We start from the raw sequence: 57671 nt of genomic DNA on the forward strand, positions 1-57671 counted from the left end.
GTCGAGGTCCCGGTAGGTCACCGACTGCGAACCGAAGACCAGCGCTACCTCGTCCGGGGTGCGCGCGGCCGCCTCCGCGAACAGGTCCGCGATGGTGGACTCGGGCAGCCCCCGCTCGGCCCTGCGGGCCGCCAGCGCCGCGCGCTCGCCGGGCAGCGACAGGTCCAACGACCCGACCGGCGCGGACACGTCGTCGGCGAACAGTTCGAGCAGCCCGACGAACCGGGCCAGCATCGACTCGACGGTCGCCTCGGCCACCGCCTCGGGGCGGAACTCGAACTTGATCTTCACCCGGTTGCCGGGTGTCACCACCACGGTCAGCGGGTAGTGGGTGTGGTCGACGCTGTCGCCGCCACTGATGTCGTGCGCGCTGTTGAGCGCGGACACCTGGTTCTCGTCGACGAAGTTCTGCAGCACGTAGAGCACGTCGAAGAGCTGGCGGTGATCGGACTCGCGTCCGATGGTGGCCAGTCCGAGGTAGTCGTGCGGCATCAGGCCGAGGCGCTCGGACTGGCTGCGCCGCAACAGGTCCTCCACCCGCTCCGCCGGGCGCAGCGTGGTGCGGACCGGGACCGTGTTGAGGAACAGGCCGGCCACCGTGTCGAGGCCCTCGACCTCCGGGGGCCGGCCGGCGACGGTGATGCCGAACACCACGTCGTCGCGCCCGGTCTCCGCGCCGAGCACCAGCGCCAGCGCGCCGCTGAGGACGGCGTTGAAGGTGACCCCGCTCGCCGACGCCCTGGCCCGCAGGCGCTCGCTGAGGTCCGCCGTGAGCACGGTGTCGCGACGGCCGGGCAACGCGGGCGCCCCGGCCACGGTCGACCCGAGCAGCGTCGGCTCCTCGAGACCGGCCAGCGCGCGCCGCCACTCCGCCTTCCCTGTCTCGCTGTCGCGGTCGCGCAGCCAGCCCAGGTAGTCGTCGAAACCGCCCGTCGCGGTGGGGAACCCGCTGTCGTCACCCGCGGACTCGTAGAGCGCCAGCAGCTGGCTGACGACGATGCCGTTCGACCAGCCGTCCCAGAGCAGGAACTGTCGGTTGACCACCAGGCGGTCGCGGTCGTCGTCGAGGCGGATCACCATCGCCCGCCACAACGGCGGCGTCGTCAGGTCGAAGGGGGTGATCCGGTCGGTGGCCGTCAGCTCGGCGGCGTGCGCCTCCCGCTCGGCCGGCAACAGCTCACGCAGGTCGTACTCGACGATCGGGACGTCGAGGTCGGCGGTGACGAACTGCACCGGCGCGGTGAGGCCGTCGCTGAGGAATCCGGCACGCAGCGTCGGGTTCCGGCGCTGCAGGGTGCGCAGCGCCGCGGCGAGCCGCTCGATGTCGAGGCGGTGCTCGAAGTCCAGCGAGAACTGCGCGGTGTAGATGTCGGCGCCCTCGTCGAAGGTCGCCTGGAAGTACAGGCCCTCCTGCAGCGGGGACAGCGGCCACACCGCGTCGACCCCGGCGGGGCTGCGCTCGGCGATCAGATCCAGCTCGTCCTGGGTCAGCGTCACCAGCGTCACGTCGGACGGTGTCAGGACGCCGGGTCCGTCGTGGCGCGCAGCGGTCTCGACGAGCTCGCGCAGCGCCTGCGCCCAGCCCTGGCTCAGCGCCTCACCGTCGGCCTCGGTCAACCCCAGTTCGGAGCGGCCGAAACTCGCGTGGAGCACCGGGCCGTCGGCCGTGTCCTCGCAGATCGCGTTGACGATCAGCAGGTAGGGACCGCCCATGTCGGCATCGGGATCCGTTGACAGCGCATCGGTCTCGGGTGCGGGTGCCCACGGGACCTCGATGCCCAGATCGGCGGACGGCATCCTGCCGAGGTAGTTGAACAGGACCTGCGACTCCGCGCGGGCGGCGAGCAGGCCCGCGGTGCGGGCGTTCGCGTACCGCAGCATGCCAAAGCCGATGCCGCCGTCGGGCGCGTCCCGCAGCCGCTCCTTCACGTCCTTGAGCACGTCCAGCGGTCGGTCGCCCGCCCGCAGCCGGACCGGGCTGATGCTGGTGAACCAGCCGACGGTGCGGGAGAGGTCCACGCCCGGCGCCAGCTCCTCGCGGCCGTGCCGCTCCAGGTCGACCAGGAGGTCCGACGCGGCGCGGCCGGTGTCGCGGTGCCAGCGGCTGACGGCGATCCGCAGCGCGGTGAGCAGCACGTCGGTCGTGTCGGCGTGCGCCATCGCGGGCACGGTCGTCAATGCGGCGGCGGTGTCGTCCACGGACAGCGAAACCCGGTGCTGCGAGCCGGTTCCGATGGTCGCGTGCCCGCTGACCTCCGGCACCAGCGCCGCTCCGGGCGCCGTCACGGCGGTCCAGTGCGCCAGTTCGGCGAGGCGCTCGGCGCCCTGGGCCTGCTCGGCGACGATCCGGCCGAACCCGCGCAGGGAGGTGCCGACGGGATCGAGCGCCGCATCCTGACCGGACGCCGACGCCACGTTCGCCATCGCGAGGTCCTCGAGCAGGATCCGCCAGGACACCCCGTCCACCACGAGGTGGTGCGCGACGATCAGCAGGCGGCCGGTGACCTCCGGTCCGGCGTCGAACCACACCGCCTGCAGCATCACACCGGACTCGGGGTCGAGGCGGTCGGTCGCCGCCTCGGAGTGCGCAGTGACGATGCCGCGCAACGACTCCGGGTCCCGGGCGTCGACGGCGGTGAAGATCGAGGCAGCGCTCACCGAACCGGGTTCGGTGGTCACCGTCGACCACACGCCGCGTGCGTGCCGGGTCAGTCTGACGCGCAGGCCGTCGTGGTGGTCGAGCAGGGCCTGCAGCGCGTCGCGGAGCACGCGCTCGTCGGCGCCGGCCGGGGTGTGCAGCAACACGGCCTGGTTGAAGCGGTCGGTGCCGCCGGACCATTCGGAGAGCCGGTGCACCACCGGCAGCGGGATGACCTCGCCGATGCCGTCCGCCACGGCCGCGTCGGGCGCGGCCGCGTCGGCGACCGGAGCCGCCTCGCCGACCAACCGCGCGATCGCGGCCGGGGTGCGCTGCTCGAAGATCTGGCGGGGGGTGAGCGTGACGCCGTCTCGGCGGGCCAGGTTCACCAGCCGGATCGCCAGGATGCTGTCGCCACCGAGGGTGAAGAAGTCGTCGCCCGTGCCCACCCGGTCCAGGCCTAGCACCTCGGCGAACTGGGCGGCGATGCGTCCCTCCGTCCCCGTGCCGGGGGCGGACTCCGACACCTCGACCGAGAAGTCCGGCGCGGGCAGGGCCTTGCGGTCCAGCTTGCCGCTCGGGCTCAGCGGCAACGAGTCGAGCTCCACGAAGGCACTGGGCACCATGTACTCCGGCAGCGAGGCGGCCAGCGCCTGTGCGTACTTCCGGTCGCCCCGGGCACCGGAAGTGCTCACGGGCCCGGCGGGCACCACGTAGGCGACCAGCCGCTGCTGGCCGGGGCGGTCCTCGCGCACCAGGACGGCGGCGTGGGCCACCGACGGATCGGCCAGCAGCGCGGCCTCGATCTCGCCGAGCTCGATCCGGAACCCGCGCAGCTTCACCTGGTCGTCGGCGCGACCGACGTACTCCAGTTCCGCAGTCACATCCCCCGTCGCTTCGCTCGCCCAGCTGACCGACCGCACCAGGTCGCCGGTCCGGTACATCCGGGCCCCGGCCACGAACGGGTCGGCGACGAACCGGTCCGCGGTCAACGCGGCGCGGCCCAGGTAGCCGCGGGCCAGCTGCGGCCCGGACAGGTACAGCTCCCCCTCGGCTCCCGGCGGCACCAGGTTCAGGTACTGGTCGAGCACGTACAGCCGGGTGTTCGCGACCGGCGCGCCGATCGGCACGCTGTGCGCCGTCGACGAGACCGCCTGCGCCCCGAAGAAGTAGCTCACCTCGACCGCGGCCTCGGTGGGCCCGTAGAGGTTGTCCAGCCGCACCCCGGGCAGCACCTCGGCGAAGCGCCGGGCCGCCGCGGCGGACAGCGCCTCGCCCGAGCAGGCGACGACCCGAAGCGCGGTGCAGGCCGCGGCGCCAGGCTCCGCCAGGAAGAGGTCCAGCATGGACGGAACGAAATGCGCACGGCTGATGCCCCGTTCGGCGATCAGCTCCGCGAGGTAGCCGGGTTCCTTGTGTCCACCAGGACGGGCCAGCACGACGGTGGCGCCGGCGATCAACGGCCCGAAGAACTCCGGCACCGACACGTCGAAGCTCGACGGCGTCTTCTGCAGCACCCGGTCCCCCACCGTCAGCGGGTTCTCGTTCTGCATCCAGAGCAGCCGGTTGACGATGGCCTCGTGCGCCACCAGCACACCCTTCGGCCTGCCGGTCGAGCCCGAGGTGTAGATGACGTAGGCGGGGTGACCGGCCACGGCGGGGGCGCCGGACGGCGACGCGTCCGAATCCCCCAGGGAATCGGCCAGATCCACCGTCAGCACCGGCAGTCCGGTGTCGAAGGGATCGCCGTCGGTGAGCACACACACCGGCGCGGCGTCGGCCAGCATGTACGACAACCGTTCCGCCGGGTAGTCGAGGTCGAGCGGAAGGTACGCCCCGCCCGCCTTGCCGACCGCCAGCAGCGCGACCATCAACTCGAGCGAACGCCCGATCGCGACGGCGACGAGCGACTCCGGTCCCACCCCGCGGTCGACGAGCTCGTGCGCCAGGCGGTTCGCCCGTGTGTGCAGCTCGGCATAGGTGAGCGCGTCGCCCTCGAACTCGACGGCAATCGCGTCCGGGGTGCGTGCGGCCTGCTCGTCGAGCAGGTCGGTGAGGGTGCGGGCCTCGGCGGTGGCGTCGGATGCGACCCAGCTCGCCTCCAGCTCGTTCCGCTCGGCCTCGGTCACCAGCGCGAGCGCGGAGACCGGCTGGTCGCCGTCGCGGACCAACTCGCTCAGGAACGACACCATGCCGTCGGCCAACCGGCCGGCGGTGGCCGAGTCCACCACCGCGGCCTGGTACTTGACCTCCAGCCGCAGCTCGTCACCCGGCGCGACGATCAGCGTCACCGGGTACGGCGGGTTCTCCTCGAAGGTGATACCGGTGATCTCGAGACTGCCGGTGGCGTCGGCGACGGCGCCCTCGCCGATCGGGTAGTTCTCGAACACGACCAGGGTGTCGAAGAGCTCCTGCAGTCCCGTGAGCCGGCGCAGCTCGCTCAGGCCGATGTACTGGTGCTCGAGCAGCACCGACTGCTCGTCCTGCCAACGGGCCAGCGCCGCGGCGGCGGATTCCTCGGCGCGGTAGCGCAATCGGGCCGGCACGGTGTTGATGAACAGCCCGACCATGGTCTCGATGCCGCGCAGGTCTCCGCCGCGGCCGGACACCGTCGAGCCGAACAGCACGTCGCGGCGCTGGGTGAGCCGGCCCAGCAGCAGACCCCAGGCGCCGTGCACGAGGGTGCTCAGCGTCAGCCCACGAGCGCGGCCGAACGCGATGAGGTCGGCGGTCTGCGCCGCGGACAGGTTGACCTTGACCTCGCGAACACCGAACTCGGTGCCGCGCTCGGCCCTGCCGAGCGCGGTCGGCTCGTCGACCCCGTCGAGCGCGGCGCGCCACACCTCGATCGACGCATCCCGGTCACGGGATCCCAACCAGCCCAGGTAGTTCCGGTACGGCTCCGGCGCGGGCAGTGCCGCCAGAGCGGAGCCCGCGGGGGTGTACAGCGCCATCAGCTCGCGCAGCATCACCGGCACCGACCAGCCGTCGGCGACGATGTGGTGGATCGACTGCAGCAGCAGGTGCTCGTCCGGCCCTGCCTGCACCAGCACGTACCGCAGCAGCGGCGCCTGCTCGAGGTCGAACCCGCGCACCCGTTCGTCGGCGAGGATCTGCCGGACCCGTGACGCGACCTCGTCGGCGCCCAGTCCACGCAGGTCCACCGCATCCATCGGAACCCGGGCCCCGCCGGAGACCACCTGCACCACCCGACCGTCGGACACCGCGTGCAGGCCGGTGCGCAGGGCCGCGTGCCGGTCCACGACCGTCTGCAGCGCGGCGTGCAGCGCCTGCGGGTCCACCGGTCCGGTCAGCTCGATGACCTGTTGCACCACATAGGGATCGGAGTGCTCGGTCTCGAACGCGCTGTGAAAGTAGATGCCCTCCTGCAGCGGGGTCATCGGCAGCACGTCCACCAGGTCGGTGACCGTGTCCTCGAGCTGGTCGACGTCGGCCTGGCGCAGCCGCGCGTGCGGGAAGTCCGCGGGGGTGTGGCCGCCGAACGGGGCACTCGCCGCGAGCGTGCCCAGCACCGCGGTCCAGGCCTCGGACAGGGCGGCGATCCGCGACGCGGGGAACAACCCCGGTGCCCAGGTGATGGTGGTGCGCAGGGTCGGCCCGTCGGGTCCGTCCTCCGCGATCGCGTTGAACTCGATGGCATGGCCCATCGGCGCGTCGGGGTCGTTGGCGCCGTCCATCGCGACCGGCAGCCAGTCGGCGTCCGCACCGGCGGCGACCCGACCGAGGTAGTTGAACAGCACCTGCGGCTCGGCGCCGGCGGCCAGCTCGGCGCCGGCGGCCAGCTCGGCGCCGGCGGCGCTGAGGTATCGCAGTGCCCCGTAGCCGATCCCGTTGCCGGGCACCGCCCGCAGCTGCTCCTTGACGGCCTTGAGAGCCCCGGCCAGCGCGGCCGGGTCGCTCAGGTCCGCGAGCGGTCCCGCGTCCAGTCGCACCGGGAACAGGGTGGTGAACCAGCCGACGGTCCGCCCGAGGTCCACCCGTCGCCCGGCGGCGTCCTCCTCGCGGCCGTGGCCCTCGAGGTCGACCAGCACCTCGCGCGCCGAATCCGCCTGCGCGCCGGACGAATCACCGGCACGCCAGGATGCGAGCGCGGCCGCCAGCGCGGTCAGCAGCACGTCGTTGACCTGGCCGCCGAACGCCGCGGGCACGGCTCCGAGCAGCGGCGCGGTCAGTTCCGGCCTCAGCTCGACGGTCAGCGACTCGGCCGCGCCGCAGGTGTCGAGTGCCGGGTCGCGGTGCCGGGCCCCCAGCATCGGGTCCGCGGTCGCAGTGACCGTCCGCCAGAAGTCGAGTTCGTCGTCGAAGGCTCCGCCACGGGCCTGCTCCTCGAGCAGTTGCGCCCAGCGCCGCAGCGAGGTTCCGGACACCGGGTCCAGGGGCGCGCCGAGCGCGGCGCGGGCCAGGTCCTCGAGCAGGATCCGCCACGAGACACCGTCGACCACAAGGTGATTGACCACCAGCAGCAGCCGGCCCGGCCGGTCGCCGCCGTCGAACCAGACCGCCTGCAGCATCACGCCCGCGTCCGGGTCCAGCTTCCCGAGCGCCGCGGCCGCCTCCTGCTCGACGGCGTCGCCGAGTGCGGCGTCGCCGAGCGCGGCGGCGGGGACCGTCCGCACCAGCTCCGCGGCATCGGGCACTCCCGGTTCGGGCACCGCCAGCACCCAGCTCTCGCCGCGGTCCAGGCGTGCCCGCAGCGCGGGATGCCGGTCCAGGACGGCCTGCAACGCGGCGCGCACCGTGTCCTCGGTGAGCCCGGCCGGGGTGCGCACCTGTACCGCCTGGTGGAAGCGTGCGACGGCCTCGCCCTGCTCCTGGGTGCGGGCGACGATCGGGGTCGCGGGGACCTCGCCCGTCGGCACGTCCAGGACGTCCACCTCGGCCGCGGCCCGGCCCTCGACCTCGCGGGCCAGCGCCTCCACCGTCCGCAGCGCGAACACCTCACGGGCGCTGAAGTGCAGCCCGGCGGCCCGGGCCTGGTTGACCAGCTGGATCGCGACGATGCTGTCGCCGCCGAGCGCGAAGAAGTCGTCGGTGACGCCCACCGTCTCCTGCCCGAGGACGCCCGCGACCACGGTGGCCAGCTGCCGCTCGAGCTCGGTGCGCGGCGCGAGACCCGAAAGGCCCGCGCGCAGATCGGGTTCCGGCAGCGCTCGCCGGTCCAGCTTGCCGTTGGCGGTGAGCGGGAACCTGTCCATCACGACCACCGCGGTCGGCACCATGTACTCGGGCAGCTTGGCCGCGGCCCAGGCGCGCAGCGCGTCCGGTTCGACGACGCCGTCCGCCACCACGTAGCCGGCGAGGTACTTGGCGCCGGCCTGTTCGCGCACCAGCACCGCGCACTGCCGGACCGCGGGATGCGTGGCCAGCGCGGCCTCGACGTCCTCGAGTTCGAGGCGCATGCCGCGAATCTTGACCTGGTTGTCGGCGCGGCCGATGAAGTCGAGGGTGCCGTCCTCCGCCCAGCGGGCGAGGTCGCCGGTGCGATAGAGGCGGGTCCCGTTGTCGGAGAACGGGTTGGCGACGAATCGGGAGGAGGTGAGCGCGGGGGACCCGACGTATCCGCGGCCGAGCAGGTACCCGGCCGCGTACAGCTCGCCGCCGATGCCGGGCGGCACGGGCCGCAGCCGGGCGTCGAGCACGTACAGCTCGGTGTTGGGGTTGGGCCGGCCGATCGACGACGCGATCCGTTCGGCACTGTCCCGATAGATCACATGGGAGACACCGATGGTCGCCTCGGCGGGCCCGTACCCGTGGTAGAGCGTGGTGGTGAGCTGCCGGCGGAACCGGTCGAACAGTTCCGGGGTGAGCACCTCGCCGCCGCACCAGACGTGCCGCAGCCCGTCCAGTGCGGGCGTGCCCTCGGCCAGGTCCAGCAGCACGCTGAGCATCGAGGAAACCAGGTACACGAAGGTGACGCGCTCGCGTTCGATCAGGTCCAGCAGGTACTGGGCGTCGCGTTCGCCGCCCGACTCGGCGACCACCAGCCGGCCCCCGGAGACCAGCGGCAGGAGCACCTCGTTGACCGAGATGTCGAAGGACAGAGGCGCTTTGAACAGGGAGGCGTCGTCGGCGCCGAAGCCGAGCACGTCCGTCACCTGCCAGCCCAGCCGCGCGCAGATCGCCTCGTGCCGGATCATCGCCCCCTTGGGACGCCCGGTGGATCCGGAGGTGAAGATGACGTAGGCGAGGGACCGCCCGTCGATCGCGACGTCCAGCGGCCCGGACGCGAGGCCCTCGTGGGCCCAGTCGGTCAGGTCCACCGGCACACCCGCGTCCGCCGACGCGTCCACCCCGCCCGGACCGGTGAGCACCAGCCGCGCATCGGCGTCGGCCAGCACCTGGGTCCGACGGTCCAGCGGCCAGGCCGGATCCAGCGGGACGAAGGCGCCGCCGGCGGTCATGACCGCCAGCAGCCCCACGACCATCTCGGCCGAGCGCGGAACGCCGACCGCGACAACCTCTTCCGGGCGCAGGCCGCGCTCCAGGAGGTGCCGTGCCAGCTGGTTGACTCGGGCACCGAGCTGCCGGTACGTCAGCCGGGTCTCCCCCGCGACCAGCGCCTCCGCGTCGGGCGTCGCGGCCACCTGCGCGGCGAAGAGTTCGGGGACGGTGTGCGAGTCCTGCGGCTGGGCAGTGTCGTTGAAGTCGACGAGCACCCGGCGCCGCTGCTCGTCCGACATCACGTCGAACCGAGAGAAGGGCGCCTGCGGCTCGGCGACGAGCTGGCCCAGGAACTCGGCGAGCTGTGCGCGGTGCCGCTCGAGGTCCTCCTCGAGGCCCGCACCCACCCGCAGGTCGATCCGGATCGACTCGCCCCCCTGACCGCGCTGGACGGTGAAGTCGAGCTCACCGATGGCGCCGGTGACCATGTTCTGCGGGAACGCGGGGCTGCCGCCGAAGGTCATCGAGTGCTCGAACAACACGATGTTGATGCCGGGACCGAACAGTCGCCTGGACGGATCCAGCGCGCGCATCTCCCTGGCGAGGTCCTCGCCCCGGTACCGACCGTGCCGGAGCAGGCCGATCAGCGCCTGGTCGAGGTGGGCCGTCAACGCGGCCAGCGTGCTGTCCCCGTCGACCTGCAGCCGCATCGGCAGGATGGTCGAGGCCATCGACGGCAGGTTCCGCAACGCCCGCCCGGTGCGACCGGTCAGCGGCACCGACAGCATCAGGTCGGACTGGCCGCTGACCCGGTGCAGGTAGGCGGCGATCATCGCGAACGGGACCCGGGTGCGCCGGATGCCCTGGGCGTCGGCGAACCGGTACAGGCCCGCCACGGTCTCGGCGTCGAGTTCGACGCTGGCCTTGATCGGCGGCGCGGCGGGGTCCGGGGCGGGCGGCAGCAACACCGGGGGCTCGGGGGCGTCCGCCAGCCACTGCAGCCAGTGCTCGCGATCCGCCTGGAACCGGCCGGACGCGCGGTACTCGACGTCCGCGTCGATCGCCGTCTGCAGGGACCAGTCCCGCTCGTCGAACAGCAGGTCCGGGTGCTCCTGCCTGCCGACGACCTCGTCGACCAGCAGCACGATGCCGTAGCCGTCGACGATGCTGTGGTGGTACCGCTGGTACCACCACGTCACCTCGTCGTCGATCCGCAGGATCGCCTGGGTGAACAGCGCCTCGTCGCTCTCCAGCTCCGCGACGGTCTGCATGTCGCGTTCGACCCAGTCGCGGGCCGCGGCCGCCGCGTCCGGCAGCGCCCGCAGGTCGACGACCTTCAGCGTCCAGGCCTCCGGGTCGAGGCGCTGCTGCCGGAGCACGTCGTCCGGCCCGACCGCGAAGCGCACGTGCAGCGCCTCGGCGCGGCGGATGGTCAGGTACAGGGACTCGACCGCGCGGGCGATGTCGAGCGGACCGTTCACCTCGACGGTGAGCGCGATGTTGTAGGCAGCGCTCTGGGGCGCCAACTGCTGCGCGACCCACACCTCCGACTGGGCGGCCGTGACCGGCAGCCAACTGCCGGTCGCCTGTGCGGGTGCCGTCGAGCCGTGGAGGGATGCCATGGATGTCCGATCATCGTCGCGCGACGCCCTGAAGCTGCGTCAGATATCGGAGATTAGGATAGGCTATCCCCCCTAGGTGCAGGCGACCTACCTCTTCAGGAAGTCCAGAATCGCCGCGTTGACCGCCTCCGGCCGTTCGAGGTAGCCGTAGTGACCGCAGTCCGGCAGCTCCAGGTACTCGGCGCCGGGAATCGCCTTGCCCACCTCCGCGGCCAGGTTCGCCGGCACCAGACGGTCGTCCGCGAACCCGACCGACAGGCACGGGACGGTGATCCGGCCGTACGCCGCGAGCCGGTCCCCGAAGTCGTCGAGGTTGCGCTGCGCCCGCACGCCCGGCGTGGTGTCCGCCTTGGAGAACGCGAAGATGTCCAGCCAGTCCTGCGCCGCCATCGGGTCGACCATCGACGCCGGGGACAGGTTCAGCACCGCGGTGATCGCGGCCCGGTACTCGGTGGGCAGCGTGATGCCCTTGCGGTCCAGCTCCCGCTCACCCTCCGACAGCGTCTTCTGCAGCGTGTCGCGGCGACCGTGGGCGGCCAGGAACACGGCCTTGCGAACCAGGTCGGGGCGGGCCAGCGCGAGCTCCTGCGCCACCCGGGCGCCCAGCGAGGTGCCGACCACGTGAGCGGGTCCGCCGAGGTGGGCGATCAGGGCTGCGGTGTCCGCGACCAGGTCCTCGATCGTGATGCCGTCCGCACACTCGTCCGTCGGCGCGATGCCGCGGTTGTCGAAGGTGCAGACGCGGTAGCCGGCCGCGACGAGCGCGGGGACCTGGTGCAGGTCCCAGACCCGGCCCGGGCTGCCCGTGCCCATGATCAGGACGACGAGATCGCCTGAGCCTTTGACCTGGTAATTCAGCTGAATCCCATTGATCGTGGCGAGCGGCATGAACGAGCCTTTCTAGCAGGGAACGAGGGATCGGCCCGTCACCGACGCATATGGTTAGCCTAAGCTGGCCCTGCGTCGATCCGCATCGGCGGCAAGCACTCGCGCTCGTCCAGGAGGAACCCGTTGAGAGTCGCCACGCTCGGATACCAGACCTGGGGTCACCGTACCCTGCAGGCTCTGCTCGCTTCCAGACACGAGGTCGTCCTCGCGGTCACACACCCCAAGAGTGAGCACGCGTACGAACGGATGTGGGCCGATTCCGTCGCGGACCTGGCAGCCGAGCACCAGGTGCCTGTGCACATCGCGAACAAGCCCGACGCGGAGTTCAAGGCGGCGCTGGCGGACGCGGACCCGGACATCATCGTCGCGAACAACTGGCGCACCTGGCTGCCGAAGGACGTCTTCGACCGGCCCCGGTACGGCACCCTCAACATCCACGACTCGCTGCTGCCGAAGTACACCGGCTTCTCGCCGCTGATCTGGGCGCTCATCAACGGCGAGTCCGAGGTCGGGCTGACCGCGCACCTGATGGACGAGGAGCTCGACGCCGGCGCCATCGTGCTGCAGCGCGCGACCGCCGTCGGCCCCAAGGACACCGTCACCGACCTGTTCCACCGCACGGTCGACATGATCGGCCCGATCACCGTCGACGCCCTCGACCTGATCGAGTCCGGCCGTGCCGAGTTGACCCCGCAGGACCGGTCCCAGGCCACCTTCTTCCACAAGCGGGCCGCCGAGGACAGCCGGATCGACTGGACCTGGCCGGCCGAGGTGCTCGAGCGCCTGGTGCGCGCGCAGTCCGACCCGTACCCCAACGCCTTCACCACCTTCAAGGGCCAGCGCGTGCGCGTGCTGGAGTCCTCGGTGTCCAAGGGCTGCTACGGCGGCACCCCCGGCCGGGTGTTCATTCACGAGGGCGACGGCATGGTGATCGTCGCCGGGCCGGACGCCTGGAGCGGCCGCAACCACGGGCTGTCCATCGAGCGGGTACGCCTCGACGACGGCACCGAGATGACGGGCAAGGAGTTCTTCCCACACGGCGGYGGGTACCTGGGCGTCTAGGTGTTCGGGTGGTGTGCGGGTTCGACCCCGCACACCACCGGAGCGGTCCTGACCGAAACGACCCCGACATATCGGGCTGCACTGTAGCTTCGGGCGGACATCCCACCGCCGAGCCCGGAAGTAGCCGCCCACCATGGATTCCGCACTCACCTCGGTCGCACTGCCAGCCGCGCTGGCGATCATCATGTTCGGCCTGGGCCTGTCCCTGACCGTCGACGACTTCGCCCGGGTGGCACGGCATCCCAAGGCGGTGGCGATCGCCCTCGTCTGCCAGCTCGTGCTGCTGCCCGCGATCGCATTCGGCCTGGTGACGGCGTTCGACCTCGATCCCCTACTGGCCGTGGGCATGATGCTGCTGGCGGCCTCTCCCGGAGGCACCACCGCCAACCTGTTCAGCCACCTCTTCCGCGGCGACGTCGCGCTCAATGTCACTCTGACGGCGGTCAATTCGGTGATCGCGGTGGTGACACTGCCGCTCATCACCAACTTTGCGCTCGTCTACTTCGACCCTACGGACGGCGGCGGCGACACCCTCGGCCTGCAGTTCACCAAGGTGCTGCAGGTCTTCGCGGTGGTACTGGTGCCGGTGGCACTGGGCATCCTGGTCCGACGCCGGTCGCCGGCCTTCGCCGACCGGGCGGACCGCCCCGTGCGGATCGGGTCTGCGGTGGTGCTGGCCCTCGTCATCGTCGGCACCGTGGTCTCCGAGCGGGAGAACATCGCGGACTACGCCGCGGAGGTCGGCCTGATCGCCGTCGCGTTCTGCGTCCTGAGCCTCACCGTCGGTTACCTGGTGCCGCGCCGACTGGGCATCACCGACCGCCAGTCCGTCGCCTGCTCGATGGAGATCGGAATCCACAACAGCACCCTCGCCATCACCATCGCGATCAGCCTGCTGGACAGCGTGCGACTGGCGGTGCCGGCCGCGGTGTACGGCGTGGTGATGTTCCCGGTGGCCGCCGCCTTCGGCTGGCTGATCACCCGAACCACCAAGTCCGACGACCCCGCGGTCGCACGCGTGTGACCCGGTCGCCCGAAAGCCGCCCTGGCTCGGCCGCGGGCTTGTAACCTCGCACGGGTTTGCGGGGGGCTGATCTCCCGACCGGACGTTCAAGGGAGTTCGACGATGACAGCACGCCGATCGGCGCGGCCACTGGGTCTCGCGTTCGCGACCCTTCTCGCGCTGACACCCGCCCTCGCCGGGCCCGCGACTGCCGCCGCGCAGTCGTCCGACATCTCGACCGGGTCACTGATGTCCGGGTCGTCGCACTTCGGCTCGAACGGACCGGCGGCGCCGCTGCCCGAGCTGCCGACGCCGTCCCCGACGGCCGTCCGACTCGACGAGGCGAGAAACTTCCGCGACGTGGGCGGCTACGCCACCACCGACGGGCGGAAGGTACGCGAGGGACTCGTCTACCGCTCGAACAAGCTGAGCTCGCTCAGCGACGCCGACCAGGCCAAGCTGACCGCCGCGAACGTCACCCTCGACGTGGACCTGCGCAACGCGTCCGAGCGCGCGGAGGCGCCGGACCGGATTCCGCCCGGAGTGCGGTACCAGGTAGCCGATGTCGTCGGCATCGACAGCGGGTTCTGGTTCCACGAGTTCGTGCCGCTGACCCTGGGCCGGGCGATGATCGACGCCGCGGTCAACGGGTCCTCGAACATCGGGCAGTCCATCGGATACCCGTTCATGGTCAGCTACCACGGCTCGGACGTGGCCTTCGCCGACCTGCTGAAGGCCATCGCGCAGAACGGCACCGGCGCCACCGTCTACCACTGCAGCGCGGGCAAGGACCGAACCGGCTGGAGCACCGCGGCGCTGCTGACCCTGCTCGGCGTTCCCCGCGAGATGGTCAACGCGGACTTCATGGCGTCGAACACCTACCTCGGCCGCGACGACGCGGTCGACTTGTCCTGGCTCAACGCCGCTTTCGACCAGATGAACAGGATCTACGGCAGCTTCGACAGGTACGTGCGGGACGGTCTCGGGCTGGACCAGGCGACGATCGACGCGCTGCGCGCCAAGCTGCTGGTCTGACGGAACAGGTCTCCCCCTACCGCCTGAAACGGCGCAGACCGGTTGTGGCCGAGTGTGCCTCGGCCGCAACCGGTCCGGTTGTGGGTGAGCGTTCAGGCCTTTGCCTGGTCAGACTCCGTGGAGCGCGCGCCGGTTGTGAGCCGGCCGCGGTCTTCGCAACGGGTCCACCCAGGCGGGTGGGATGAACCTGGGGGTCCCCCCTGCACGAAGTGCAGCACCTCGGCCACCCGCGTGTGCAGGGGGAGTTCTCGGGCGAGGCGGACGATCTGGGCGGCGTGGGCACGGTGCATCCGGGTGGCGCCGGCGAGCCAGGCGGTGGTGTCAGCGGCGCCGACGTGCTCGGGCAGGCATCCTTTGATCCGCCTCGTGCACGAGGCGGACGAGAAGAGCGTCGCATCTGCGCATGTCCTGAACCAGCTCGGGTACCGCGGCGAGGATCTCGGTTTCGTCGAGTCGCCATGCCTCGGCCCCGGCGGGGTCGGTGAGTATGGCGTCGAATTTCATACACCAATTCTACTCGCACGCACATTCGATCACAATGATGTTTCGCCTGGTGAACGGCCTGTGGCCCGTGCTTGTTCTTGGTAGCTCTGGCKACCAAAAGTACTCATTGGTGTCGCGTGGGCGTGTGTCCCAGAACCATCTCTACATCTCCCCGCAGCGCAGACACGAGACGAGCGGGTTCGTCGACGTACACGCTGATGCGGTCCACGAGTTCGACTTTGCGCCTACTCGGCAGCAGCGCCGGCAGATTCGCGCGCACGGGACGGCCGAGTTCGATGTCAGTGGTCGTCCCGTCCGCAGTGGGCAGATACAGTCTGCCGTCGACCACGGTCGGTGCCGTCTCCGAGAACCGCAGGCGCCGGACGGCCGACATCACGTCCGCACGATCGACGGCTGCGATCACCGCGCCCGACCGCCTGAGCACCAGGTGGGTATCCGTCAGGTAATGCGGGTGCACACGCTGAGCTGCAAGGAAACCCAGCAACGCCAGCAGGGACCAGATCGAGAGCACTGCGACGGCGACCCGAAGCCAGGCCCAGGGCAGCAAGAGGTGCAGCACTCCCACCTCGACGAAGGTGGCGGCCGCGAATGCGACTGGTACCACCGCTGATCCGCGGCTCGCGCCAAACGCAACAGCCCCGCCGTCCACACCCGCGGTACGGCCGCGCATCCACAGCCACAACGAGCGGTACCCGAGGATCTCCGCGCGGACGAGCGGCCAGAATGGCGAATCACCCAGCACTGCCGTGATCGAGTCCCGTGCACCGGCGCCACCGCGTCGTCGCGCCGCGATTCCTGCCAGCACGCCGATGACCACGACGCCCACGAGCGGAAGCTCCACCACCACGACGAGCAGCACCGAGGTACGCGGCGAAATCGCCGCCGTCGCAAGCAACAAGCCGTTGACCGTGAGCGCGACGAGAGCCACCAACTGTGCCGTCCAATGGAAGCGCCTGCTGCACAGGACCTTCATCGCACCTGACCATCCTCAGGCATGCATCCGGCGAGAGCTCGCTGTGCCCGGAGAACGACCTCACGCTGGGACGGGTCGGGGATGACCTCCGCGAGGCCCACCGTCATCTCCCCTGCAGCACGAGCGTCGACGACCCCGGACTGAGGCGTTGCCGCCACGGTCTCGTCCTCGAACCAGTCGACCAGTCGCCTGGCGAGCGCGTCGATCTCCGCTTCCGCCGAATCTGGCTCCCGCCCTTCGAGATCAGACCAGTCCGCGAGGAGCGCGAGATATCGGGTACGCCGCTCGTCATCGGCCACCGTCGCCGCATACGAGAACAGATAGCTCTCTGGGACGCTTCCGGAGAGCGCGAGCATCTCGAGCAGGTCCCGCTCGCGGCGAAGGGCCGCGACTACGGCGGGCGACTCGGCGCCCTCCACCGCCGCCGCGAGGGCGTCCACAACCTCGGCGGGGAGTGCCGAAAGCGGACGACCCGACTCGACATCGGCAAGCATCGCAGCAAGGCGAGTCTGCCGACGAGCCAGGCGTTCCCGCTCTCCGTTCAGGGCGCCGATCAAGGCCCGCAGGTCGGCCGCCGGGTCGCTGCTGCCCTCGCCGGCGGCATCGTCGGACAGGATGCTCGCGACCGCGGCCAGCGGAACCCCGCTGTCTGCGAGCCACCTGACCCTCATCAGCCGGAGGACATCGCCGACGTCGTACTCGCGGTACCCGTTGGAGCGACGCCGCGGCTCCTCGAGCAGGCCGAGCCGATGGTAGTGCCGCACCGTTCTCGTGGTGGTCCCCGCCGCATTCGCCAGCTGGCCGATTCTCATGGGCCCAGTGTCAACCATGACCCAACGTCAAGGTCAACCGCCGAACCGACGTGAGTCGTCCCCTACCGACCCTCCCAGGCCGCCCACAACTGCGCGTACCGCCCACCGGCCGCGACCAACTCGGCGTGCGGACCGTCCTCGACCACCGCCCCCTGCTCGAGCACCAGCACCCGGTCCGCGGTGACCGCCTGCGTGAGCCGATGGGCCACCACCAGCGTCGTGCGTCCCCGGGTGGCGGCCGCCGCGGCCTCCTCCAGGTCCCGGGCCCCGGCGCTGCCCGCCTCCGCGGTCGCCTCGTCCAGGATCGCGACCGCAGGGTCCGCCAGCACCAGGCGGGCCAGCGCCAACTGCTGCGCCTGCGCCGCCGTCACCAGGTGCCCGCCCTCGCCGACCACCGTGTCCAGCCCGTCGTCCAGGGCGCGCACCCAGTCCAGCGCGCCGACCGTCGCCAGCGCCGCCTCCGCCTCCACGGGGGTGGCCTCCGGCCGGGCCAGCCGCAGGTCCTCGATGAGCGGGCCGGAGAACACGTGCACCTCCTGGCTGACGATCACGACCTGCCGCCGCAGGTCGTCACCCAGGTCCCGCAACGGAACCCCGCCGATCGAGACCACCCCGCCGGTCGGCTCGATCGAGCCGGCGGCGATCGCGGCCACCGTCGTCTTGCCCGCGCCGGTGGACCCCACCAGCGCGACCCGGCGTCCGGGTTCGAGGTGGAGGTCGATGCCGCGCAACACCTCCCGGCCCTCGTCGTAGCTGTGGCGCACGCCGGTCAGCCGCAGCTCCGCCGACGACGGCGTCTCGCCCGCACCGAGCCGCTCCTCCGGAATGTTCACCACGCCGACCAGTCGCGCCAGGCTCGCCCCGGCGGACTGGATCTCCCCGAAGGTGAACATCAGCATGCCGATCGGGTTGAACAACCGGTGAAAGAGCAGCGCCGCGGCGGTGGTCTCGCCGACGGTCACCAGATCGCCCTTCACCAGCACGAACCCGACCACCAGGATCGCCGACAGGCCGACGAACTCGGCCCTGTTGCCCCGCCCGGCAAACCGGGTGAACAGGGTGAACACCCCGGTTGCCAGGTCGCGGGCCCGCCCCGACGCCCGGTCGATCTCCGCGAGGTGCACGTCCTCGAGCCCGTAGGCCCGCACCGTGCGCGCCCCCGTCATGCTGCTCACCAACGCCTGCGACCGGTCGCCCATCGCCACCCGTTCGGCCGCGAACATCGGCCCCGACCGCGGCAGGTACCAGTGCAGCCCGAGCGCGTACATCGGCAGTGCCACCGCGCCCGCCAGTCCGAGCCGCCAGTCGATGCCGAGCATCGTGCCCAGGCTCAGCCCGACCAGCAGCAGGGCGGCGACCAGTCCGGGCACCACGTCCGCCACCGCCTTGCCGATCACCGAGACGTCGTCGCCGACGCGGGAGAGCAGGTCGCCCTTGCCCACCCGCTCCACGGTCGACAGCGGCAGGGTGAGCGCGCGGCCGACCGTCCGCTCCCGCAGCCGCGCCAGCATGGTCTCGCCGAGCCGGCTGATCAGTACCGAGGCCCACCCGGCGAACACACCGCCGACGATCGCGGCGACGGTGATCACCGCGACCACCCCGACGATTATCTCGGTCGGCGCCTGCTCGCGCACCCGGTCGACCAGGACGCCGAAGACGTAGATCGGCACGAGCGAGACCGCCGAGCCGACGAGCGCGACGCCCAGCGCCAGCGCGGTCAGCCCCCGGTGCCGGCCGAACTCCGCGCGCAGCCATGCCCAGCTCTGTGCGGCCGTGGCAATCGGGAGCAACTCCCGGTGCGACTCACTCACCGCAGGACCGCCTTCCGGTAGTCGGCATCGGACTCGACGAGCCCGGTGTGGGTGCCCTCGGCGACCACATGGCCGTCGCCCAGCACCAGCACCCGGTCCGCGGCGGCCAACAACGCCGGGCTGCTGGTGATCAGCACGGTCGTGTGCAGCAACGGATCGGCCTCCCCGTGTCGCAGCCGGGAGATCCCCTCGGCGATGGCCTGCTCGGTCATCGCGTCGACCGCGGTGGTCGGGTCGTGCAACACCAGGACCGGGGTCCGGGCGACCAGGGCACGCGCCAGCGCGACCCGCTGCCGTTGACCGCCGGACAGGCTGGCGCCGCGATCCGTGACGGCCAGGTCGAGTCCCTGCGGATGTGCGTCCACGACGTCGGTGGACGCCGAGGCCGTCAGCGCAAGGTGCACCTCGTCGGCCTCCGCGTCGGGACGGCCCGCGACCACGTTGGACCGCAGGGTGCCCGCGAACAGGTCGGTGTGGTGCGGCTCCACCAGCAGCGCCCGGCGGGCGTGCGCGAGATCCATCTCCGCCAGTTCTGCGCCGCCGACGGAGAGGGTCCCGGCGTAGTCCTCCGGCGGCACGTGCCCGGACAGCAGCTGCGCCAGCGCCTCACCGTCCTGTGGCCGGTGTGCGAGCACCGCGAGCAGCTCCCCCGGTCGCGCGTGCAGCGTCAGCCCGCTCAGCGACCGGTAGCGAATGTCCTCGAGGGCGACGCCCGCGGCCTGCGGCGCCGGGCCGGAGCCGGCGGGAACCAGCTCGTCGGCGTCGAGTACCAGCGCCAGGCGGTCCGCCGACGCCCGCGCGGTCGCCAGCGCGCCAGGCACCCGGGAAAGGCTGCCCAGCGGTTCGATGACGAACTGGGACAGCCCGACGACGGTGATCAGTTCGCCGACGCCGATCCGGCCCTGCAGCGCGAACAGGCCCGCGAAACCCGCCACGGCGACGGCGAGCAGTGCGCTGACCGTCACCGACGTCCCGATGTACACGCCCGTGGTGCGGGCGGCCCGCAGCGTCGCGCCGAGCGCCTCCTGGCTGGCCGCGCGGTAGCGCTGCGCCGCGACCGTCTCCGCGCCCAGCCCACGCAGCGGCCGCAGCCCGCTCACCAGGTCGGTCGCCATCCCCGACACCCGCGCGGTGGCCGCCTGCTGGTCCGTCGCCCGGCGGGTGATCAGCGGCGCCGCCAGTTGCAGCAGCCCGAGGATCACCGGGGTGCCGATCAGGACCGCCAGCCCCAGCGTCACGTCGATCACCAGCAGTGCGACGGCCGCGACCACGGCGGCAGCCACCGCGCTGACGGCCCGCGGGACGGCGTCGAGAATCCACGCCTCACGCTCGGCGTCAGAGGTGGCGACCGTGAGCAGTTCGCCGGAGCGCAGGTCGATCCGCACTCCCTGCGGATGCAGGATCCGGCCGGCCACCTCGACCCGCAACCGGTGCGCCTCGCGCTCCATGGCGAAGACGATCAGCCGGGCACCGACTCGCCACGCGGCCGTGAGCAGCAGGAACAGTGCACCAAGGCCGGCGACGGACCAGATCATGGCCGCGGTGTCGCCGGTGGAGATCGCCCGCCCCACGATCACACCGATCGCGATCGGCACCATCGTCTCGGCGACCTGGTGCACCACCAGCAGCGCGGTGCCGACCGTGAGCCGGCCGCGGTTACGAGCCAGAGTCCGACGTAGGACCGCCGCGCCACCGGCGCGGTCGGGAATGCGCCCCATCGGGCCTCCATCCATGGTTGATGTTAGTGAACCCTAAACGACCCGGAAGTAGCGCCGGACAGCACCGTTCTCATAGAGTCGCTCAGCAAGAACGACCCGCTGCGCAGCCCGCAGCTCGCCCGGGAGGAACAAAGCGCATGTCCACCAAGCCGACCACCGAGAACGACATCGCGGACGAGGAGCTCGAGCCTGTAGCCGACGAGACCGCGCGGCAGGCTCAGCGCGTCGTCGCCGCATATGCGACCGATGCCGACGAATGCCGGATGCTGCTGTCTATGCTCGGGATCGGCCCTTCGGCCAAGAACGACTAGATCGCCGGCGCTGACCTGCACGCGGTTCCGGCTCTCGAACGAAGGAAGACTGTGGGCGCTGGAGCCTCGGAGTTTGTCGTTGTCGCGAATCGCCTGCCCGTCGACCTGGAGACTCTGCCCGACGGCAGCACACGTTGGAAACGGAGTCCAGGCGGCCTGGTGACCGCGCTCGAGCCGATCCTGCGCGGCAAGAGCGGCGCCTGGGTCGGCTGGCCCGGCGTGCCGGACACCGATCTCGGGCCGATCGTCGAGGACGGCATCGAGCTGCACCCGGTGCGGCTGAGCTCCCAGGAAGTCGCGGACTACTACGAGGGCTTCTCCAACGCCACCCTCTGGCCGCTCTACCACGACGTGATCGTCAAGCCCGTCTACGACCGGTCCTGGTGGAACGCGTACGTGGAGGTCAACCGCAGGTTCGCCGAGGCCGCCTCGGAGGCCGCGGCCGAGGGCGCCACGGTCTGGATCCAGGACTACCAGCTGCAGCTGGTGCCGAAGATGCTGCGCATGCTGCGGCCGGACCTGACCATCGGGTTCTTCCTGCACATCCCGTTCCCGCCGGTCGAGCTGTTCATGCAGATGCCCTGGCGGACCGAGATCGTCGAGGGCCTGCTGGGCGCGGACCTGATCGGGTTCCACCTGCCCGGTGGCGCCCAGAACTTCCTGTACCTGGCCCGGCGGCTGGCGGGGCAACCGACCTCACGAGGCAACGTCGGCGTCCGGTCCAAGCTCGGCGTCGTCCAGGTGGGCTTCCGGAACGTGCGCGTGGGCGCCTTCCCCATCTCGATCGACTCGGGAAAGCTCGACGAGCTCTCCCGCACCAAAGTGGTCCGCGACCGCGCCAAGCAGATCCGCAAGGAGCTCGGCAACCCGAAGCGCATCATGCTGGGCGTGGACCGGTTGGACTACACCAAGGGAATCGACGTCCGGCTCAACGCCATTCGTGAGCTGCTCGAGGAGGGCCGGATCGATCCGGCCGAGAACATCATGGTGCAGCTCGCCACCCCCAGCCGCGAACGCGTCGAGAGCTACATCCAGATGCGCGGGGACATCGAGCAGCAGGTCGGCCGGATCAACGGCGAGTTCGGACAGGTCGGCCGGCCGGTGGTGCACTACCTGCACCGGCCAATCCCCCGCGAGGAACTCGTCGCCTTCTTCGTCGCCGCTGACGTGATGCTGGTGACGCCACTGCGCGACGGCATGAACCTCGTCGCGAAGGAGTACGTGGCCTGCCGCAGCGACCTCGGCGGGGCGCTGCTGCTCAGCGAATTCACCGGCGCCGCAGCGGAACTGCGCCAGGCCTATCTGACCAACCCGCACGACCTGGACGGCGTGAAGGACTCGATGGTCGAGGCGCTGACCCAGGACCGCGAGGCGGGCCGACGCCGGATGCGCGCGCTGCGCCGTCAGGTTCTCGCCCACGACGTGGACCGCTGGGCCAAGTCGTTCCTCAGCGCGCTGGCCCGGGACTCGGTGGCCGGCTCCGCGCTGCTGGTCGACGAGATCAAGGCCTAGAGACGACGAAACACGGCGCCGGCCACGGGAATTGATCCCGCGGCCGGCGCCGTTTGCACTGTGTTGCGGTCGATCCGCTAGATCGGGGTCAGTCGCTCCGTGAGCCAGCGCCCGTCGACCTTCTGCATCTCCATCCGCACCCGGCTGCCGGTGGTCGCCGCGTCCGGGGCGTCCGCGCTGGTGGTGACCTGGTTCAGGTACAGCAGCACCACCGCGTCGTCCGGGCTCGCCGAGACCGGGGCCGCGCCCTGCACGCTCACCTGGACGGTGAGCTTCTTCTCCTTGGCACCCGGCGCGATGACCTCGTCGGCCAGCTTCTGGTAGTCGTCCCGGAAGGAGCCGGTGAGCCCGTCCCCGGCGGCCGCCAACTGGTCGTCGACCCTGTTGTAGTCGTAGGAGAGCATCGCGACCGCCTGCTCGCTCGCGGCCCTGACGGCATCCGTCCGGGCCTGCTCGGTCGCCACGTCCTGGCGGTGCTGGTAGAAGAGCACCCCCACCCCGACCGCGAGCGCCAGGACCAGCAGCGCGGCCACGGCCGCCAGCACGATCCGCAGCGGACCGCGACCACCGGCCGGACTGGCGGGTCCTGTCGCCTCGTCGGGCTCGGCCGCAGTCACGGACTCGGCCGACTTGTCGTCTTCACTCATGGCACAAACTCCACCTTCGACGCCGTCATGGTCCCGCCGTCGTCCGTCACCGTCACCCGCATGCGGAAGTCACGCGGACCGCCCTGGGACTGGTCGGGCATGGTGACGTTCGCACGCGCCGCGACGAGCACCGTGGCGGACTTCCCGTCGTCGCTCTCGCTCTCCAACCCGGACTCGACGATCGAGCCCTCGGTGGTCACCGAGGCCTCCTTGACCACGCTGACGAAGGGGTCCTCACGGCCGTCGAACTCGGACTTGAACTCGCCGCTGGCCCCCGCGAGGATGCGCTCGACGTCTTCCTTCGCGGTGTCCGGCTTGATCGTGGTCAGGTTCAGCATGGTCTGACGTGCGGTCTGCACGAACGCATTTCGTCGGGCATCGCGCTCGTTCGCGGAGTTCTGGTCGATCAGCAGGAGCACCGCGGCGACGGCCAGGGCCGCCACCAGGACTCCGGCCACTATCGCCGCGAGCCGCGGGCGCCGCCGTCCCTGTGCGGCCGGCGACGTCTCCTCGTCCGCGACGGCCTCGTCCACGGCCGCCTCGGCCACACTCTTCKTCGGCTCGGCCTCGGCCACCGTCGGCTCGGGCTTCGTCAGATCGGGCTTGATCGGCTCGGGCTTCACCGGCTCGACTGCCGCCGGCTCGACTGCCTTCGGTTCAACCGTCGTTGATTCGACGGTCTTCGGCCCGGGCTTCGTGAGTTCGGCCTTGGCGTCCGAACCACTCTCACCCGCGGGCACGTCCTTCGGCGGCCCCGCGGGCCGGCCGGCGCGCCTACGCGGCGCCGGCCTGCTGTCCTCGGGGGTCAACCCTGCTGACGTGTCATCATCGTCTGCCACGTCGAATCCTCTCTCGGCTTGCCCCCGGTCGCGAGCGCCGGCTGGGCGTACAGGCGGCCGTCAGTGCCGGTGTACTTGCCCGTTGTCGGGTCGTACGGGCGTGCCGTGGCGGGCACCCCCGATGTTCCCTCGTAAGAACTTGGAACTGTCGTGTACGAGGGTACAGACGGATCCTGGACCGGCCCGTTCGGCGGGTTGTTGCCCTGGGCAACGTAACCGGCCTCGCTACGGCACTCCTCGGGCGTGCCCGCCCGCCTGCCGGGGAACTCCATGCACGGCGAGTTCCGGGCGCCGCGCACCACGCTCGGATCGTCCGGCGCCACCTTGCAGAACAGGTTCGACGGCGTGTCCGGGACGCTCGTCTCGCTGGGGTCTCGCCACTGGTCCGCCGGGAGGAACCCGGTGGTGCATGCCGGCGGGTCGTTCACCTGGAGGTAGAAGTTCACGAGCGCGCCCTCGTCGATCGGCGCCCCGTAGAACGCGGTCATCAACCCGGTGGCGAGGGGCGGGTACAGCACCAGGACCTGCTCGACGCTCTTGTTGTAGATCACGCCCACCTCGCCGACGCTGACCAGGTTGGCCAGCAGCAGCGGCAGCGTCGGCTTGAGCTCCTGGAACAGCTCGTTCGCCTCCGCGGCGGCCGCCGGCCCCTTCTCCAGGAGGCTGCGCAGCTGCGGGTCGCTGGCACGAATCTGGTCCGAGAACGTCACCAGGTCCTTGGTCCAGGACCGGATGGCGTCGCTGCTGACCACCTGCGTGTCGAGCAGCGGCCCGGCCTGGTCGATCAGGACCTTGGTGGCGTCCGCGTTCGCATTGGCCTCCTGGACGAACAGGCGGGCCGAGTCGATCAGCCGCTGCAGGTCCGGTCCGGCACCGTTGAAGGCCTTGAATGCCTCGTCCACCACCAGCTTGAGCCTGGTGTCGGAGATGCTCTTGACCAGCGTGTTCGCCTGGTCGAGCATCGAGCCGATCTCCTGGGGAATCGAGGACCGGTCCAACGGGACCACGTCGCCGTCGTCGAGGTACGGCTCGCTGTCGGTCCGCGGGATCAGATCCACGTACTGCTCGCCGATGGCCGAGACACTCTTCACCTGCGCGTCGAGGTCCGCCGGAATGTCGTAGCTGCTGCTGATCGTGAGCTTGGCGTCCACACCGGTCTCCGTGAGCACCACCTCTTCGACGGTGCCGACGTTGGTGCCGCGGTACGCGACGTTGGCGTGCGGGTACAGGCCGCCGGTGGACGGCAGCTCCACCGTGACCCCGATCTGCCCGATCCCGAACAGGGCCGGCAGTCGCACGTACTGGGTGGACATCACCACCAGTCCGATCACCGTCAGGACGGAGAAGATTGCCAGCTGGATGCGGACGAACTTCGTGAGCATCATGGCGTGGTCGCTCCTAGCTGCTGCAGGCCGGGGATCTGGGACAGCCCGGGGATGTCCGAAAGGCCCGGAATCAACGGTGCTGCTGTCGGTTTCGGCTCTGCCTTGGCATCTGCGGGTGCGGCCGGCTTCGGCTTCGGACTGGCGAGCGGGTTGCCCGCCTGCCCGGCAATGCCCGCCGTCTTCCCGAGGGCGCCCTCGACGCCGCCGAGGGTGCCGCCGAGCGCGGTGCCGGTGAGGAAGCTCGAGTCCAACCGCTTGTTGGTCATGTCGATGGTCATCATCAGGTTCGCGTAGTCGCCCCGGACCACCTGGTCCAGGTTCTTCATCGGGAACGGGAAGGTGAGCAAGACGGACAGGCTGTTGGTGAGCGCGTTGCCGGTACCGGCGAGCTGATTGAGCAGCGGCGCCAGGGAATGCAGGTTGGCCTTCAGGTCATCCCCACTCTGGTTGATCACCCGAGTCGCGACGTCACTGAACTCACCCAGTGAGACAAGCGCATTGGTGAGGTTCTGACGCTGACCGACCAGCACCTCCAGCGCCGGCGGTACGGCGTCGAGCGCCGCCGTCAAGGTGTCGCTCTGCTGGTTGACCGTGGTCGAGAGCCGGTCGATGCCCTCCATCGCGGACACGATCTGGGTGCGCTGGTTGTCCAGGCTGCCGACCAGCTGGTCCAGCTGCGGCAGCAGGTCCCGCACCGAGTCCTCCCGACCCAGCAGGGCCGCATTGAGTTCGGTGGTGATGTCGTTCAGCTGGGCCAGGCCGCCGCCGTTGAGCACCACCGACAGCGAGGACAGCGTCTGTTCCGTCGTCGGGAAGGCCCCGGCCCGCTCGATCGGGATCAGGTCCCCGTCCTGCAGCGTGCCCTGCGGCGCGATCCCGATCGGCGGCGCCAGCTCCAGATGCTGCGAGCCGAGCAGGCTGGTCTGGCCGATCTTCGCGGTCGCGTTCGCGGGCAGCTCGACGTCCGGGTTCAGCGACACCGTCACCAGTGCGTGCCATCCGTCGACCTCGATGCCCGAGATGGTGCCGACGGTGACGTCGTTCACCCGGACGGGCGAATTCTGCGACAGCGTCGTCACATTGGGCATCTCGATCTTGACCGTGTATGCGCCGTCCTCGCCGCCCTCGGTGCCCGGCAGCGGGACCGAGTTCAGCCCGTTCCACTCGCAGCCCGTCAGGGTCAGCGTCAGTCCGATCGCCACCGCCGCGATCGCGGTCCGGCGCCGGCTTGTCCTGCGGTTCATCGGCCGCCTCCCGGGGTCAGCAGGGATTCGAGGTCCTTGGGCACGTTGACGGTCGGCAGTCCGGCGAGCGGACCGGCGATGGGCTTCGCGGTCCGGTCCGGCACCGAGCCCGCGAGGCTGGGCGGGCTGTACGCGATCTGACCCGGCAGCGCGCCGGCGCCGAGCGCCGGGTTGGTCAGGAATCCCGGGTAGTTCACCGCAACCGAGTTGAGGACCGGGCCGAAGAACTCGGTGCACAGGTCCGCGCTGCGATCCGAGTCGTTGTTCTCGAGTCCCCGGATCATGCCGCAGACAGCGTTGATCGGGTTGGCGGTGTTGTTCGTTGCCAGTGCGCCCTGGAGTGAACCCTGTGCGGGGTTGTAGATGTTGTTGAAGTTCGCGAGTGCGTTGGGCGCGATGTGCAGGACGCGCTCGAGCTCGGGCCGCTTGTCCACGAGAACCTGGGTGGCATCGGCGAGCCGGCCCACCTGCTCGGTGATGCCCTCGCTGTTCTCGGAGACGAACCGCTGCACGTCGCCCATGGCCACGTCCAGGTCGGTGAGCGCCGTCCCGAGTTCGTCGGAGTTCTCCGCGAGCAGCGACGACACCGATGCCAGGCGACCCCCGAACTGGACGATCTGCTCGTTGCTCGACGACAGCGCGGTCACGAACGTCTGCAGGTTCCGGATGGTGGAGAACAGGTCCGAGCGGCCGTCGGAGAGCGTCTTCATGGTGTCCGAGAGCTCACGCAGCGTGGCACGCAACGAGTCGCCGTTGCCGTCGAGGTTGTCCGCGGCGGTGTCGATGAAGGTGCCGAGCGAGCCCTGGTCGGCGCTTCCCTGCGGGCCCAGCGCCGTCGACAGCTTGGTCAGTTCGGTCTTGATCTGGTCCCACTCCACGGGGATCGCGGTGCGCTCGACCGGGATCTCGGCGCCGTCGGTCATCTCCGGCCCGCCCTCGAACACCGGGGCGAGCTGGATGAAGCGCGCCGCCACCAGGCTCGGCGCCACGATGATCGCCTTCGCGTCGGCGGGGATCTCCACCGAGCGGTCGACGTTCATCACCACCTTGGCGCTGTCGCCGGAAGGGTCGATGGTCTCGATCTTGCCGACCGTGACACCGAGCACGCGCACGTCGTCGCCGGCGTAGATGCCGGTGGTGGTCGGGAAGTACGCGGTGATCGTGTTCTTCCCCAGTCCGGGGAACAGGACGAACGCCCCCGCGACGAGCGCCGCGATCACCACGGCGGCCACGCCGCCACGCAGGAGCCACTTCTTGCGGTCGGTCATCGGTTGGGGTCCTTCAGCTCAATCTCGGGCACCGGGAACTGCTGCAGGTCCGACGGCACGTGCTCGGGCCAGAGCAGCGAGTCGGTGAAGGTCTGGGTCAGCTGGCCGACCCCGAAGTTCGCCACGTAGGCCATGAAGAAGGGCCCGCTGCCGACCGCCTCGCCGAGCGTGGTCGCGTACGGGCCGAGGCCGTCGAGGGCCTGCCCGATGTTGTCCTTGTTCCGCTGCAGGATCGCCACCGTCTGGTTCAGCTGCTCCAGGGTCGGCTTCATCTGCTGCTCGTTGTCCTGGACCAGCCCGGTCAGCTGCCGGGACACCGCCGAGACGTTGACGATGAGCTCGCTGATCGCGTTGCGGCGACGGTCGAGCTCGGCGAGCAGGCGGTTGCCGTCGACCAGGAGCGAGTTGATCTGGCCGCTGCGCTCGCCCAGGATCCCGGTGACACTCTCCGCCTTGGCGAGCAGGTCACGCAGGCTCTCGTCACGGGTGTTGATGCTCTGCGAGAGCCGGGTGACGCCGGCCAGCGCGGTCCGCAGCTCCGGCGGGGTGTCCGCCAGCGCGTCGGACATCGCATTGAGCGAGTTGTTGAGCTGGTCGGTGTCGAGCTCCGATGCCGTCGTCGCCAGGTCGCCCAGCGCCTCGTTGAGCGAGTACGGCGAGTTGGTGCGGTCCAGCGGGATCGTGCTCCCGACCTGCAGCGTGCCGAAGCCGTCCGACGCCACCTTCAGGGACTTGCGCCCGAGGATGGTGTTGGTCTTGATGTCGGCGACGGTGGAATCACCGAGGACCACGCCGTCGTCGACGGTGAAGGTCACCAGGACGGTGGTGTTGTCGAGCTCGACCTTCTCCACCTTGCCGACGTTGACGCCGGCGACGGTGACGAAGTCGTCGACCATCAGGCCGCCGGCGTCCGCGAACTGCGCCTGGTAGCGCGCCCCGCCGGAGAGGAAGGGCAGCTTGTCGTACTGCAGGCCGGCCAGGACCAGCGAGACCGCGACGACGAGACCGATGATGCCGATCTGTACGGGGTTTCTTTCACGAGGCTTGTTCATGACAGCGGCTCGCACCTTCCCGTCGTCTGCTCTGGGGCCACCGGAGCCGGCAGGACGAGGTCCTTGCCGTCCGGACCGGAGAACTTGAAATTGACCGCACATGTGTAGAACTGGAAGAAGCTGCCGTAGGAACCGGTTCGGATCAGCTGCTTGTACGTTTCCGGCAGTCGCTCGAGCACCCAGTCGACCTGGTCTTCGCCGAGGTTGACCTGGGTCGCGACGCGGTTCGCCTCCGCAATGGTGCTCTGCAGGTCCGGCCGTGCGCCCTGCAGCAGCGTCGCGAGGTCGCCGGTCGCGGTGGCGATCTTCGGGATCGCGTTGCCGATCGRGTCGCTGTCCTGTGCCAGGCCGCTGACCAGCTGCTGCAGCTGGTCGATGGTGGTCGAGAACTGATCGCCCTTGTCGTTGATCGTGGTCAGCGTGGCGTTGAGGTTGGTGATCACCTCGCCGATCAGCTGGTCCCGGTCGGCCAGTGTGGTGGTGAACGAACTGGTGCTGCCCAGCAGCGAGACCAGCGTGTCGCCCTGACCCTGGAACACCTGCAGCAGGGCCCCGGTCAGGTCGTTGACCTGGTTCGGGTCGAGGCCACGCAGCAGCGGCTTGAACCCGCCGAGCAGCAGGTCGAGGTCGAGTGCCGGCGCGGTCTGCGACACCGGGATGGTGTCGCCGTCGGCCAGCGCCTCGGTCGAGCCCGCGCCTTCGAGCAGCTCGAGGTAGCGGTCGCCGACGAGGTTCTCGTAGCGCACCGTCGCCTTGGTGCTCTGCAGCAGCGGATACTTCTTGTCGACACTGAAGCTCACCTCGGCGAGGTTGTCGTCACCGACCTGCACGCCCTCGACCGCACCCACCGGCACCCCGGCGATCCGCACCTTGTCACCGGACTTGATGCCGGACGCGTCGGTGAAGTCGGCCTGGTAGCTCTCCGAGCTGCTGAACCGGACCTGACTGAACACGACGGCGAGACCGGCGAAGATCAGCGCCATCACCGTGGTGAAGACGAGCAGTTTGACCGTCGTCGCCCTCATTACTTCTGCCCTCCTACGGGGACGCCGGCGTAGAGCCACTGGAACATCTTCGGCACGTTCACGCCGGTCTCGGTGGACGGCTGGTAGGGCACGTTGCCGGTGTCCGCGACGACGAACTTGGCGTTGCCGTCCTTCTTCGGGTGGAAGTCCGGCAGGCCCCAGCAGTTCGGACCGCCGCTGGCGTTCACCTTGGGCAGGTCCTTCGGGTAGGTGTAGGGCTTCGCTCCCGGCAGGAAGTTGGTGCTCAGGGCGAATCCCGGCTGCAGGCCGCCGACGGCCTTCTCGGCGTCCGGCAGGACCTTGTTCATCCCGGTGATCAGGCAGGCGATGGACGGCGAGTACTGGTCGAGCAGCGCCGTGGTGGGCCGCAGGTCCGCGAGTGCCTTCGTCAGGTTGGCCTCGTTCTCGGTCAGGACGTCGGTCGCGGTGTTCGCCAGCCCGGTCACGTTCATCAACAGCAGGTCGAGGTTCGCCTGCTCCTCGACGATGGTGCCGCTGGTGGCGGTTGCGTTGTCGAGCAGGTGCATCAGGTCCGGGGTGACGTCGGCATAGAGGTTGGTGACCTGCGCCGCCTTGTCGAGGTCCTGCTGCAGCTGCGGGAGCACCGGGTTCATCGTCTTGAGGTACTGGTCCGTCTCCTCGAGCAGCTCGCCGAGCTGCTCGCCGCGACCGTTCAGTGCCGAGGAAATCGCGCCGAGGGTGGCGTTGAGCTTCTCCGGCTCGATCTGCTGCAGCAGCGTCGACAGGTTCTGGAAGAGGGTGTTGAACTCCACCGTCACCGAGTCGGCCTCGATGTTCGTGCCCGCGGACAGCGACTGCGAGGACGGGTTCTCGGGCACCACGAAGTTCACGTACTTGGCGCCGAACACGGTGGTGGACTTGATCTCCACCTTCGCGTTGGAGGGGATCAGGTGCATCGTCGACGGGTCCATCGCCAGGTCCAACCGGGCCTGGCCGTCGTCCTCCTCGATCGAGGCGACCTTGCCCACCTGGACGCCACGCAACTTCACCTTGGCGTCGGGGTCCATCACCAGGCCCGACCGAGGAGCGGTGACAGTCACCGACTCGGAGGAGGTGAAGCCACCGGAGAACATGGTCAGCGCCACCACTGCGGCGGCGACCAGGCTGCCGACCAGGACCAGTGCCGCGGTCTTCTTCTTGAGACTCGAATCAGCCATCCCGCTATCCCGAAAGGTTGAAGTTGCCGGACCCGCCGTAGATGGCGAGCGAGATGAGCAGGGTCACCGTGACCACTGCGATCAGGGAGGTGCGCACCGCGTTACCCACGGCGATACCGACGCCGACCGGGCCGCCGCTGGCGGTGAAGCCGTAGTAGGTGTGGATCAGCATGACGGCCAGGCCCATCACGATCGCCTGGGCGAACGACCACAGGATGTCCGTGGGCATCAGGAACGTCGAGAAGTAGTGGTCGTAGACGCCCGGCGACTGGCCGTTGATCACCACCGTGGCGAAACGACTGGCGATGAACGAGGCGATCACGGCCAGGGAGTACAGCGGGACGATCGCGATCATGCCGGCCATGACGCGGGTGCTGACCAGGTACGGGATCGACGGGATCGCCATCGACTCGAGCGCGTCGATCTCCTCGGAGACCCGCATCGCGCCGAGCTGTGCGGTCGAACCTGCCCCGATCGTCGCGGCAAGGCCGATGCCCGCGATGACCGGTGCGGCGATGCGCACGTTGATGAACGCGGCGAAGAAGCCGGTCAGCGCCTCGACGCCGATGTTGCCCAGCGAGGCGAAACCCTGGACGGCGATCACGCCGCCCGAGAACAGAGTGAGGAAGGCGACGATGACGACGGTGCCGCCGATGACCGCGAGGGCACCGGTGCCCATGGCGATCTCGGCGATCAGCCGAATCGTCTCCTTGCGGTAGTGGATCAGCGCCCGCGGCGCCCACGCGACCGCGCGCCAGTAGAACAGCGCCTGGTCGCCGATGGAGTCGATGGCGCCGGAGAACTTGCGCGCCCGACGCCGGGTGCCCCGGAAGCGTCCGGTCAGTGCCAGTGCCATGCCGTCAGCCCGCCGTCAGCTTGATGCCGATGGCAGTGACGAGGACGTTGACCACGAACAACGCCATGAAGGCGAATACGACGGTCTGGTTCACGGCGTCACCCACGCTCTTTGCCCCGCCTTTCACGTTGAGACCCAGGTAGCAGGCGACGAGGCCGGCGATCATGCCGAACAGGCCGGCCTTCAGCTGGGAGATCAGGAGTTCACCGAAGCCGGTCAGCAGCGTGATGCCGTTGACGAAGGCGCCCGGGTTCACGTCCTGCAGGAATACCGAGAACAGGAAGCCGCCGACGATGCCGATGGTGGAGACCAGGCCGTTGAGCAGCAGCGCCACCACGGTCGAGGCAAGCACTCGCGGCACCACCAACCGGTGGATCGGGTTGATGCCGAGCACCTTCATCGCGTCGATCTCCTCGCGAATGGTTCTCGCAGCGAGGTCCGCGCAGATGGCGGTGGCGCCGGCACCGGCGACGATCAGCACGGTGACGATCGGGCCGACCTGGGTCACGGCGCCGAGTGCGGCGCCGGCACCGCTGAGGTCGGCGGCGCCGATCTCGCGGAGCAGGATGTTGATGGTGAAGCTCACCAGCACGGTGAACGGAATCGCCACCAGGACGGTGGGCACCATCGAGACCCGGGCCACGAACCAGGACTGGTCGACGAATTCCTGGCGCTGGAACGGGCGTTGGCCCATCGCGCGGAAGGTCTCCCCCGCCATGGCGAAGAATCCGCCCACGGCGCGCAATGGCACCTCGAGGAGGTCGTTCATCGGTCCTCCTCGTCAGTTCTCGTGCACGAGACTCGTCGGGGGTCGCAAGAATTCCCCCCGAAAGTCTGTGATCCGGGTCATACTAACTAGAACGTGTTCTTGTGTCAAAGCCGGTCACCCTTCGAGCCATTCGGGCGGGTCATTGCGGGTTTCGGGCCGGCCGACACCGCGGCAACCCGGACTTCGTTCAGCATGGGGGAGCTAGGGGCGCGGGGCACGTCGTCCACCGCGGTGAGGCCCAGGACCGCACACAGGTTGGACAGCGACTGCCGCAGCCTAGTTCGACCTACCACATTGCCCCCCTTGATTTTTCACCAACGCCGCTCGAGCGGGAACCGCTCGGCGACGGAGGCCTTCGAACACGGCGCGGCGGGCAGGAAGCCAACTCCCCACTTCCCCACCCGCCGCAGCCATGTGCCTCGCGATCCGGCCGGACTCCGCTCCCGCGTCGCCGGCGAAACGCGCCTAACTTCTAGAACACGTGCTAGCGTTCTTCGGCTCGATGTGAGCACACGCCGAGCACCATCTTGTCCCAGGTTGCAAGGTCCCGTGTTCCGAATCGGGAGATTGCTCGCACAACTAACGAGGCCTCGTCAGCCCAGGGACTTGACCGCCGCGGTGGCGGCGAACATCCGACCCGGATCGCGACCGTCGAAGTAGCCGCCCAGCTTGTCCGCGAGCGCGGCCGGGCTGAACTGCGCGTCGTCGGCGTCGAACCGCTGCTCGACGACCGGTGCCGCCATCAGCGCGACCATCGGGCCGTACACGACGAAGACCTGACCGTTGATCGCGTCCGCGGCCGGCGAGGCCAGGTAGGACACCAGGTTGACGACGTGCTCGGGCGAGAGCGGATCGATGCCGTCCTCCGGCGCGTCACCGAAGACGTTCTCCGTCATCGCCGTGCGCGCCCGCGGGCAGATGGCGTTGGCCCGGACGCCGTAGCGCTCGAGGCCACGTGCGGCCGACAGCGTGAGCGCGGTGATGCCGGCCTTGGCGGCGCCGTAGTTCGGCTGCCCGGCGGGCCCGAGCAGACCGGCCTCCGAGGAGGTGTTGATGAGGCGGCCGTAGACCGGGGCACCCGCCGCCTTCGACTCGGCGCGCCAGTGCACGGCGGCATTGCGGCAGAGCAGGAAGTGGCCACGCAGGTGCACCTTGAGCACCAGGTCCCAGTCCTCGTCGGACATGGAGAAGAGCATCTTGTCGCGGACGATGCCGGCGTTGTTGACCACGATGTCGAGGCCGCCGAACTGCTCGGTCGCGGCCGCCATCAGCGCGTCGGCCGTCGCGCGTTCCCCGATGTCGCCGGCGACGAACAGCGCCTTGCCGCCGAGGGCCTCGACCTCCGCCAGTACCGCGTCCGCGTTCTCGTCGGCGCGCAGGTCGTTGATCACGACGTTCGCACCCTGTCGGACGAGCCCGAGGGCCTCGGCCTTGCCCAGGCCCGACGCTCCACCGGTCACGATCGCGACCTTGCCGTCCAGACTTACCTCGCGACTAGCCAATCTCACCACTGCCTTCGTGAATTTGATGAAGACTCCGACGGACGCGCGCCGCGCATTACCGGCGCGCTCCGCGGATTCCAGCCACGTTCGTGACGGCTGTCACTCTAGAACGTGTTCCTGTTTGCGGCAAGAACTGTCAGGCCTCGAGACGCAGCGCCGCACGCGGGCACTGCGAGACGGCCTCCTTCATCAGGGCCGCCGCCTCCGGGGTGTCCTCCGGCTGGGTGATCAGCAGCTGCTCGTCGTCATCGAGATCGAAGACGTCGGGCGCAATGCCGACACACACGCCGTTGGCCTCACACAGATCAAAATCGACCGTGACCTTCATTGATGATCCTCACTTCTCATTCGAGTCAGACGCCTGCAACGCCGGTTCTACGGGCTGGAACCGCGTGCAGATCCAGCATAAGACTAGAACCCGTTCCACTCCTGTGCAATGATGCGAAAAACCCCCGACGACGGGCCGAAAGCACGCCGCGCCCGGCAAAATCCCGGGACGGAGCGCCGGCCTTCCACAAGACTAGAACCTGTGTCAGAGACCGGAGAGGCACCGATGCACATCAACTACAGCGCGGAGCAACAGAAGTTGCGCGAAGAGCTCCGCGCTTACTTCGCCAAGCTCATCACTCCGGAACGCCGGGAGGCGCTCTCCGCGCAGACCGGCGAGTACGGATCGGGCACCGTCTACCGCGACGTCGTGCGCGAGATGGGCAARGACGGCTGGCTCACTCTCGGCTGGCCCAAGGAGTACGGCGGACAGGAACGCTCGCCGATCGACCAGTTGATCTTCACCGACGAGGCCGCGATCGCCGGCGCCCCGGTCCCGTTCCTCACGATCAACTCCGTCGCGCCGACAATCATGCATTACGGCTCCGAGGAGCAGAAGAAGTTCTTCCTGCCCAAGATCTCCTCGGGTGAGGTGCACTTCTCCATCGGGTACTCCGAGCCCAGCGCGGGCACCGACCTGGCCAGCCTGCGGACCACCGCGGTCAAGGACGGCGACGACTACATCGTCAACGGCCAGAAGATGTGGACCAGCCTCATCGCGTACGCGGACTACGTCTGGCTCGCCGTGCGCACCGACCAGAACGCCAAGAAGCACAAGGGCATCAGCATGCTCATCGTGCCGACCACCGCCGAGGGCTTCTCGTACACGCCCGTGCACACCATGGCGGGTCCGGACACCAGCGCCACCTACTACCAGGACGTGCGCGTGCCGTCGTCCGCACTGGTCGGCGAGGAGAACGGCGGCTGGGGCCTGATGACCAACCAGCTCAACCACGAACGCGTGGCGCTGGTCTCCGCCGCACAGATCCAGGGCGCACTGCGCGACACGATCGAGTGGGCGCAGAACACCAAGATGGCCGACGGTCGTCGCGTCATCGACCAGGAGTGGGTGCAGATCAACATCGCCCGCGTACACGCCAAGGTCGAGTACCTCAAGCTGCTGAACTGGGAGGTCTCCTCGGCCGACGCCCCGAGCAAGGGCGACGCGTCGGCCTGCAAGGTGTTCGGCACCGAGTTCGCCACCGAGGCATACCGACTGCTGATGGAGGTCCTCGGTCCGCTGGCGTACCTGCGCCAGGACTCGAAGGGCGTCGCCGTGCGCGGCCGCCTCGAGCGGTGGCACCGGTCCGCGCTGATCCTGACCTTCGGCGGCGGAACCAACGAGGTGCAGCGCGACATCCTCGCCATGACGGCACTGGGCCAGCCGCCCGCCAAGCGGTGACTGCGACCGCCCACCCGGCGCTGACCCCGGCCCCCACCCTGCGCTGACCGCGCGAGTCAAAGGAACATCATGGACTTCACCCACACAGAGGCCCAGCAGGACCTCGAACAGCTCACCCGGAGCATCGCCGAGAAGCTCACCACCCCGGAACGACTCAAGGAACTCGACGGCGCGCAGGATCGCTTCGACGACAAGCTCTGGAAGGCACTCGCCGACGCCGGCGTGCTCGCCGCAGCGCTGCCGGAATCGGTCGGCGGCGGAGGCTTCGGCATCCTCGAGCAGTGCTCGGTGCTGCGCGAGATCGGCCGGCCCCTCGCACCGGTGCCGTACCTGTCCTCGATCGTCCTCGCCGCCTCGGCACTCGCCGAGTTCGGTGACGACGCCCAGCGGCAGTGGGCGCAGCGCGCCGGTGCCGGCGAGGTCGTCCTCACCGTCGCCCTCGCCGAGGAGCTCAACGACAACCCGGCCAAGCCGGTGACCACGGCAGTGCGCAGCGGCGACGACTGGGTGCTGACCGGCACCAAGATCACCGTGCCCGCAGCCACTTTCGCGGACCTGATCCTGGTTCCCGCCACGACTCCCGAGGGTGTCGCGGTGTTCCTGGTGCAGCCGTCCGACGCCGGGGTCACCGTCGAACGCCAGCGCGTCACGGATTTCAGCGCAGAGTCGATCGTCGAGTTCGCCGGCACCAAGGTCGGTTCGGACCGGCTGCTCGGCAGCACCGTCAACGGCGCCGAGATCATGGACTGGATCCTGGCCCGCGCCGCCGTCGCGCTGAGCGCGACCCAGCTCGGCACCCTGGAGCGAGCCCTGGAACTGGTCGCGGAGTACGCGCGCGAGCGGGTCCAGTTCGACCGTCCGATCGGCAGCTTCCAGGCCGTGGCCCAGCGCCTCGCGGACGCCTTCATCGACGTCAAGGGCGCCCGGTTGACGCTCTGGCAGGCCGCGTGGCGGCTCAGCGAGAACCTGCCGGCCGAGGAGGAGGTCCGGACCGCGAAGTTCTGGGCAGCCGACGCCGGTCACCGGGTGGCGCACACCGTGATCCACATCCACGGCGGCGTCGGACTCGACCGCGAACACCCCGTCCACCGCTACTTCCTGGCGGCCAAGCACAACGAATTCGCGCTCGGCTCGGCCACCGAGCAGTTGCGTCGACTGGGACAGATCCTGGCCGACGTGCCTGCCTGAACCTAGGCTGCACACCATGACGACCGCCACGCCCACTGTCACCGATCTGCTGCTCCGGCTGCGAGACGACAAAGATCACGGAATCCTGTTCGAGGACAAGAAGATTCCATGGTGCGATCACGTCTCGCTCAGTGCCGATCTGGCGGCGGGCCTGGCGACCATGCTTGATCCGGCAGCACCCCGACACATCGGGGTGCTGCTGGACAACGTGCCCGAGTTCTCCCTCCTGCTCGGTGCGGCGGCCCTGGGCGGATCGGTCGTGGTGGGACTGAACACCACCCGCCGCGGCGAGGCCCTCGCCGGCGACATCGCCCGGGCGGACTGCCAGGTGGTCGTCGCCGACTCCTCGACCGTCGAACTGCTCGACGGACTCGACCTCGGCGGGGTCCGCGTGCTCACCGTCGACTCCCCGGACTGGACGGATCTGCTTGCCGCCCACCGCGGCAGCACGGTGCCGGACCGTGTCGCGGCGGGCGACGACCTGTTCATGTTGATCTTCACCTCCGGCACCAGCGGCAACCCGAAGGCCGTGCGGGTCACCCACAAGATGGTCGCCGGGCCGGGGCGGATGCTGGCGGACCGCTTCGAGCTCACCTCCGCCGACACCACCTACGCGTCGATGCCCATGTTCCACTCCGGCGCGGTCATGGCGTGCTGGGCCATCGCCCTGGCCGTCGGCGGGAACTTCGCCCTGCGACGCAAGTTCTCGGCGTCCGGGTTCCTGCCGGACGTGCGCCGATTCGGCGCCACCTTCGCGCACTACGTGGGCAAGCCCCTCGCCTACGTCCTCGCCACACCCGAACGGGGCGACGACGCGGACAACCCGCTGAAGGTCGTCTACGGCAACGAGGGCTCGGCGTCGGCGATCGCCGAGTTCGCACGCCGGTTCGCGACCCGGGTGGTCGACGGCTTCGGCTCCACCGAGGGCGGCGTCCTGATCTCCCGCCCGCCCGGCACGCCTCCCGGAGCACTGGGCCCGCTGCCCGCCGGCATCGCTGTCCTCGATCCGGACGACGGAACTCCCTGTCCCATAGCCGAATTCGACGAGCGCGGACGCATCACCAACGCCGACAAGGCGACCGGCGAACTGGTGAACACCGCCGGCACCGGCAGCTTCGCCGGCTACTACAAGAACCCCGAGGCCGAGGCCGAGCGGGTCCGCGACGGCCAGTACTGGAGCGGCGACCTCGGCTACGTCGACGCCGACGGCTACGTCTACTTCGCCGGCCGCAGCTCCGGATGGATGCGGGTGGACGGCGAGAACCTCGGCACCGCACCGATCGAGAACATCGTCTCCCGGCACCCTCAGATCGTGGAGGCCGCGGCCTACGCGGTCCCGGATCCGCAGGTCGGCGACCGCGTCGCGGTGGCGCTGGTGGTCGCGGACGGCTTCGACGTCGACGAGTTCGCCGAGTTCCTCACCAGCCAGCCCGATCTCGGACCCAAGCAGGTGCCGACGGTCATCCGCATGAGCACAGACCTGCCCAAGACCGCGACGTACAAGGTGCTCGGCCGTTCACTGAGCGCACAGCGCTGGAACTCCCCCGACCCCACCTGGTTCCGGGCCGCCGGGACCACCTCGTTCGTCCCTGTCACCGCCGAACTCGCGGCCAAGCTCGATGCCGAACTCGACCGCTGAGCGCAGACATCTGATCCGACGGTGACGCAGTCCCGCCGGAATTGTTCACCAACACCGAAGGCCGGGTACGAGATTCGTACCCGGCCTTCGGTGTGTGGCCTTCACTGTCCACGCCCGTGGGCGATGGAACCTACTTGAGCTTCTCCAGTCGCGCGACGGTCGCGTCGAACTCGGCAACCAGTTCGGCGATCGACTCGGCGACCGGCCGGATCTCGTTCATCCGCCCGACGATCTGTCCTGCCGGCATCGCGACCACCTCGGGATCCTCCGAAGCGACGATCCGCTGGTGCGCCTCGGCCACCAGCAGGTTCTGCAGCGGCATCGGCAGCGCGTCCGGTGCGCCGGGCTTGGACCAGGCCTCCGTCCACTTGGTCTTGAGCAGGCGAGCCGGCTTGCCCGAGTAGATCCGCGAGCGAACGGTGTCACTCGAGGTCGCGGCGAGCAGCGCGCGCTGCGTTGCCGACGTCCCGTCGGCGGCGCTGCCCAGCTTGTACTCCGCGGCGGTGAGCCAGTACGACCCCATCCACACACCGGAGGCGCCGAGGCTCATCGCCGCCGCGATCTGCCGACCGCTGCCGATACCACCCGCGGCCAGCACGGTGGCTGAATCACCCACCGCGTCGACGATCTCGGGAACCAGGACCATCGAGGCGATCTCACCGGTGTGGCCACCCGCCTCGTAGCCCTGGGCGATGACGATGTCGACGCCGTTGGCAACGTGGCTCAGTGCGTGACCGACCGCGCCGGCCAGGGCCGCGACCGGCACCCCGTGCGCGTGCGCCTCGTCGATGACGTCCTTCGGGGGCGAACCGAGCGCGTTCGCGATCAGCGCCGGACGGTGCCGGAGCGCGACGTCGACCTGCGCGCGGGCCACGGAGTGCAGCCAGCCGAGGGTTCCAGTCGCCCGCTCGACGTCGTCGGACAGCTGCGGAACGCCGAGTTCGTCGAGCGTCCGGTTGACGAACGCACGGTGCTCGGCCGGGATCAGCTTGTCCAGGTCGACGGCCGCACCCTCGGTCGGGATCTTGGCCGGCATGACGATGTCGACGCCGTACGGCTTGCCGTCGGTGTTCTCGTCCATCCAGGTGAGGACGGCCTCGAGCTCCTCGGGGTCGTTGAACCGCACGCAGCCGAGCACACCGAGCCCGCCGGCACGCGACACCGCCGCCGCCACGTGCTCGGACGGGGTGAACGCGAAGATCGGGTACTCGATGCCGAACTTCTCGGCCAGGGCGTTACGCATCAGGAGTTCCCGTTGGTGAGGTGGTCGTCGGCCTCGCGCAGCTCGGTCTGCTCCTTGGCCCAGCGGTAGTCCGGCTTGCCGGCCGGGGACCGCTTGATCGCGTCGACGAACCAGAGGCTACGCGGCACCTTGTAGCCGGCGATCTCCTTGCGCGCCGCGTCGACGATGTCGTTGAGGCTCGGGCGGGTGCCTTCGCGCGGCGCGACGACCGCCGCGACCCGCTGGCCGAAGCGCTCGTCCGGAACACCGACGACGAGGGTGTCGAAGACGTCGGGATGCGACTTGACTGCGCCCTCGACCTCCTCGGGGTAGATCTTCTCGCCGCCGCTGTTGATCGACACCGAACCACGACCGAGCATGGTGACGGTGCCGTCCGCCTCGACGGTGGCGTAGTCGCCGGGGATCGAGTAGCGAACCCCGTTGAACGTCTTGAACGTCGCCGCGGTCTTCACCTCGTCCTTGTAGTAGCCGAGGGGGATGTGCCCGTGACGGGCCAGCAGGCCGACCTGACCGGAACCGGGCTCGACCTGGTTGCCGTCGTCGTCGATGACGACGGTGGAGGCGTCGATCTTCACCCGCGGGCCGCCGGTGTGCTCGAAGCCCTTCGAGATGGTCGCCAGGCCGCCGAAGCCGGTCTCCGACGAACCGATCGAGTCGGTGAGCAGACGGTTGGGCAGCAGGTCGAGGAACTGCTCCTTGAGCGACGGCGAGAACAGGGCCGCGCTGCTCGCGATCACGTACAGCGACGAGAGGTCGTACGGCTCACCGGTCTCCGGGTTGCCGGCGACGAGGGCGTCGACCATGGGGCGCGCCATCGCGTCACCCGTGATGAAGATGAGGTTGACCTTGTGCTTGTCGATGACCTGCCACACCTCGTGGCCGTCGAACTCGGGGTGCATCACGAGGGTGCCGCCGCCGAAGAGGCTGTGGAACACCGCGGACTGCGAGCCGCCGTGGATCATCGGGGGGATCGGGAAGCGGACCATCGCGGGGTTGGCGGCGCCGACCTTCGCGATCTCCCACTCGTCCTCGACCCGCTCGCCGGTGATGAAGTTGGTGCCACCGCCGAGCACCCGCCACCAGTCCTCGTGACGCCACATGACGCCCTTGGGCATGCCGGTGGTGCCGCCGGTGTAGAGCATGAAGATGTCGTCGGGGCTGCGCTCGCCGAAGTCGCGCTCGGGCCGCCCCTCGGACAGGGCCTGCTCGTACTCGACGCCGCCGAACGAGGCGATGTCCAGATCGGTGCCGTCCTCGACGACGATCACGGACTTGACCAGCGGCGTGTTCGGCAGCACGTTGGCCACCTTGTCGACGTACCGGCGCTCGACGATGAGCGCAGCCATGTCCGAGTTCTCGAAGATGTACTGCAACTCGTTCTCGACGTAGCGGTAGTTCACGTTGACCATCACCGCGCGGGCCTTGAACACCGCCACCATGGCCTCGATGGCCTCGATGGTGTTGCGGCTGTAGATGCCCACCTTGTCACCCGGCTTGATGCCGTGATCCTGCAGGTAGTGGGCGAGGCGGTTGGTCCGCTCCTCCAGCTGCGCATAGGTGATCTCGCGGTCGCTGTCCAGCAGCGCCACCCGATCGGGATTCAAGTCGATGGAGTGCTCGACGAAGTCTGCGATATTAAGGGCCACGTCCAACAAAATAGAACGTGTTACCGTTTCATGCAAGGGTCAGTTTGAGACCCACCTCACACGAGATCGGGAGCGAATTAAGTGTCCTCCACCACAGCCGAAGTTTCCGACATTTCGGAACAGTCGCCGCACTGCCTCGTCGAGAAGCGCGGTCACGTCCTCATCGTGACGATGAACCGGCCGGACTCGCGCAACGCCCTGTCGAGCGAGATGATGGCGATCATGACCGAGGCCTGGGACCAGGTCGACGCCGATCCCGACATCCGGGTCGCGATCCTCACCGGCGCCGGGGGCACGTTCTGCGCCGGCATGGACCTCAAGGCGATGAACAAGAACGCCCCCGGCGACAAGTTCGTCAAGGGCGGCATGGACCTGACCAAGCTGCCGGCGCTGCTCAAGGGCCGCCGGCTCAGCAAGCCGCTGATCGCCGCGGTCGAGGGCGCGGCCATCGCCGGCGGCACCGAGATCCTGCAGGGCACCGACATCCGCGTGGCCGGCGAGAGCGCCAAGTTCGGCGTCTCCGAGGCCCGGCTGGGACTGTTCCCGCTCGGCGGTTCCGCGGTCCGCCTGGTCCGCCAGATCCCCTACACCGTCGCCGCCGAGATCCTGCTCACCGGCCGCAACGTCCCGGCACCCGAGGCCAAGGAACTCGGCCTGATCGGCCACGTCGTCCCCGACGGACAGGCCTTGTCCAAGGCGCTCGAGATCGCCGAGGCAATCGCCGCGAACGGCCCGATCGCCGTGCAGGCGATCCTCAAGACCATCCGCGTCACCGAGGGCATGCACGAGGAAGACGCCTTCAAGCTCGAGGCTGAGATCGGCGCCGAGGTGTTCAGGAGCGACGATGCCAAGGAGGGCCCGCGCTCGTTCGCCGAGAAGCGCGCCCCGAAGTTCCAGGGCAAGTAGCGGCACAGATCAAGGCAGGCAAAAACCCCGGCGACTCGGTACCGAGTCGCCGGGGTTTTTGCTTGGACACTCGTTGGCCCGGCCCATGGATCGGGCCCGGGTCGGCGACCCGGGGCCCAGTCCCTGAACCTGTTCYACTCACATCAGCCGGGGTTGATCGCCTCGGACAGCTGACGCATGTGCGCGACGTCCCGACAGGTCACCAGCAGCATGGTGACGCCCGAGTCCTCCCATACCTTGACCTGGTCGCGGACCTCGTCGACGTTGCCGAGAATCATCGTGTCGGTGACCATCTCGTCGGGGACGATCGCGGCCGCCTCCTCCTTGCGACCGGACAGGAAGAGCCTCTGGATCTCCTTCACCTCGTCGCCGTAGCCCATCCGGGTGTACACCTGGGCGTGGAAGTTCACTTCGGCCGCACCCATCCCGCCGACGTACAGCGCGGTGATCGGCTTGAGCTTGGCGATCGCCGCCGCTCGGTCGTCGGTGATGACGACCTGGCAGGTCGCGGCGACCTCGAAGTTCTCCCGGCTGCGCCGGGCACCCGGGCGCGCGAAGCCCTCGTCGAGCCACTCGTTGTACATCGGCGCCAGTCGCGGCGTGTAGTAGATCGCCAGCCAGCCGTCCGCGATCTCCGCGGTCATGGCGACGTTCTTCGGGCCCTCCGCGCCGAGCCAGATCGGCAGGTCCGCGCGCAACGGATGGGTGATCGGCTTGAGCGGCTTGCCGAGGCCCATCCCCGCCTCACCCTGGAACGGCAGCGGGTAGTGCGGGCCGTCGTTGGTCACCGGCGCCTCCCGCGCGAGCACCTGCCGCACGATCGAGACGTACTCCCGGGTGCGCGCGAGCGGCTTCGGGAAGGGCTGGCCGTACCAGCCCTCGACGACCTGCGGGCCGGAGACGCCGAGGCCGAGGATCGCGCGGCCGCCGGAGAGGTGGTCGAGGGTCAGCGCGTGCATGGCGGCGCCGGTCGGCGTACGCGCGGACAGCTGCGCCACCGAGGTGCCGAGCCGGATCCGCTCGGTGCTCGAACCCCACCAGGCCAGCGGAGTGAACGCATCGTTGCCCCACGACTCGGCCGAGAACACCGCGTCGAACCCCGACGCGTCGGCCTCGGCCACCAACTCCTGGGCGTTGGCGGGGGGCTGCGCGCCCCAGTACCCAAGTTGCAAACCGAGCTTCATCGACTGCCTCCATACATGGTGATCAGAACTCACTATTGCTAGTGGAATAAGAACCTGTTCTACTCGACTTTGTGACCATGAGGAAGAGTTCACTGGAACTAGAACCAGATTCGGCGGGCCAGGAGCGGCCGCTGAGCGCGCCGCTGCACATGGCGTTCAACTACACGCGCTCGGTCGGACCGACCATCGGCGCATTCGTGAACGGACTGCGGGAGCATCGCGTGGTCGGCGTGCGCGGGTCGGACGGCCGGGTGCACGTGCCGCCCGCCGAGTACGACCCGGCGACCGCCGAACCGCTCACCGACTTCGTCGAGGTGTCGCCGGTCGGCACGGTCCAGTCGTGGACGTGGGTGTCCGAGCCGATCGCGGGCCAGCCCTTCGACCGGCCGTTCGCCTGGGCACTGGTCAAGCTCGACGGGGCCGACACCTCGCTGCTGCACGCCGTCGACGTCTCCTCCCCCGACGAGATGAGCACCGGCATGCGCGTGCACATCCGCTGGGCCGACGAGACCGTCGGGCACATCCAGGACATCGCCTCCTTCGCGCCGGGTGAGGGCGACGGAACCACCACCGCCGCAGCGCCTTCCGACGCCGAACCGGTCACCATCATCACCACCCCGGTCGACATGATGTACACCCACACCGCCTCCGCCCAGGAGAGCTACTACCTGCGCGGGCTCGTCGAGGGCAAGATCCTCGGCGGCCGGACCGACGCCGCGGGCAAGGTCTACGTGCCCCCGCGCGGCGCCAACCCCACCGACGGCATCCCGACCAAGGAGAAGGTCGAGGTCGCCGACCGCGGCACCGTCACCACGTTCTGCATCGTCAACGTGCCGTTCCTCGGCCAGCGCATCAAGCCGCCGTACGTCGCGGCGTACATCCTGCTCGACGGCGCCGACATCGCGATCCAGCACCTGATCCTCGACATCGACGCCGCCGACGTGCGCATGGGCCTGCGCGTCGAGGCAGTCTGGCGTCCCCGTGAGGAGCGCGGCTACACGCTCGAGTCCATCTCCCACTTCCGTCCTACCGGCGAACCCGACGCCGAGTACGACACCTACAAGCAGCACCTGTAGAGAGGCCCACCCCGTGACAGAGATTGCAGTGGTCGGCTTCGCGCAGGCCCCCCATGTTCGTGAGACCGCAGGCACCACCAACGGTGTCGAGATGCTGGTCCCCATCTTCCAAGAGCTCTACTCCACCCTCGGAATCACGAAGTCCGACATCGGTTTCTGGTGCTCGGGTTCGTCCGACTACCTCGCCGGACGCGCCTTCTCGTTCATCTCCGCGATCGACTCGATCGGCGCGGTGCCGCCGATCAACGAGTCGCACGTCGAGATGGACGCGGCCTGGGCCCTGTACGAGGCCTGGATCAAGATCATGACCGGCCAGGTCGACACGGCCCTGGTTTACGGCTTCGGCAAGTCCTCCGCCGGCAACCTGCGCCAGATCCTCGCCATGCAGCTCGACCCTCACCTGGTCGCCCCGCTGTGGCCGGACTCGCTGTCGGTCGCCGGACTGCAGGCCCGCGCCGGCCTCGACGCCGGCAAGTGGACGCCCGAGCAGATGGCGGAGGTGGTGGTGCGCAGCCGTAAGGCGGCCAAGGACAACCCGCTCAGCCAGCTCTCCGGCGACTACGACGTCGAATCGCTGCTCGCGCAGCCGTTCATCGCCGACCCGCTGCGCGCACACGACTGCGCGCCGATCACGGACGGCGCCTCGGCGATCGTGCTGGCCCGCGGCGACCGCGCCCGCGACATGTGCGAGAACCCCGCCTGGATCACCGGTTTCGAGCACATCATCGACTCCCCCGCCCTCGGCGGACGTGACCTCACCGTCTCGCCGTCCACCACGGCCGCGGCCCGCTCCGCGACGGGCGGCGACCTCGGCGGCATCGAGTTCGCCGAGCTGCATGCGCCGTTCAGCCACCAGGAACTCATCCTGACCGAGGCGATCGGGCTCTCGGAGTCCGTCACCGTCAACGCGTCCGGCGGCCCGCTCTCGGGCAACCCGCTCTTCTCCGCGGGCCTCGAGCGGATCGGTCACGCCGCCMGCAAGATCCACACGGGTGAGGCCGGCCGCACGCTGGCCCACGCCACCAGCGGTCCCGCGCTGCAGCAGAACCTGGTCGCGGTCATGGAAGGACGTAACTGATCATGGGTGGTAAGCACAAGGCTGCGGTCCTCGGCACCGGCCAGACCCACTACGTCGCCAAGCGGACCGACGTCTCGATGTCCGGCCTGGTCCGCGAGGCCATCGACCGTGCCATGGTCGACGCCGAGGTCAGCTGGGACGACATCGACGCCGTCGTCGTCGGCAAGGCCCCCGACATGTTCGAGGGCTCGATGATGCCGGAGCTGGCGATGGCCAACGCGCTCGGCGCCGTCGGCAAGCCCCTGCTGCGCGTGCACACCGCAGGCTCCGTCGGCGGTTCCACGGGCGTCGTGGCGGCGTCCATGGTCCAGTCCGGCGTGCACAAGCGGGTACTGGCCGTGTCCTGGGAGAAGCAGTCCGAGTCGAACGCCATGTGGGCGCTGTCGATCCCGGTGCCGTTCACGATGCCGGTCGGCGCGGGCGCGGGCGGCTACTTCGCCCCGCACGTGCGCTCGTACATCCGCCGCTCCGGCGCGCCCAGCCACATCGGCGCGATGGTCGCGGTCAAGGACCGGCTCAACGGCAGCATCAACCCGTACGCCCACCTCAAGCAGCCCGACATCACGCTCGAGTCGGTGCAGGCGTCCCAGATGCTCTGGGACCCCATCCGTTTCGACGAGACCTGCCCGTCCTCGGACGGCGCCTGCGCCATCGTGATCGGCGACGAGGACACCGCGAAGTCGATGCTCTCCCGCGGCCGCCAGGTGGCGTGGGTGCACGCCACCGCCATGCGCACCGAGCCCACCACGTTCTCCGGGCGCGACCAGGTCAACCCGCAGGCCGGCCGCGACGCCGCCGCCGCCCTGTGGAAGGACGCGGGCATCACCGACCCGTTCAAGGAGATCGACGCCGCCGAGATCTACGTCCCGTTCTCCTGGTTCGAGCCGATGTGGCTGGAGAACCTCGGCTTCGCGGCGGAGGGCACCGGCTGGAAGCTCACCGAGGCCGGCGAGACCGCCCGCGACGGTAGCCTCCCGGTCAACGCGTCGGGCGGCGTGCTTTCGTCCAACCCCATCGGCGCGTCCGGCATGATCCGCTTTGCAGAGGCCGCGATTCAGGTGATGAACCGCGGCGGAGACCACCAGATCCAGGATGCCCGCAAGGCCCTTGGTCACGCCTACGGCGGTGGCTCACAGTACTTCTCGATGTGGGTCGTCGGTGCGGATGAGCCCGAGTAGCCCGAGAGCGCAGACGAGCCCGAACAGCCCGAGAAACCCGAAAAGCTCGAGTAGGAGATCAGCATGAAGTTCACCGCAAGCGTCGCGATGAGCCCGCTCGACCAACTCATCCCGCTCGCGCAGACTGCGGAGGAGTGCGGGTTCGCCAACATCGCACTGCCCGACTCGCTGTTCTACATGGAGACGGCCGCCGCCGACTACCCGTACACCCCGGACGGCTCCCGCATGTGGAACGCCGAGACGCCGTGGGTGGACCCGTTGATCGCGGCGGCCGCGATGGGGGCCGCGACCTCCACCATCGGCTTCTACACGAACGTGCTCAAGCTGGGCTCGCGCAACCCCCTGCTGCTCGCGCGGCAGGTCGGTTCGGTGGCCAACCTGACCGGCAACCGCTTCGGCTTCGGAGTCGGGATCGGCTGGGCACCTGAGGAGTTCGAGTGGTGCGGCGTGCCGTTCAAGCGCCGCGGCGCCCGGGTCGACGAGATGATCGAGGTCATCAAGTTGACCCTGGCCGGCGGCATGGTGGAGTACCACGGCGAGTTCTTCGACTTCGACAAGCTGCAGATCAGCCCGGCCCCCACCAAGCCGGTGCCGTTCTACGTCGGCGGACACACCGACGTGGCACTGCGCCGCGCGGCCCGGGTGGGTGACGGCTGGACCTCGGCGATGATGAAGTTCAAGGACCTGGTGGAGACCAAGCGAAAGCTCGACGACCTGCGGGCCGAGAACGGCCGGGCCGACGAGCCTTTCGAGATCCAGGCGGTGTGCATCGACCGCTTCGGCAAGGACGGCTACCAGGAACTCGCCGCCGCAGGGGTCACCGACACCATCGTGGTGCCGTGGATCTTCGACGGTGTCCCGTTCGACGGACCGCTCGAGGCCAAGCAGGACTCGCTGCGCAAGTTCGCCGCCGAGAACATCAACTAGGACCGAGGGAGCATCATGACGACGACCGTCGAACATCCGGCTCGCATCGCGTCGCGTGCCTCGCAGGCGGCAGCGAGCGGCAAGCGCAAGGCGGAGTGGCTGGACCTCTTCGCGGAGGACGGTTGGGTCGAGGATCCGGTCGGCCCTTCGGGTTTCGACCCCGAGGGCAAGGGGCACCACGGCCGGGAGGCGATCGCCCGCTTCTACGACATGACGATCGCCAACACCGACTCGTTGACCTTCAACGTCGCGGACACCCTGATCTGCGGTGACGAGATGGTCTACATCGGCAGCATCCGGTCCGTCGTGGCGGGCAACCAGATCGACGCCGAAGGCGTGTTCGTCTACCGGGTGAACGCCGAGGGGAAGCTGCAGTCGATTCGGGCCTTCTGGGAGGTCGACCGGGCGATGAAGACCCTCGTGAAGCTCTGACACCAGGGCACCCTCTGACCGGGGCGCCGATGCTATGAGCTAGATCAACGAGAATGGGCCGCACAGGAATTCCTGTGCGGCCCATTCTCGTTGATCCCTGGAAGGAAGATCTGCTGTCAGGGTGACAGCCGGCAGCGCCGGCGCGGTGAACCGCGYCGGCGCTGCCGGGTGAGACTTTGCTGTCGCGACTAGTGCGAGACCGGGCAGCCGCCGGTCTTGTAGTCGACCTGGTACTCCTTGATGCCGTTGAGCCAGCCGGACCGCAGCCGGCGGGTCTCGCCGACCTGGGTGATGTCCGGGAGGATGTCGGCGATCGCGTTGAAGATCAGGTCGATCTCCATGCGGGCCAGGTTGGCGCCGAGGCAGTAGTGCGCGCCGGTGCCACCGAAGGACAGGTGCGGGTTCGGGTTCCGGAGGATGTCGAACTTCTCCGGGTTCTCGAACACCTCCTCGTCGAAGTTCGCCGACACGTAGCTCATCACCACGCGCTGGCCCTTCTTGATTGCGACGCCGCCGATCTCGGTGTCCTCGAGCGCGGTGCGCTGGAAGGAAGCAACCGGGGTGGCCCAGCGGATGATCTCGTCCGCCGTGGTCTTCGGGCGCTCCTTCTTGTACAGCTCCCACTGCTCGGGGTTGTCCATGAAGGCCTTCATGCCGTGCGTGGTGGCGTTGCGGGTGGTCTCGTTACCGGCCACCGCGAGCACGATCACGAAGAAGCCGAACTCCTCCGGGCTGAGCTCGTCGCCGTCGACGTCCGCCTCGATGAGCGTGGTGACGAGGTCGTCGCCCGGGTTCTGCTTGCGCGCCTCGGCCAGCTGGTACGCGTATCCGAGGATCTCCATCGACGCGGCGGCCGGGTCGATGTCGGCGAACTCGGGGTCGTCGTACGAGGTCATCTGGTTGGACCACTCGAAGACCTTGCCGCGATCCTCCTGCGGCACACCGATCAGCTCGGCGATGGCCTGCAGCGGCAGCTCCGCCGCGACCTGGGTGACAAAGTCGCCGTTACCCTCCGCAGCGGCGGCCTTGACGATGGCCTCGGCCCGGTCCTTGAGCTCGGCCTTGAGCCCGTTGATCGCGCGGGGGGTGAAGCCGCGGGAAACCAGCTTGCGGAGCTTGGTGTGCTCCGGCGCGTCCTTGTTCAGCAGCACGAAGCGCTGCAGCTCGATGGCCTCGCGCTGCATGTCGTCCGCGAAACGCGGGATGGCGGTGTTCTCCCAAGTGGAGAACACCTCGCTGCGCATCGAGACGTCGCGGATATCCTCGTGCCGGGTGACCAACCAGTAGCCACCGTCGTTGAACCCGCCGACGCCGTCGGGCTGCTCGACCCRGAACACCGGCTCGGCCTTGCGAACCTCCGCGAGCTCCTCGACGGGGATCCGATGTGCGTAGATGTCGGGGTCCGTAAAGTCGAAACCCGCGGGAATGTTGGGCTGTGCCACTGCTGTCTCCTGCCCTCGCGATCGTTGCCGCAAGTGATGTGGAACACGTTCTATAAACATTGAATCACAGAGCCCTCGCAAGGGAAAGGTCTGCACGTCATACCCTTGCCCTTCAGGGAGAACCTGTTCTACTTTCAGAGTACTGAGGGAAAGGAGCCCGCTGTGGGCACACCAGTAATCGTCGAGGCTGTCCGTACCCCGATCGGCAAGCGAGGCGGCTGGCTGTCCGGCCTGCACGCGGCGGAGACCCTGGGCGCGGTGCAGGTGGGACTGCTCGAGCGCGCGGGCATCGACCCCGTCCTCGTCGAGCAGGTCATCGGCGGCTGCGTCACCCAGGCGGGTGCACAGTCCAACAACGTCACTCGGGTGGCCTGGCTGGCGGCGGGCCTGCCGTGGCAGACGGGCGCCACCACCGTCGACTGCCAGTGCGGCTCCGCGCAGCAGGCCAACCACCTGATCGCCGGGCTGATCGCCACCGGCGCGATCGACATCGGCGTCGCCTGCGGCATCGAGCAGATGAGCCAGGTCCCGCTCGGCGCCAACGTCGGCACCGAGGCCGGCCCGCGTCGGCCCGCGTCGTGGGACATCGACATGCCCAACCAGTTCGAGGCCGCCGAGCGGATCGCGAAGCGTCGCGGCATCACCCGTGCGGACATCGAGGAGCTCGGCGTCCGCTCGCAGGCGCTGGCCAAGCAGGCCTGGGCCGAGGGCCGCTTCGACCGCGAGGTGCTGCCCGTGACCGCCCCCGTCATCGGCGAGGACAAGCTSCCGACCTCGGAGACCACGCTGGTCTCGCGGGACCAGGGCATGCGCGACACCACGCTCGAGTCGCTGGCCAAGCTCAAGCCGGTCATCGAGGGCGGCATCCACACCGCCGGCACCGCCTCGCAGATCTCCGACGGCGCCGCCGCGGTGCTGCTGATGGACTCCGACCGCGCCCTCGCCCTCGGCCTCRAGCCGCGCGCCCGGATCGTCTCGCAGGTGCTGGTCGGCGCCGAGCCCGAGTTCCACCTCGACGGCCCCGTCCAGGCGACCGCCAAGGTGCTCGAGAAGGCCGGCATGAAGATCGGCGACCTCGACCTGTTCGAGGTCAACGAGGCCTTCGCGTCCGTSGCRCTGTCCTGGGCTCGGGTGCACGGCCCGGACATGGACAAGGTCAACGTCAACGGCGGCGCCCTGGCCCTCGGACACCCCGTGGGCAGCACCGGATCCCGGCTGATCACCACCGCGCTGCACGAGCTCGAGCGGACGGACAAGTCCACCGCGCTGATCACCATGTGCGCGGGCGGCGCGCTGGCCACCGGCACCATCATCGAACGGATCTGACCGCCGCGGCAGCCGGCCGGGCTGCGGTCGGTCGACACGATCCCGCGGTCGGGTTGGAACCGACTGGTCTCGAGTGGAGCGTGTCCGCGCGACGACACCTCGGGAATGAACCCGGCGCCGGTGCGGTTGACCCTGATGGTCGTAGTTTTTCTGTGTCTGTGTTTTCGCACGCTCGCAAGGAACTTTTGTCGAGCGGAACATTTGTTGCGCATGCTCTGTCTGCCTTCAGGAATCTGGAGACGCCGAGTTTCGAACCGGCCCGGGACACCACGCGGTGTGGGTCCCGCATCCCAGCCCTGTAAGGAGAGAACATGACTCAGGGAACAGTGAAGTGGTTCAACGCGGAGAAGGGCTTCGGCTTCATCGCCCGCGCCGACGGACCGGACGTGTTCGTCCACTACTCCGAGATCGAAAGCTCTGGTTTCAAGAGCCTCGAGGAGAACCAGCAGGTGGAGTTCGAGGTGGTGCAGGGACCCAAGGGTCCGCAGGCCGCCTCCGTGCGCCCGCTCTGACCGCCCACGGTCGTACAGCGTCGCCGCGCTGAGCTGTACGAACCAGCGCGGCACTGACGACAGCAGGCCCCCGACGTCTCGTCGGGGGCCTGCTGCTGTGTTGCCGCTGTCAGCTCACAGTGGGATGTTCTTGTGCCGTCCGCGGCCGGCGGGGGCGGCGGCCAATGCGGCGGCCAGCGTGCTGCGGGTCTTGGCCGGGTCGATCAGCTCGTCGACTACACCGATCGAGATGGCCCGTCCGACGCCGCCCGCGATGGCCTCGTGTTCGGCCGCCAGGCGGTCGTGCAGGGCCTCGCGCTCCTCCTCCGGGACTGCGGCGAGGGCCCGCTTGTGCAGGATGCCGACGGCGGCCTTGGCGCCCATCACGGCAACCTCGGCCTCGGGCCAGGCGAACACCGCGGTCGCGCCGAGCGCCCGGGAGTTCATCGCGATGTACGCGCCGCCGTAGATCTTCCGGGTCACCAGGGTGACGCGGGGGACGGTGGCCTCGGCGAACGCGTGCAGCAACTTCGCGCCGCGTCGGACCACGCCCTCCCATTCCTGGCTCACGCCGGGGAGGTAGCCGGGAACGTCGACGACGACCACCAGCGGGATCCCGAAGGCGTTGCACAGCCGCACGAAGCGGGCCGCCTTCTCGGCGCTCTCGGAGTTCAGGCAGCCGCCCAGGCGCAGCGGGTTGTTGGCGATCACGCCGACGCTGCGGCCGCCGAGCCGGCCGAGGCCGGTGACGATGCTGCGGGCGTAGTTGCCCTGCAGTTCCTCGAAGTCGGACTCGCCGTCCACGTTGTCGAGCAGTTCGTGCAGGATCGGGCGGACGTCGTAGGCACGCTTGGCGGAGGCCGGCATCAGCGCCCGCAGGTCGGTGTCGCCGTGCTCGGCGGCCACCAGGTCGAAGGTGCCCTGGTCGCAGAACATCGACACCAGACGGCGGGCGCGGTTGAAGGCGTCGGGCTCGTCGGTGGCCGCGATGTGCGCGACGCCGGACTTCTTGGTGTGGGTGTCGGGGCCGCCGAGCGAGGCCATGTCGACCTGCTCGCCGGTGACGGACCGCACCACATCGGGGCCGGTCACGAACACGCGGCCCTCGGGCGCCATGATCACCACGTCGGTGAGCGCGGGACCGTAGGCGGCGCCGCCCGCGGCGAAGCCGAGGACGACGGAAAGCTGGGGGACGAGTCCGGAGGCGCGGACCATGGCTTCGAACACGAGGCCCACGGCGTGCAGGGCTTCGACGCCCTCCGCCAGGCGGGCGCCGCCCGAGTGCCAGATCCCGACGATCGGTGACTGTTCGCCGATTGCGGTGTCGATGGCGTTCACGATGTGCTTGCAGCCCTCGACGCCCATGGCGCCGCCCATCACGGTGGCGTCGGAGCAGTACGCGACGGTGCGCACACCGTCGATCGTGCCCGCGGCGGCCAGCACGCCCGACTTGTCGCGGGGGTGCAGGGGGACCGTGGTACCAGGGTCGAAGAGCTGTTCCAGCCGCGCCAAGGGGTCACGGGGATCGAGCGGGGTCTCGGATCTGCTGATCGGTTCCAGGATGGTCATCGCCGGTCCTCCTTGTGCGAGCCGCCTACGGGCGGTGGTCGGGGTGGGGGTCCCGCTGGCTGTGGAACCCCCACCGTTCGGGCTGTGCCGACCTGTCAGGCCCTACCGAAGGCGAGCGCGACGTTGTGCCCACCGAATCCAAACGAGTTGTTGATTGCGAAATCGATCTGGCCCTGACGGGGTTCACCCTTCACGACATCCAGCTCGATCTCTGGATCCTGATTCTCGAGGTTGAGCGTGGGCGGGACGACAGAGTCCCGCACACTCAGGACCGTCAGCACCGACTCGAGGGCGCCGACGGCGCCGATCGAGTGGCCCAGTGCGGACTTCGGTGCGTACACCGAGGCGTGATCGCCGACCGCGGCACGGATGGCCGAGGCCTCCGCGGTGTCGCCGATCGGTGTCGCGGTGGCGTGCGCGTTGACATGCATGATGTCGGTCTTGACCAGGCCGGCCGTCTGGATGGCCCTGGTCATGGCCCGCGCCGCGCCGAGACCCTCGGGGTGGGGAGCCACGATGTGGTACCCGTCCGAGGTGATGCCCGCACCCAACAGTCGTGCATGGATGGTGGCACCGCGCGCCTTCGCGTGCTCCTCGGTCTCGAGGACCATCATGGCCCCGGCCTCACCGAAGACGAACCCGTCGCGGTCCTTGTCGAACGGCCGCGACGCCGCCTTCGGGTCGTCGTTGCGCGTGCTCAGGGCACGCATCATCGCGAAGCTTGCGATCGGGACCGGGTCGATGACGCCCTCGACACCGCCGGTGACGATGATGTCGGCGTCGCCCATGATCAGCATCCGGTACGCATGCGCGATCGCTTCCGAACCGGACGAACACGCAGACACGGGGGTGATGACGCCGGCGCGGGCGCCGAGCTCGAGCCCGACCACCGCGGCCGGACCGTTGGGCATCACCATCTGGACGGCGAACGGGGACACCTTGCGGTAGCCGCCCGCCTTCATCTTGTCGACGGTGTCGATCAGGGCTTCGCCGCCGCCGAGGCCGGTGCCGAGGACCACGCCGAGGCGATCCTTGTCGACCTCGGGGCTGCCCGCGTTCTCCCACACCTGACGGCCGAGCACGAGCGCCAGGCGCTCGACGTAGCTCATCCGCCGGATCTCGACACGGGAGAGGGACTCGTCGGGGCTTACCTTCAGGTGGCCGCCGATGCGGACCGGAAGATCGAACTCCTCGATGAACGGATCGTCGAGGATCCCGATCCCGGACTCACCAGCGAGCAGGCCCTTCCACGTGGCATCCACGTCACCAGCGAGCGACGTCGTGGCCGCGAGGCTGGTGACGACGACGTTGGGGAAGTTCCTGGTGGAAGTCACGGGCCGACTCACTCCTCGTTGGTGGCGTCGAGCTTGGCCTTGACTGCCTCGGCAGTCTCGCCGCCCTCAATGTCGAGCTTCTCGATGTACGCGACGATGTCGCCGACGGTGCGCAGGCCGGCCAGGTCCTCGTCCGGAACCTTGACGCCGTACTTGTCCTCGGTCTGGACCGCGATCTCAACCATGGACAGCGAGTCGATGTCCAGGTCGTCGACGAAGGACTTCTCGATGGTCACCTCGGACGGCTCGATGCCGGTGACCTCCTCGATGATCTCGGCGAGTCCGGCGATGATTTCTTCCTGGCTGAGTGCCACTTGGGTGGCTCCCTTCTTGGTTGGTGAATCGTGGGTCCAACTTTCGGACGGTGCGGACACCGGCCGAAATGTTTCGGTCCGTCACCGCGAAGCGGCGACGCAGGATACTAACCGGCGGAGATGAGCGCGGTGAGACCGTCGAGGTCTGCCGGCGTCTTCAGCGCCAGGGTCGGGGTGCCCCGCATCTCGCGCTTGGCAATGCCGACCAGGGTTCCGGCCGGCGGAAGTTCCGCGATGGCGGACACCGCGGCGGTACGGAGGTAGTCGGTGCACAGGTCCCAGCGCACGGGCCTGGTCACCTGTGCGGCCAGCTTGGTCAGTGCGTCGGCGCCGGAGGCGACCGGCCGGCCGTCGGAATTGGAGAGCAGGATGCGGGTGGGTTCGGCGGGGGTGATCTGGGACGCGGCCTTGCTCACCGCGTCCTGTGCCGGCGCCATGAACGCGGTGTGGAACGCGCCTGCCACGGGCAGTGCCCGGACCCGAGCCTTCTCCGGAGGCGTCGCCGCCAGCTCCTCCAACGCGCTGAGGAGGCCCGCTGCCACGATCTGACCTGCGGCGTTGCGGTTGGCGGCCTCGAGTCCCAGCTCGGCGAGCCGGGCGAGGACGACCTCCTCGTCGCCGCCGAGCACGGCCGACATTCCGGTGGGTTCGAGCGCGCAGGCCTTGGCCATCTCCGAACCGCGGATCGCGGCCAGGGTGACCGCGTCGTCCGCGGAGATGACGCCGGCGATGGCCGCGGCGGCCAGTTCGCCGACCGAATGCCCGGCGGCCACGACGTCGGCGGGCACCAGGCCCCGGCGTTCCATCTCCTCGAAGGCGAGCAGCGCGGAGGCCACCACGAGGGGCTGGGTGACCGCCGTGTCGGTGATCTCCTCCGCGGTCGCGGTGGTGCCGAGGCGCTCGAGATCGAGGCCGGAGGCCTTCGACCAGATGGCCAGGCGGTCGGCGGTGCCGGGCAGCTCCAGCCAGGTGCTGAGCATGCCGGGGGTCTGGGAGCCCTGTCCGGGGGCAAGCAACGCAATCACAAGCTAAGAGAACACCGTTCAGGCCAACCTGCGAGGTGTTGTTGACACTGAACCTTGGACAAGTGTTTTGTAGGGTTCCCACAAACGGCCACGTCGGCATTTCCCATCGGAAGTCGCCCGGTCTTCGTTACACCCGTCTGCCGGGAAAAGTTGCGGCTGTTGTTGAAGTGGCAGAATTCATCGTTCTGTTACCTGTTGGGGCCAGTCGACCCACGGTTGCCGCCACTCTGAGCACGTAGGCGTCGCGGGGGTTGGTCGGATCCCGGCGCGTGATCTCGGCGATCTTCTTGAGCCGGTAGCGGACCGTATTTGGATGGACGAACAGTTGTCGGGCGCACGTCTCGACGGCCGCCCCGCAGTCCAGGTAGGCGTCGAGGGTGTCGGAGAGGGACGAACCGGCGGCGGCCAGGGGCTGTACCAGCAGATCGTTGAGTAGGTCCAACGCCGCGTGATCGCCGATCAGTGCGCGCTCTGGCAGCAGTTCCGCCGCGTGCACGGGCCGCGGCGCTCCGCGCCAGCCGGCAACCGCCTCCATTCCCGCCAACGCCTCCACGGCACTGAAGTGGGCGGCACCGAGGGTGGGGGTGGACGGGCCGATCACCACCGGGCCGCTGGAGAAGCTGGTCAACAGGTCGTCCATGAACTGCCGGCTCTCGGGTGAAGGTTGCATCTCACCGCTGACCACGGCGACCAGCCGCGAGCCCTGCACCACCGCGAGCGCGGCCCTGCCGTGCTTGTGGGCGATGGTGTGGATCGTGCTCACCACGGACACGCCCTGGTCGGGCGGCGGAGTCCCCACCAGGACCGTCGCCGGGGAGTTCGCATCCCAGTTCAGCGTCGCCGCGCGCGAGAGCATGTCGGGGCCGCTGTCCCCGCGGACCACCGCGTCGACCACAAGCGCCTCGAGCCGGGTGTCCCAGGCGCCGCGGGACTCGGCGGCGCTGGCGTAGACCGACGCGGCGGCGAACCCGAGTTCGCGCCCGTACCGCAGCACCGCCTCGGTGAGCGCCACGAGTTGCCGCTCGTTGCGGGCCAGCGCGGGCAGCCACTGCTCGAAGAACTCCATGGCCACCCGGACCATGTCGACGGTCTGCCGCAGGGTGAGCCGTCGGGCGAGGTCGTGCGGGATCACCTGGAAGGCGTCGAGGCTGAAGCGGATGTCGCTCTGCGGGTTCTGCAGCCACTCGAGGAAGTTGACCACCGAGGTCTGCACCAGCATCTGCACGCTGGCGCGCTGGTCGGCGTCGAGGTCGGCGAAGAACGGCAGTTGCACCTGCATGGTGCTGACGGCCTCGGTGGACAGCCGCCCGGAGAACTGCTTGACCCGGCGCAGCAGCGCGTCCGGCAGCGGCTCGCGGGGCTGACGGTTGCGGGAGAACACCGCCGCCGCGGCCACCGTCACCGTCTCGTCGCCGTCGCCCGGCGTCGCCCCGGGTCGGGGCTGCTGCTCACCCATAACTCCGCAACCTACGCCCCGGGGCCGACGACGGACGCCCCGGACACCGGCAAAACGGTGTCCGGGGCGTCCGGTGGGTGCGATTTGTCGCGGGGGTTACGCGCTCCCGGGGTCCTTCAGCGACTTCGGCGCGGCCAGCACGTCGTCGATCCGGTACCGCTGCGCGGCGGTGACCGCGGTCAGCCGGTCGATCCGGCCCTCCTTTGCGAGGGCGACCAGGACGGCCACCACGATGGACTCGGCGTCGACGTTGAAGTACCGGCGGGCGGCGGTCCGGGTGTCGGAGAAGCCGAAGCCGTCCGTGCCCAGGGTGGTGTAGTCGCTCGGCACCCACTGCCGGATCTGGTCGGCCACCGAACGCATCCAGTCCGACGCGGCGACGACCGGGCCCTCGGCCGCGGACAGGGCCGTGGTCACGTAGGGGACCGGGGC

The 57671-nt window shown here is 69.4% G+C and carries 45 protein-coding genes (2 of these 45 cut by a window edge); 16 read left to right on the forward strand and 29 right to left on the reverse strand.

Features of this window, described 5'->3' with window-relative positions; genetic code table 11:
• Window positions 1-10662 carry the 5' portion of an amino acid adenylation domain-containing protein gene (locus tag AC1DU4_RS01685; protein WP_477837332.1) on the reverse strand. 6207 nt of this gene lie to the left of the window's left edge, so the window shows 10662 of its 16869 coding nt (coding positions 1-10662); the start codon lies at window positions 10660-10662; its stop codon lies beyond the left edge, outside the window.
• An 87-nt stretch (window positions 10663-10749) separates the two neighbouring features.
• A complete protein-coding gene (locus AC1DU4_RS01690; protein ID WP_072843120.1) occupies window positions 10750-11550 on the reverse strand; it encodes an alpha/beta fold hydrolase in 801 nt (266 codons plus the stop codon).
• Window positions 11551-11673: 123 nt separating this feature from the next.
• Between AC1DU4_RS01690 and AC1DU4_RS01695 the strand changes: the two genes are divergently transcribed.
• The 3 genes from AC1DU4_RS01695 (at window position 11674) to AC1DU4_RS01705 (ending at window position 14650) form a co-directional block, all read left to right on the forward strand.
• The gene (locus tag AC1DU4_RS01695; RefSeq protein ID WP_477837335.1) at window positions 11674-12612 is read left to right on the forward strand and encodes a methionyl-tRNA formyltransferase; all 939 of its coding nucleotides are present in this window, start codon (window positions 11674-11676) and stop codon (window positions 12610-12612) included.
• A gap of 133 nt (window positions 12613-12745) precedes the next feature.
• Entirely contained in the window at window positions 12746-13636 is an 891-nt protein-coding gene (locus AC1DU4_RS01700) for a bile acid:sodium symporter family protein (protein WP_072843122.1), read from the forward strand.
• A gap of 102 nt (window positions 13637-13738) precedes the next feature.
• On the forward strand, window positions 13739-14650 hold the full coding sequence (locus AC1DU4_RS01705; RefSeq protein WP_477837337.1) for a tyrosine-protein phosphatase: 912 nt from the start codon (window positions 13739-13741) through the stop codon (window positions 14648-14650).
• Window positions 14651-14971: 321 nt separating this feature from the next.
• On the opposite strand, the gene AC1DU4_RS01710 is transcribed toward AC1DU4_RS01705, so the two are convergent.
• From AC1DU4_RS01710 to AC1DU4_RS01730, 5 genes are all read right to left on the reverse strand, one after another.
• Window positions 14972-15154, reverse strand: a complete 183-nt coding sequence (locus AC1DU4_RS01710; RefSeq protein ID WP_477837338.1) for a hypothetical protein — start codon at window positions 15152-15154, stop codon at window positions 14972-14974.
• A gap of 103 nt (window positions 15155-15257) precedes the next feature.
• Window positions 15258-16127: a hypothetical protein gene (locus AC1DU4_RS01715; RefSeq protein ID WP_477837340.1), complete on the reverse strand. Its 870-nt coding sequence runs from the start codon at window positions 16125-16127 to the stop codon at window positions 15258-15260.
• Window positions 16124-16939 (reverse strand): MerR family transcriptional regulator, encoded by an 816-nt coding sequence (locus AC1DU4_RS01720; protein WP_477837342.1) that lies wholly within the window; start codon window positions 16937-16939, stop codon window positions 16124-16126. The genes AC1DU4_RS01715 and AC1DU4_RS01720 overlap by 4 nt, the downstream gene beginning before the upstream one ends.
• Before the next feature lie 62 nt (window positions 16940-17001).
• The gene (locus AC1DU4_RS01725; protein ID WP_477837344.1) at window positions 17002-18750 is read right to left on the reverse strand and encodes an ABC transporter ATP-binding protein; all 1749 of its coding nucleotides are present in this window, start codon (window positions 18748-18750) and stop codon (window positions 17002-17004) included.
• Window positions 18747-20468, reverse strand: coding sequence for an ABC transporter ATP-binding protein (locus tag AC1DU4_RS01730; RefSeq protein ID WP_477837345.1), 1722 nt, complete (start codon window positions 20466-20468; stop codon window positions 18747-18749). Before AC1DU4_RS01730 ends, AC1DU4_RS01725 begins: the two co-directional genes overlap by 4 nt.
• 137 nt (window positions 20469-20605) lie before the next feature.
• Here AC1DU4_RS01730 and AC1DU4_RS01735 point away from each other — a divergent pair, with 137 nt between their 5' ends.
• Complete coding sequence (locus AC1DU4_RS01735) at window positions 20606-20779, forward strand: hypothetical protein (protein WP_169888127.1); 174 nt, start codon at window positions 20606-20608, stop codon at window positions 20777-20779.
• Between the two features lie 51 nt (window positions 20780-20830).
• Entirely contained in the window at window positions 20831-22291 is a 1461-nt protein-coding gene (locus AC1DU4_RS01740; RefSeq protein WP_477837348.1) for an alpha,alpha-trehalose-phosphate synthase (UDP-forming), read from the forward strand.
• Window positions 22292-22368: 77 nt separating this feature from the next.
• On the opposite strand, the gene AC1DU4_RS01745 is transcribed toward AC1DU4_RS01740, so the two are convergent.
• The 12 genes from AC1DU4_RS01745 to AC1DU4_RS01800 all read right to left on the reverse strand — a co-directional run bounded on the left by AC1DU4_RS01745 (window position 22369) and on the right by AC1DU4_RS01800 (window position 34384).
• Window positions 22369-22938, reverse strand: a complete 570-nt coding sequence (locus tag AC1DU4_RS01745; protein WP_477837350.1) for a h domain protein — start codon at window positions 22936-22938, stop codon at window positions 22369-22371.
• Window positions 22935-23777 (reverse strand): hypothetical protein, encoded by an 843-nt coding sequence (locus AC1DU4_RS01750; protein WP_477837352.1) that lies wholly within the window; start codon window positions 23775-23777, stop codon window positions 22935-22937. The genes AC1DU4_RS01745 and AC1DU4_RS01750 overlap by 4 nt, the downstream gene beginning before the upstream one ends.
• Window positions 23744-25162, reverse strand: a complete 1419-nt coding sequence (locus tag AC1DU4_RS01755; protein WP_477837354.1) for an MCE family protein — start codon at window positions 25160-25162, stop codon at window positions 23744-23746. The genes AC1DU4_RS01750 and AC1DU4_RS01755 overlap by 34 nt, the downstream gene beginning before the upstream one ends.
• Entirely contained in the window at window positions 25159-26406 is a 1248-nt protein-coding gene (locus tag AC1DU4_RS01760; RefSeq protein ID WP_477837355.1) for an MCE family protein, read from the reverse strand. Before AC1DU4_RS01760 ends, AC1DU4_RS01755 begins: the two co-directional genes overlap by 4 nt.
• Complete coding sequence (locus AC1DU4_RS01765) at window positions 26403-27674, reverse strand: MCE family protein (protein ID WP_477837356.1); 1272 nt, start codon at window positions 27672-27674, stop codon at window positions 26403-26405. The genes AC1DU4_RS01760 and AC1DU4_RS01765 overlap by 4 nt, the downstream gene beginning before the upstream one ends.
• Complete coding sequence (locus AC1DU4_RS01770) at window positions 27671-28726, reverse strand: MCE family protein (RefSeq protein WP_477837358.1); 1056 nt, start codon at window positions 28724-28726, stop codon at window positions 27671-27673. The genes AC1DU4_RS01765 and AC1DU4_RS01770 overlap by 4 nt, the downstream gene beginning before the upstream one ends.
• On the reverse strand, window positions 28723-29751 hold the full coding sequence (locus AC1DU4_RS01775) for an MCE family protein (protein WP_477837360.1): 1029 nt from the start codon (window positions 29749-29751) through the stop codon (window positions 28723-28725). Before AC1DU4_RS01775 ends, AC1DU4_RS01770 begins: the two co-directional genes overlap by 4 nt.
• Window positions 29751-30929, reverse strand: coding sequence for an MCE family protein (locus tag AC1DU4_RS01780; protein ID WP_477837362.1), 1179 nt, complete (start codon window positions 30927-30929; stop codon window positions 29751-29753). Before AC1DU4_RS01780 ends, AC1DU4_RS01775 begins: the two co-directional genes overlap by 1 nt.
• Before the next feature lie 4 nt (window positions 30930-30933).
• Window positions 30934-31785 (reverse strand): MlaE family ABC transporter permease, encoded by an 852-nt coding sequence (locus AC1DU4_RS01785; protein ID WP_477837364.1) that lies wholly within the window; start codon window positions 31783-31785, stop codon window positions 30934-30936.
• A gap of 4 nt (window positions 31786-31789) precedes the next feature.
• Window positions 31790-32554: an MlaE family ABC transporter permease gene (locus AC1DU4_RS01790; protein ID WP_477837365.1), complete on the reverse strand. Its 765-nt coding sequence runs from the start codon at window positions 32552-32554 to the stop codon at window positions 31790-31792.
• A gap of 593 nt (window positions 32555-33147) precedes the next feature.
• Complete coding sequence (locus AC1DU4_RS01795) at window positions 33148-34056, reverse strand: 3-oxoacyl-ACP reductase (protein ID WP_477837441.1); 909 nt, start codon at window positions 34054-34056, stop codon at window positions 33148-33150.
• Window positions 34057-34192: 136 nt separating this feature from the next.
• Window positions 34193-34384 carry a ferredoxin gene (locus tag AC1DU4_RS01800; RefSeq protein WP_072843137.1) on the reverse strand — a complete coding sequence of 64 codons (192 nt, stop codon included), beginning with the start codon at window positions 34382-34384 and terminating at the stop codon, window positions 34193-34195.
• 225 nt (window positions 34385-34609) lie between these two features.
• On the opposite strand from AC1DU4_RS01800, the gene AC1DU4_RS01805 reads away from it, so the two are divergent.
• From AC1DU4_RS01805 to AC1DU4_RS01815, 3 genes are all read left to right on the forward strand, one after another.
• Window positions 34610-35785, forward strand: coding sequence for an acyl-CoA dehydrogenase family protein (locus tag AC1DU4_RS01805; protein WP_072843138.1), 1176 nt, complete (start codon window positions 34610-34612; stop codon window positions 35783-35785).
• Between the two features lie 69 nt (window positions 35786-35854).
• Window positions 35855-36973, forward strand: coding sequence for an acyl-CoA dehydrogenase family protein (locus AC1DU4_RS01810; RefSeq protein ID WP_477837367.1), 1119 nt, complete (start codon window positions 35855-35857; stop codon window positions 36971-36973).
• 16 nt (window positions 36974-36989) lie between these two features.
• Window positions 36990-38612, forward strand: a complete 1623-nt coding sequence (locus AC1DU4_RS01815; RefSeq protein WP_477837369.1) for a long-chain-fatty-acid--CoA ligase — start codon at window positions 36990-36992, stop codon at window positions 38610-38612.
• 130 nt (window positions 38613-38742) lie between these two features.
• Here AC1DU4_RS01815 and AC1DU4_RS01820 read toward each other — a convergent pair whose 3' ends face one another.
• Window positions 38743-39855: an NAD(P)H-dependent flavin oxidoreductase gene (locus AC1DU4_RS01820; protein WP_072843141.1), complete on the reverse strand. Its 1113-nt coding sequence runs from the start codon at window positions 39853-39855 to the stop codon at window positions 38743-38745.
• Window positions 39855-41501, reverse strand: a complete 1647-nt coding sequence (locus tag AC1DU4_RS01825; protein WP_477837370.1) for an acyl-CoA synthetase — start codon at window positions 41499-41501, stop codon at window positions 39855-39857. The genes AC1DU4_RS01820 and AC1DU4_RS01825 overlap by 1 nt, the downstream gene beginning before the upstream one ends.
• 81 nt (window positions 41502-41582) lie before the next feature.
• On the opposite strand from AC1DU4_RS01825, the gene AC1DU4_RS01830 reads away from it, so the two are divergent.
• Window positions 41583-42407 carry a crotonase/enoyl-CoA hydratase family protein gene (locus tag AC1DU4_RS01830; protein WP_477837371.1) on the forward strand — a complete coding sequence of 275 codons (825 nt, stop codon included), beginning with the start codon at window positions 41583-41585 and terminating at the stop codon, window positions 42405-42407.
• A gap of 143 nt (window positions 42408-42550) precedes the next feature.
• On the opposite strand, the gene AC1DU4_RS01835 is transcribed toward AC1DU4_RS01830, so the two are convergent.
• Entirely contained in the window at window positions 42551-43591 is a 1041-nt protein-coding gene (locus AC1DU4_RS01835) for an LLM class F420-dependent oxidoreductase (RefSeq protein WP_477837372.1), read from the reverse strand.
• Between the two features lie 77 nt (window positions 43592-43668).
• On the opposite strand from AC1DU4_RS01835, the gene AC1DU4_RS01840 reads away from it, so the two are divergent.
• The 5 genes from AC1DU4_RS01840 (at window position 43669) to AC1DU4_RS01860 (ending at window position 48282) form a co-directional block, all read left to right on the forward strand.
• Window positions 43669-44667 carry a Zn-ribbon domain-containing OB-fold protein gene (locus AC1DU4_RS01840; protein WP_477837374.1) on the forward strand — a complete coding sequence of 333 codons (999 nt, stop codon included), beginning with the start codon at window positions 43669-43671 and terminating at the stop codon, window positions 44665-44667.
• Window positions 44668-44680: 13 nt separating this feature from the next.
• The gene (locus AC1DU4_RS01845; RefSeq protein WP_477837376.1) at window positions 44681-45745 is read left to right on the forward strand and encodes a thiolase domain-containing protein; all 1065 of its coding nucleotides are present in this window, start codon (window positions 44681-44683) and stop codon (window positions 45743-45745) included.
• Window positions 45746-45747: 2 nt separating this feature from the next.
• Complete coding sequence (locus AC1DU4_RS01850; RefSeq protein WP_477837378.1) at window positions 45748-46923, forward strand: thiolase domain-containing protein; 1176 nt, start codon at window positions 45748-45750, stop codon at window positions 46921-46923.
• Window positions 46924-46986: 63 nt separating this feature from the next.
• On the forward strand, window positions 46987-47850 hold the full coding sequence (locus tag AC1DU4_RS01855) for a TIGR03619 family F420-dependent LLM class oxidoreductase (protein ID WP_477837380.1): 864 nt from the start codon (window positions 46987-46989) through the stop codon (window positions 47848-47850).
• Between the two features lie 15 nt (window positions 47851-47865).
• Entirely contained in the window at window positions 47866-48282 is a 417-nt protein-coding gene (locus AC1DU4_RS01860) for a nuclear transport factor 2 family protein (protein ID WP_072843148.1), read from the forward strand.
• A gap of 188 nt (window positions 48283-48470) precedes the next feature.
• Here AC1DU4_RS01860 and AC1DU4_RS01865 read toward each other — a convergent pair whose 3' ends face one another.
• The gene (locus AC1DU4_RS01865; protein ID WP_477837382.1) at window positions 48471-49724 is read right to left on the reverse strand and encodes a cytochrome P450; all 1254 of its coding nucleotides are present in this window, start codon (window positions 49722-49724) and stop codon (window positions 48471-48473) included.
• Between the two features lie 162 nt (window positions 49725-49886).
• Between AC1DU4_RS01865 and AC1DU4_RS01870 the strand changes: the two genes are divergently transcribed.
• Window positions 49887-51050 carry a steroid 3-ketoacyl-CoA thiolase gene (locus AC1DU4_RS01870; protein ID WP_477837384.1) on the forward strand — a complete coding sequence of 388 codons (1164 nt, stop codon included), beginning with the start codon at window positions 49887-49889 and terminating at the stop codon, window positions 51048-51050.
• 311 nt (window positions 51051-51361) lie between these two features.
• A complete protein-coding gene (locus AC1DU4_RS01875) occupies window positions 51362-51562 on the forward strand; it encodes a cold-shock protein (RefSeq protein ID WP_477837386.1) in 201 nt (66 codons plus the stop codon).
• A 114-nt stretch (window positions 51563-51676) separates the two neighbouring features.
• On the opposite strand, the gene AC1DU4_RS01880 is transcribed toward AC1DU4_RS01875, so the two are convergent.
• From AC1DU4_RS01880 to aceE, 6 genes are all read right to left on the reverse strand, one after another.
• On the reverse strand, window positions 51677-53110 hold the full coding sequence (locus AC1DU4_RS01880) for an acyl-CoA carboxylase subunit beta (RefSeq protein ID WP_477837388.1): 1434 nt from the start codon (window positions 53108-53110) through the stop codon (window positions 51677-51679).
• Between the two features lie 95 nt (window positions 53111-53205).
• Window positions 53206-54444: a KasA/KasB family beta-ketoacyl-ACP synthase gene (locus AC1DU4_RS01885; RefSeq protein WP_477837390.1), complete on the reverse strand. Its 1239-nt coding sequence runs from the start codon at window positions 54442-54444 to the stop codon at window positions 53206-53208.
• Between the two features lie 8 nt (window positions 54445-54452).
• The gene (gene acpM, locus AC1DU4_RS01890; RefSeq protein WP_477837392.1) at window positions 54453-54758 is read right to left on the reverse strand and encodes a meromycolate extension acyl carrier protein AcpM; all 306 of its coding nucleotides are present in this window, start codon (window positions 54756-54758) and stop codon (window positions 54453-54455) included.
• Window positions 54759-54865: 107 nt separating this feature from the next.
• The gene (locus tag AC1DU4_RS01895) at window positions 54866-55783 is read right to left on the reverse strand and encodes an ACP S-malonyltransferase (RefSeq protein WP_477837394.1); all 918 of its coding nucleotides are present in this window, start codon (window positions 55781-55783) and stop codon (window positions 54866-54868) included.
• A gap of 127 nt (window positions 55784-55910) precedes the next feature.
• Complete coding sequence (locus AC1DU4_RS01900; protein ID WP_477837396.1) at window positions 55911-57239, reverse strand: PucR family transcriptional regulator; 1329 nt, start codon at window positions 57237-57239, stop codon at window positions 55911-55913.
• Window positions 57240-57335: 96 nt separating this feature from the next.
• A protein-coding gene (gene aceE / locus AC1DU4_RS01905) for a pyruvate dehydrogenase (acetyl-transferring), homodimeric type (protein ID WP_477837398.1) crosses the window boundary here: on the reverse strand, window positions 57336-57671 show its 3' end. It continues 2481 nt past the right edge of the window; only the last 336 of its 2817 coding nucleotides appear in the window; the start codon falls outside the window, past its right edge; its stop codon occupies window positions 57336-57338.

The sequence above is a fragment of the Rhodococcus sp. P4_F5 genome (genome assembly GCF_056401315.1).

Coding starts and splice junctions, on each gene's coding strand:
- AC1DU4_RS01690 (WP_072843120.1), bottom strand. CDS start 11,550: ATGCCGCTCGCCACGATCAATGGGATTCAGCTGAATTACCAGGTCAAA.
- AC1DU4_RS01700 (WP_072843122.1), top strand. CDS start 12,746: ATGGATTCCGCACTCACCTCGGTCGCACTGCCAGCCGCGCTGGCGATC.
- AC1DU4_RS01705 (WP_477837337.1), top strand. CDS start 13,739: ATGACAGCACGCCGATCGGCGCGGCCACTGGGTCTCGCGTTCGCGACC.
- AC1DU4_RS01710 (WP_477837338.1), bottom strand. CDS start 15,154: ATGAAATTCGACGCCATACTCACCGACCCCGCCGGGGCCGAGGCATGG.
- AC1DU4_RS01715 (WP_477837340.1), bottom strand. CDS start 16,127: ATGAAGGTCCTGTGCAGCAGGCGCTTCCATTGGACGGCACAGTTGGTG.
- AC1DU4_RS01720 (WP_477837342.1), bottom strand. CDS start 16,939: ATGAGAATCGGCCAGCTGGCGAATGCGGCGGGGACCACCACGAGAACG.
- AC1DU4_RS01730 (WP_477837345.1), bottom strand. CDS start 20,468: ATGGGGCGCATTCCCGACCGCGCCGGTGGCGCGGCGGTCCTACGTCGG.
- AC1DU4_RS01735 (WP_169888127.1), top strand. CDS start 20,606: ATGTCCACCAAGCCGACCACCGAGAACGACATCGCGGACGAGGAGCTC.
- AC1DU4_RS01745 (WP_477837350.1), bottom strand. CDS start 22,938: ATGAGTGAAGACGACAAGTCGGCCGAGTCCGTGACTGCGGCCGAGCCC.
- AC1DU4_RS01755 (WP_477837354.1), bottom strand. CDS start 25,162: ATGATGCTCACGAAGTTCGTCCGCATCCAGCTGGCAATCTTCTCCGTC.
- AC1DU4_RS01760 (WP_477837355.1), bottom strand. CDS start 26,406: ATGAACCGCAGGACAAGCCGGCGCCGGACCGCGATCGCGGCGGTGGCG.
- AC1DU4_RS01765 (WP_477837356.1), bottom strand. CDS start 27,674: ATGACCGACCGCAAGAAGTGGCTCCTGCGTGGCGGCGTGGCCGCCGTG.
- AC1DU4_RS01770 (WP_477837358.1), bottom strand. CDS start 28,726: ATGAACAAGCCTCGTGAAAGAAACCCCGTACAGATCGGCATCATCGGT.
- AC1DU4_RS01780 (WP_477837362.1), bottom strand. CDS start 30,929: ATGGCTGATTCGAGTCTCAAGAAGAAGACCGCGGCACTGGTCCTGGTC.
- AC1DU4_RS01785 (WP_477837364.1), bottom strand. CDS start 31,785: ATGGCACTGGCACTGACCGGACGCTTCCGGGGCACCCGGCGTCGGGCG.
- AC1DU4_RS01790 (WP_477837365.1), bottom strand. CDS start 32,554: ATGAACGACCTCCTCGAGGTGCCATTGCGCGCCGTGGGCGGATTCTTC.
- AC1DU4_RS01800 (WP_072843137.1), bottom strand. CDS start 34,384: ATGAAGGTCACGGTCGATTTTGATCTGTGTGAGGCCAACGGCGTGTGT.
- AC1DU4_RS01810 (WP_477837367.1), top strand. CDS start 35,855: ATGGACTTCACCCACACAGAGGCCCAGCAGGACCTCGAACAGCTCACC.
- AC1DU4_RS01815 (WP_477837369.1), top strand. CDS start 36,990: ATGACGACCGCCACGCCCACTGTCACCGATCTGCTGCTCCGGCTGCGA.
- AC1DU4_RS01820 (WP_072843141.1), bottom strand. CDS start 39,855: ATGCGTAACGCCCTGGCCGAGAAGTTCGGCATCGAGTACCCGATCTTC.
- AC1DU4_RS01835 (WP_477837372.1), bottom strand. CDS start 43,591: ATGAAGCTCGGTTTGCAACTTGGGTACTGGGGCGCGCAGCCCCCCGCC.
- AC1DU4_RS01840 (WP_477837374.1), top strand. CDS start 43,669: ATGAGGAAGAGTTCACTGGAACTAGAACCAGATTCGGCGGGCCAGGAG.
- AC1DU4_RS01850 (WP_477837378.1), top strand. CDS start 45,748: ATGGGTGGTAAGCACAAGGCTGCGGTCCTCGGCACCGGCCAGACCCAC.
- AC1DU4_RS01855 (WP_477837380.1), top strand. CDS start 46,987: ATGAAGTTCACCGCAAGCGTCGCGATGAGCCCGCTCGACCAACTCATC.
- AC1DU4_RS01860 (WP_072843148.1), top strand. CDS start 47,866: ATGACGACGACCGTCGAACATCCGGCTCGCATCGCGTCGCGTGCCTCG.
- AC1DU4_RS01875 (WP_477837386.1), top strand. CDS start 51,362: ATGACTCAGGGAACAGTGAAGTGGTTCAACGCGGAGAAGGGCTTCGGC.
- AC1DU4_RS01880 (WP_477837388.1), bottom strand. CDS start 53,110: ATGACCATCCTGGAACCGATCAGCAGATCCGAGACCCCGCTCGATCCC.
- AC1DU4_RS01900 (WP_477837396.1), bottom strand. CDS start 57,239: ATGGGTGAGCAGCAGCCCCGACCCGGGGCGACGCCGGGCGACGGCGAC.